Annotated in this window: 39 protein-coding genes and 1 tRNA gene; 35 read left to right on the forward strand and 5 right to left on the reverse strand. The window is 67.4% G+C overall.

Translation table 11 applies throughout. From position 1 onward, the window contains the following. The 17 genes from LJE61_RS08685 to LJE61_RS08765 form a co-directional block, all read left to right on the forward strand. The coding region (locus LJE61_RS08685) for a F0F1 ATP synthase subunit epsilon (protein WP_296918109.1) at positions 1-333 on the forward strand (333 nt) is incomplete at its 5' end. Then, the gene (locus LJE61_RS08690) at positions 326-640 is read left to right on the forward strand and encodes an AtpZ/AtpI family protein (RefSeq protein ID WP_296918111.1); all 315 of its coding nucleotides are present in this window, start codon (positions 326-328) and stop codon (positions 638-640) included. The genes LJE61_RS08685 and LJE61_RS08690, both read left to right, overlap by 8 nt. Then, positions 633-863, forward strand: coding sequence for a hypothetical protein (locus tag LJE61_RS08695; RefSeq protein WP_296918113.1), 231 nt, complete (start codon positions 633-635; stop codon positions 861-863). The genes LJE61_RS08690 and LJE61_RS08695 overlap by 8 nt, the downstream gene beginning before the upstream one ends. Beyond that, a complete protein-coding gene (locus tag LJE61_RS08700) occupies positions 860-1,156 on the forward strand; it encodes an ATP synthase subunit I (protein WP_296914635.1) in 297 nt (98 codons plus the stop codon). The genes LJE61_RS08695 and LJE61_RS08700 overlap by 4 nt, the downstream gene beginning before the upstream one ends. Beyond that, positions 1,153-1,866, forward strand: coding sequence for a F0F1 ATP synthase subunit A (locus LJE61_RS08705; RefSeq protein ID WP_296918115.1), 714 nt, complete (start codon positions 1,153-1,155; stop codon positions 1,864-1,866). Before LJE61_RS08700 ends, LJE61_RS08705 begins: the two co-directional genes overlap by 4 nt. Positions 1,867-1,876: 10 nt before the next feature. Beyond that, positions 1,877-2,155 (forward strand): F0F1 ATP synthase subunit C, encoded by a 279-nt coding sequence (locus LJE61_RS08710; RefSeq protein WP_296914630.1) that lies wholly within the window; start codon positions 1,877-1,879, stop codon positions 2,153-2,155. 3 nt (positions 2,156-2,158) lie between these two features. Beyond that, positions 2,159-2,926, forward strand: a complete 768-nt coding sequence (locus LJE61_RS08715; protein ID WP_296918117.1) for a F0F1 ATP synthase subunit B family protein — start codon at positions 2,159-2,161, stop codon at positions 2,924-2,926. A 4-nt stretch (positions 2,927-2,930) separates the two neighbouring features. Beyond that, positions 2,931-4,454, forward strand: coding sequence for an alternate F1F0 ATPase, F1 subunit alpha (locus LJE61_RS08720; protein ID WP_296918119.1), 1,524 nt, complete (start codon positions 2,931-2,933; stop codon positions 4,452-4,454). 4 nt (positions 4,455-4,458) lie between these two features. Continuing rightward, positions 4,459-5,352: a F0F1 ATP synthase subunit gamma gene (locus LJE61_RS08725; RefSeq protein WP_296918121.1), complete on the forward strand. Its 894-nt coding sequence runs from the start codon at positions 4,459-4,461 to the stop codon at positions 5,350-5,352. A gap of 84 nt (positions 5,353-5,436) precedes the next feature. After that, entirely contained in the window at positions 5,437-6,885 is a 1,449-nt protein-coding gene (locus LJE61_RS08730) for a DUF3375 domain-containing protein (protein WP_296918124.1), read from the forward strand. Between the two features lie 7 nt (positions 6,886-6,892). Then, positions 6,893-7,558, forward strand: coding sequence for a DUF4194 domain-containing protein (locus LJE61_RS08735; RefSeq protein ID WP_296918126.1), 666 nt, complete (start codon positions 6,893-6,895; stop codon positions 7,556-7,558). Between the two features lie 190 nt (positions 7,559-7,748). Continuing rightward, positions 7,749-11,135 (forward strand): ATP-binding protein, encoded by a 3,387-nt coding sequence (locus tag LJE61_RS08740; protein ID WP_296918127.1) that lies wholly within the window; start codon positions 7,749-7,751, stop codon positions 11,133-11,135. After that, on the forward strand, positions 11,132-12,319 hold the full coding sequence (locus tag LJE61_RS08745) for a DUF3322 domain-containing protein (protein WP_296918129.1): 1,188 nt from the start codon (positions 11,132-11,134) through the stop codon (positions 12,317-12,319). The genes LJE61_RS08740 and LJE61_RS08745 overlap by 4 nt, the downstream gene beginning before the upstream one ends. Before the next feature lie 268 nt (positions 12,320-12,587). Continuing rightward, the gene (locus LJE61_RS08750; protein ID WP_296918131.1) at positions 12,588-13,136 is read left to right on the forward strand and encodes an HD domain-containing protein; all 549 of its coding nucleotides are present in this window, start codon (positions 12,588-12,590) and stop codon (positions 13,134-13,136) included. 154 nt (positions 13,137-13,290) lie between these two features. Next, positions 13,291-15,999, forward strand: coding sequence for a DNA polymerase I (polA, locus tag LJE61_RS08755; RefSeq protein ID WP_296918133.1), 2,709 nt, complete (start codon positions 13,291-13,293; stop codon positions 15,997-15,999). A gap of 450 nt (positions 16,000-16,449) precedes the next feature. Next, a complete protein-coding gene (locus LJE61_RS08760; RefSeq protein ID WP_296918135.1) occupies positions 16,450-17,154 on the forward strand; it encodes a glycosyltransferase in 705 nt (234 codons plus the stop codon). 117 nt (positions 17,155-17,271) lie between these two features. Beyond that, positions 17,272-17,628: a PilZ domain-containing protein gene (locus tag LJE61_RS08765; protein WP_296918137.1), complete on the forward strand. Its 357-nt coding sequence runs from the start codon at positions 17,272-17,274 to the stop codon at positions 17,626-17,628. Between the two features lie 221 nt (positions 17,629-17,849). Here LJE61_RS08765 and LJE61_RS08770 read toward each other — a convergent pair whose 3' ends face one another. The 3 genes from LJE61_RS08770 to LJE61_RS08780 all read right to left on the reverse strand — a co-directional run bounded on the left by LJE61_RS08770 (position 17,850) and on the right by LJE61_RS08780 (position 20,237). Then, complete coding sequence (locus tag LJE61_RS08770; protein WP_296911616.1) at positions 17,850-19,235, reverse strand: TRAP transporter large permease subunit; 1,386 nt, start codon at positions 19,233-19,235, stop codon at positions 17,850-17,852. Continuing rightward, entirely contained in the window at positions 19,228-19,818 is a 591-nt protein-coding gene (locus LJE61_RS08775) for a TRAP transporter small permease subunit (protein ID WP_296911614.1), read from the reverse strand. Before LJE61_RS08775 ends, LJE61_RS08770 begins: the two co-directional genes overlap by 8 nt. A gap of 74 nt (positions 19,819-19,892) precedes the next feature. Continuing rightward, entirely contained in the window at positions 19,893-20,237 is a 345-nt protein-coding gene (locus LJE61_RS08780) for a DUF2782 domain-containing protein (protein WP_296911612.1), read from the reverse strand. A 326-nt stretch (positions 20,238-20,563) separates the two neighbouring features. Between LJE61_RS08780 and LJE61_RS08785 the strand changes: the two genes are divergently transcribed. The 5 genes from LJE61_RS08785 (at position 20,564) to LJE61_RS08805 (ending at position 26,119) form a co-directional block, all read left to right on the forward strand. Continuing rightward, entirely contained in the window at positions 20,564-22,570 is a 2,007-nt protein-coding gene (locus LJE61_RS08785; protein WP_296911610.1) for a UvrD-helicase domain-containing protein, read from the forward strand. Between the two features lie 133 nt (positions 22,571-22,703). Continuing rightward, a tRNA-Arg gene (locus tag LJE61_RS08790) sits at positions 22,704-22,780 on the forward strand. A 481-nt stretch (positions 22,781-23,261) separates the two neighbouring features. Further along, entirely contained in the window at positions 23,262-23,456 is a 195-nt protein-coding gene (locus tag LJE61_RS08795; RefSeq protein WP_296911608.1) for a hypothetical protein, read from the forward strand. Beyond that, positions 23,453-25,159 carry a lipase family protein gene (locus LJE61_RS08800; protein ID WP_296918139.1) on the forward strand — a complete coding sequence of 569 codons (1,707 nt, stop codon included), beginning with the start codon at positions 23,453-23,455 and terminating at the stop codon, positions 25,157-25,159. The genes LJE61_RS08795 and LJE61_RS08800 overlap by 4 nt, the downstream gene beginning before the upstream one ends. 153 nt (positions 25,160-25,312) lie before the next feature. Then, the gene (locus LJE61_RS08805) at positions 25,313-26,119 is read left to right on the forward strand and encodes a DUF481 domain-containing protein (RefSeq protein ID WP_296918141.1); all 807 of its coding nucleotides are present in this window, start codon (positions 25,313-25,315) and stop codon (positions 26,117-26,119) included. A 56-nt stretch (positions 26,120-26,175) separates the two neighbouring features. On the opposite strand, the gene LJE61_RS08810 is transcribed toward LJE61_RS08805, so the two are convergent. Next, a complete protein-coding gene (locus LJE61_RS08810) occupies positions 26,176-28,113 on the reverse strand; it encodes a mechanosensitive ion channel family protein (protein WP_296918144.1) in 1,938 nt (645 codons plus the stop codon). A gap of 662 nt (positions 28,114-28,775) precedes the next feature. Between LJE61_RS08810 and LJE61_RS08815 the strand changes: the two genes are divergently transcribed. Genes LJE61_RS08815 through LJE61_RS08840 form a run of 6 tightly spaced genes read left to right on the forward strand, consistent with a single transcriptional unit; the run spans position 28,776 to position 33,076 of the window. After that, entirely contained in the window at positions 28,776-29,312 is a 537-nt protein-coding gene (locus LJE61_RS08815) for a Na+/H+ antiporter subunit E (protein WP_296909487.1), read from the forward strand. Beyond that, positions 29,305-29,619 (forward strand): MrpF/PhaF family protein, encoded by a 315-nt coding sequence (locus LJE61_RS08820; RefSeq protein ID WP_296909488.1) that lies wholly within the window; start codon positions 29,305-29,307, stop codon positions 29,617-29,619. The genes LJE61_RS08815 and LJE61_RS08820 overlap by 8 nt, the downstream gene beginning before the upstream one ends. 2 nt (positions 29,620-29,621) lie before the next feature. Next, on the forward strand, positions 29,622-29,948 hold the full coding sequence (locus LJE61_RS08825; protein ID WP_519972623.1) for a monovalent cation/H(+) antiporter subunit G: 327 nt from the start codon (positions 29,622-29,624) through the stop codon (positions 29,946-29,948). Next, positions 29,941-30,903, forward strand: a complete 963-nt coding sequence (locus LJE61_RS08830) for a hydrogenase subunit MbhD domain-containing protein (protein WP_296909490.1) — start codon at positions 29,941-29,943, stop codon at positions 30,901-30,903. The genes LJE61_RS08825 and LJE61_RS08830 overlap by 8 nt, the downstream gene beginning before the upstream one ends. Beyond that, complete coding sequence (locus tag LJE61_RS08835; protein WP_296909491.1) at positions 30,900-31,262, forward strand: NADH-quinone oxidoreductase subunit K; 363 nt, start codon at positions 30,900-30,902, stop codon at positions 31,260-31,262. Before LJE61_RS08830 ends, LJE61_RS08835 begins: the two co-directional genes overlap by 4 nt. Further along, a complete protein-coding gene (locus LJE61_RS08840) occupies positions 31,262-33,076 on the forward strand; it encodes a complex I subunit 5 family protein (protein WP_296918146.1) in 1,815 nt (604 codons plus the stop codon). The genes LJE61_RS08835 and LJE61_RS08840 overlap by 1 nt, the downstream gene beginning before the upstream one ends. Positions 33,077-33,193: 117 nt before the next feature. Here LJE61_RS08840 and LJE61_RS08845 read toward each other — a convergent pair whose 3' ends face one another. After that, a complete protein-coding gene (locus tag LJE61_RS08845) occupies positions 33,194-35,392 on the reverse strand; it encodes a cation:dicarboxylate symporter family transporter (RefSeq protein WP_296909493.1) in 2,199 nt (732 codons plus the stop codon). A 716-nt stretch (positions 35,393-36,108) separates the two neighbouring features. On the opposite strand from LJE61_RS08845, the gene LJE61_RS08850 reads away from it, so the two are divergent. From LJE61_RS08850 to LJE61_RS08880, 7 genes are all read left to right on the forward strand, one after another. Next, positions 36,109-36,513 carry an efflux RND transporter permease subunit gene (locus LJE61_RS08850; RefSeq protein WP_296909494.1) on the forward strand — a complete coding sequence of 135 codons (405 nt, stop codon included), beginning with the start codon at positions 36,109-36,111 and terminating at the stop codon, positions 36,511-36,513. A gap of 143 nt (positions 36,514-36,656) precedes the next feature. Beyond that, on the forward strand, positions 36,657-37,418 hold the full coding sequence (locus LJE61_RS08855) for an arginine deiminase family protein (RefSeq protein WP_296909495.1): 762 nt from the start codon (positions 36,657-36,659) through the stop codon (positions 37,416-37,418). Between the two features lie 32 nt (positions 37,419-37,450). Next, on the forward strand, positions 37,451-38,614 hold the full coding sequence (locus LJE61_RS08860; RefSeq protein ID WP_296918148.1) for a hypothetical protein: 1,164 nt from the start codon (positions 37,451-37,453) through the stop codon (positions 38,612-38,614). Between the two features lie 333 nt (positions 38,615-38,947). Then, positions 38,948-39,703 carry a M14 family metallopeptidase gene (locus LJE61_RS08865; RefSeq protein ID WP_296918150.1) on the forward strand — a complete coding sequence of 252 codons (756 nt, stop codon included), beginning with the start codon at positions 38,948-38,950 and terminating at the stop codon, positions 39,701-39,703. Positions 39,704-39,867: 164 nt separating this feature from the next. Continuing rightward, complete coding sequence (locus tag LJE61_RS08870; protein WP_296918152.1) at positions 39,868-40,245, forward strand: SHOCT domain-containing protein; 378 nt, start codon at positions 39,868-39,870, stop codon at positions 40,243-40,245. A gap of 328 nt (positions 40,246-40,573) precedes the next feature. After that, positions 40,574-43,333, forward strand: coding sequence for an HAD-IC family P-type ATPase (locus LJE61_RS08875; protein ID WP_296918154.1), 2,760 nt, complete (start codon positions 40,574-40,576; stop codon positions 43,331-43,333). Positions 43,334-43,729: 396 nt separating this feature from the next. Continuing rightward, positions 43,730-45,409, forward strand: a complete 1,680-nt coding sequence (locus LJE61_RS08880; protein ID WP_296918156.1) for a Na/Pi cotransporter family protein — start codon at positions 43,730-43,732, stop codon at positions 45,407-45,409. Positions 45,410-45,502 lie beyond the last annotated feature (93 nt).

Raw genomic sequence — 45,502 nt, forward strand, 5'->3', positions numbered from 1 at the left:
GCCGAGGCGGAGAACGGGTCCTTCTGCCTGCTGCCGCGCCATATCGATTTCGTCGCCGCGCTGGTGCCCGGCGTGCTCACGTTCGTCACTCCGGCGGGCGCGGAGACCTTCGCCGCCATCGACGAGGGCATCCTGGTGAAATGCGGGCAGGACGTGTTCGTGTCCACGCTCAATGGGGTCAGAGGAACTGACCTTGGACGGCTGAAAGCCCTTGTGGAAGAGCGCTTTCTGGAGCTCGGAGAGCACGAACGGAAGGCGCGCACCGCGCTGGCCCGTCTCGAGGCGGGCACGCTGAGGGGTTTCCTCGAATTGCAGGAGAAGCTTCATGACTGAGCCGCCAGCCCCTCGAGAGCCCACCAGCCCGACGGAGCAGCTTGGCACAGCGGTCGGCCGCAGGGCCGAGCGCAGGCTGCGCGCCCGCCAACGCGCGCAGCGCACCGCCTGGTTCGGCCTCGGCATGTTCGGCCTGGTCGGCTGGTCGGTCGCCATACCCACCCTGCTCGGCATCGCCCTGGGTCTCTGGCTGGATGCCCGCTGGCCTGGCCGCCCCTCTTGGACCCTGACGTTCCTGTTGATCGGTGTCGCGCTCGGTTGTCTCAACGCCTGGTACTGGGTCAGGCAGGAGAGCCGGCGTGACTGACCCGGCGGCGGTTGCTGAGACCCTGATCACCCTCGGCGGGCTATGCCTGGCCGGCCTGCCGGCCGGACAGCGCTGTGCACAGACCCGGGACACCCCCCTGGCGGCGGTGCCCGGTTGCGCCGTGGGGTCCGCGCCGATCGGCCCGGCTGTCGCCCGCAGGACACTCGCCCGGGCCGGGGACTCCCCACCGCCGCACCAGACCCCGAAGGCCCCGGGCCAATGAACGACTGGCTGCAACTGACCGCCTCGTTGATCGCCGGCGTGCTGCTGGGCCTGGTGTACTTCTGGAGCCTGTGGACGACGGTCGGCCGGCTGATGCGCCAGGACCGACCGGCGATCTGGATGCTCGGCGGCATGCTGCTGCGCTTCGGCCTGATCCTTGTCGTATTCTATCCGCTCGCGCGCTATGGCGATTGGCGGCACGTGCTCAGTGCCGCCGTCGGCTTCACCCTGTCCCGGATCTTGACCGTTCAGCTCGTCGCGCGGCGCCGGATCCACAAGGGGTCGGATGCATGACCATCAGTCCGGACAGCCTCGTGTTGTGGCGCTGGGGTCCGCTCCCGTTGAACGCGACCATCGTGTTCACCTGGCTGGTCATGGCTGTCCTGGCGCTCGCCTCCTGGCTGATCACCCGTCGCCTGTCCACCGGCACGGACATGTCCCGCTGGCAGAATCTGCTCGAGGTGGTGGTGACTGGCATTCGCGAGCAGATCGAGCAGGTCAGCCATCAAGACCCGAGCCGCTATCTCCCCTTTGTGGGGACCTTGTTCTTGTTCATCGCGATGGCGAATCTACTCAATATCATCCCCGGCTATATGGCGCCGACGGGGTCTCTATCGACCACGACGGCATTGGCGATCTGCGTCTTCTTCGCGGTGCCTCTGTACGGGATTCTGTACGAGGGTCCGGTGGCCTATCTCCGGCACTATGTGCAGCCGACCTGGCTCATGCTGCCCTTCAACATCGTCGGTGAGATCTCCCGGACGATCGCCCTGGCGGTGCGTCTCTACGGAAACATCATGAGCGGAACCGTCATCGTGGCGATCCTGCTCAGCCTCACCCCCTATTTCTTTCCGGTCGTCATGCAGCTGTTGGGCCTGCTGACCGGGATGATCCAGGCCTACATCTTCGCGGTGCTCGCAATGGTGTACATTGCGTCGGCCACGTCGGCCCGGCGGCGCGACGCCCGTCCCGCCAAGTCGGGGGACTCCGCATCGACTTCATGAGGGGAGCGACATGGACGGTATTTCTGCAATCGGCATGGCATCCATCGTCACCGCCGGCTTGACCATCACGATCGGCTCGATCGGTCCGGCACTCGGTGAAGCCCGGGCCGTGGCCCAGGCCCTCAGCGCCATCGCACAGCAGCCGGACGAGGCCGGCACGATCACGCGGACCCTGTTCGTCGGGCTGGCGATGATCGAGTCGACGGCGATCTACTGTTTCGTGGTTGCGATGATCCTGATCTTCGCCAACCCCTTCTGGGACCATGTCGCAGGGCCCTCCGGAGGCTGATCCATGCAGGTGGACTGGATCACCGTCTCCGCGCAGATCGTCAATTTTCTGATCCTGGTCTGGTTGCTCAAGCGTTTCTTGTATCAGCCGGTCATCCGCGCCATGGATAGCCGGGAGCAACGCATCAACCAGCGCCTCGACGACGCGCGCGCCAGTCAGGAGGAGGCCGACCGGCAGGCGGCCCACTACCGCGAAGAGCGCGAGGAGCTGGAGCGGCAACGCACCGGGCTCCTCGACCAGGCGAGGGACGAGGCCGCGCGCGAGAAGAAGCAGATGCTCCAGGCGGCACGCGCCGAGGTCCGGGAGACCCGAGCGCAATGGCACCGCCAGACGGCGCAGGAGAGGGCCGAGCTCCTGGAGAACCTGCGGGGCCGGGCCGCCGAGGCGGTTTGGACCACCGCGCGCAAGACCCTGAGTGATCTGGCCAATGCCACGCTCGAAGCGCAGATCGTCGAGGTCTTCGTCGCACGACTCGACGCACTCGACGCAGGCGAGCGCAAGGCCTTGGCGCGGGGCTCCGACAAGATTCGGATCGCCAGCGCCTTCGAGCTCGACTCGGGCCTGCGTGCCCGCCTGACCCGCGCGGTCCACGACTGCATCGCCGAGGGCGTCGAGGTGACCTACGCGGTCTCCGAGGAGCTGCTCTGCGGCATTCGGCTCGACAGTGAGGAGCAGCAGCTGAGCTGGAACCTGGCGGACTATTTGGACGGCCTGGCGACGCGTATCGAAGCGGCATTCAGCCCGCGGGAATCGCAGCAGGCGGGGGACTGAGGCCTTGCTGAAAGAGCTGCTCGACGATGCCGTGACGACCCTGCAGGAGGCCGTCGAGCAGACGGCCGCGGAGTTTCGCCCGCGCGAGACCGGGACCATCCTCCAGGTCGGCGGTGGCATCGCCCGAATCAAGGGCCTGCCGAGTCTCAAGTCGGAGGAGCTGGTGCGGTTTCCAGGCGACGTGCTGGGGGTCGCCGTCAATCTCGAGCCGGACGAGGTCGGGGTGATCCTGCTCGGCGACAGCGAACGGCTCGCCGCCGGGGCAGGGGTCACGGCGACCGGACGCGAGGCGGACACGCCGGTCGGCGACGGCCTCCTCGGCCGGGTCATCGACACCACCGGGCGGGTCCTGGACCAGGGCAAGCCCCTCAGCTACAGCGAACGCCGGCCGGTGGAGCGTCCCGCGCCCGCGATCATCGATCGGTCCCCGGTGACCGTGCCGCTGGAAACCGGCATCAAGGCGATCGACGCCCTGATCCCGGTCGGCCGGGGCCAGCGGGAGCTCATCCTCGGCGACCGCCAGACAGGCAAGACGTCCGTGGCCGTGGACACCCTGATCAATCAGCGCGACAAGGGTGTCGTCTGCGTCTATTGCGCGATCGGGCAGCGGGGCACCGCGGTGGCGCGGGTCGTCGAGACACTGCGCACCCACCATGCCCTGACGAATACGATCGTGGTGGTGGCGTCGGACGAGGATCCGCCCGGCCTGCGTTTCGTGGCCCCCTATGCCGCCACCACCATGGCCGAATACTTCATGGAGCAGGGCCGGGACGCACTGATCGTCTACGACGATCTGACCCGCCATGCCCGCGCCTATCGGGAGCTGTCGCTGTTGTTGCGGCGCCCGCCGGGACGCGAGGCCTATCCCGGCGACATCTTCTTTATCCACTCCCGCCTGCTGGAGCGGGCGACCCACCTGCGTGAGGAGCGCGGCGGCGGATCGCTGACGGCACTGCCGATCGTGGAGACCCAGGCGCAGGACATCTCCGCCTATATCCCGACCAACCTGATTTCGATCACCGACGGCCAGATCTACCTGTCTCCGACCTTGTTTCACAAGGGCCTGCTGCCGGCGATCGACGTCGGCAAGTCGGTGTCGCGCGTCGGGGGGAAGACCCAGTACCCGGCATTCCGAGGCGTGGCCGGTGATCTGCGCCTGTCCTATTCGCAGTTCGAGGAGCTGGAGACCTTCGCCCGCTTTGCCACCCGCCTGGACGAGGATACCCGCGCCACGATCGAGCACGGGCGCCGCGTCCGTGAGGTGCTCAAGCAGCCGGAGCACCAACCGCTGCGGGCCTCCGATCAGATGGTCGTCCTCAAGGCCGTCAACGCCGGGCTGCTGGACGCGCTGGCGCTGGAGCAGATCGCGGACGCGGAGGTGGCGCTGAGACGGCGCGTCCACGCCGAGCTGCCCGATCTGTGCGAGCGGATGGAAACCGGCCGCGAGCTCGACCCGCCGCAATGGGAGCAGGTCCTCGAGGTCGCGCGCAAGACCCTGGCCGAGATGCACGGTCAGGCTCCGGAGTAAGGCGGTGGAGTCGCTCGAGCAACTGCACAGGCAGCTCGACAGCGTCCAACAGCTGCGCACCATCGTCAAAACCATGAAGGCGCTGTCGGCCACGAGCATCCGGCAGTACGAGCAGGCCGTCGCGGCGCTCGCCCTCTACTACCGCACGGTCGAACGCGGGTTGCACGTGGTCCTGAAAGACACGGAGCCGCCCGCGCCGCCTGCACCGGCGAATCAGCCGCGCCGCCTCGCCGCCATCGTCTTCGGCTCGGATCACGGACTCTGCGGCCGCTTCAACGAGGACATCACCGAGTACGCGCGAAAGCGGATGGCATCCGCCGCTGCCGATCCGCAACATCGGCTGCTGTTGTCGGTGGGTGCCCGCGTCGCCGCCAGCCTGGAGCAGGCCGGCGAGGTGGTCGCGCAAGATTTGTTGGTCCCCGGCTCGGCGGACCAGATCACGGCGACGGTGCAGCGCATCCTGCTGACGATCGACGATTGGCGCAAGGAGGCCCGGGTTCATTACGTCTATCTCTTCTACAACCGCCACTCTGGCGGCGGTCGGACCTACCAGCCCACCGGCATCGAGCTGCTCCCGCTCAACCTCCACCGCTTCCATCGCCTTCAGGAGGAACGCTGGCCATCGCGTCTGCTCCCGATCTTCACCATGGATCGTGGGGCGCTGCTCAGCCGGCTGATTCACCAGTACCTGTTCGTCTCGGTCTTCCGCGCCTGTGCCGAGTCGCAGGCGAGCGAGCACACCAGCCGCCTCTCCGCCATGCAGGCGGCCGAGCGCAATCTCGACGAGCGGCTGGAGGAGGTGACCGGCGCATTTCGGCGCGCACGCCAGACCGCGATCACCTCCGAGCTGTTGGACGTGGTGGCTGGATTCGAGGCCATCGCGACCCGCGGCGGCTGAACGGTCCGGCTCCATCCTGGGCGCCCGTCTCCCGCTTGCGATGGGGATGCAGGCGCTGCGGTCTTGAGGCATGATCGCACGATCATGGATTTCGGTACTCTCGATGCGCTGCGCACGCATCACCCGGCGTGGCGGCTGTTGCGCTCGGACCACGCGCCGCTGGCCGCGAGCTTTCTGCACCGCGTGTTCGTCCTCCCCAACGTGCGGGTGATGGCGGCTGCGGATCTGGCCGAGGCGCTCGAGGACGAGCTCTACGGGCTGCGCGAGCGCTTGGGCGAAGGCGCCTTCCCGAGGCCGGCCCTGGAGTACCTCAACGAGTGGGCCAGTCCCGAGAAGGGGTGGCTCCGCAAATTCTACGCCCAAGGCTCGGACGAGCCTCAGTTCGACCTGACGCCGGCGACCGAGAAGGCCATCTCCTGGCTCGGCACACTCGCCGAGCGCAGCTTCGTGGGCACCGAGTCGCGCCTTCTGACCCTGTTTGAGCTGCTCAAGCAGATGAGCGAGGGCAGCGAGTCCGATCCCGAGAAGCGCATCGCGGAGCTGCGCAAGCGGCGCGACGAGATCGATGCCGAGATCGCACGGGTGCTGGCAGGGGACGTGCCGCTGCTGGACGACACCGCGCTCAAGGACCGCTTCCAGCAGTTCATGCAACTGGCGCGCGAGCTGTTGACCGACTTTCGCGAGGTGGAGCACAACTTCCGCCTGCTGGATCGACGGGTGCGCGAGCGCATTGCGCTGTGGGAAGGCGCCAAGGGCGCCCTGCTGGAAGAGATCATGGGCGAGCGTGACGCGATCGCCGACTCCGACCAGGGTCGCAGCTTCCGAGCCTTCTGGGACTTCCTCATGTCCAGCCGCCGCCAGGAGGAATTGACGGAGCTGCTCGAGCGTGTCCTCGCCCTGCCCCCCGTCGTGGACTTGAGACCGGATGCCCGCACGCGCCGGGTGCATTACGACTGGCTGGAGGCGGGTGAGCACACCCAGCGCACCGTCGCCCAGCTCTCACAGCAGCTGCGCCGCTTTCTTGACGATCAGGCCTGGCTGGAGAACCGTCGGATCATGGATATCCTGCACGGCATCGAGGCGAAGGCGCTGGCCCTGCGTGACACACAGCCCCCGGGCGAGGTGATGCGGATCGCACAGCCCTCCGCCGAGATCGAGCTGCCGATGGAGCGCCCGCTCTTCCGGCCGCCGCTGAAGCCGGTGATCGCGGATCTGGCGCTGCAGGCAGGCGAGGAGGACCTGGACCCCGCGGCGCTCTACTCCCAGGCGGTGGTCGACCGCGCACAGCTGGCCCGCCACATCCGCCAGGCCTTGCAGGACCGCTCGCAGGTCACCCTGCGGGAGCTGACCGACAGACGACCCTTGAAGCAGGGTCTGGCAGAGCTGGTCGCCTATCTCCAGCTGGGCAGCGAGGCCTTCAGGACGACGGTGGACGAGGACACCCAGGAGGTGATCAGCTGGGAGGCGGCCGCGACCGACGGCGTCACCGTCCGCAGGGCCGCCCGGCTGCCGCGCGTCATCTATGTGAGGTGAGACGGGGATGGACGACGACCCAGGACAGGCCCGGGACGGCCCGGCGACGTCGGCGGGAGCGGATCTGTCGACCTTGGTGATCACCCTGCTCAAGGGGGTGATGTACCGCGACGGCGACGAGCGTCTCTGGGGTGCGCTGCTCGCCCTCCAGCCGCGGGTGCGCGACTATGTCGCGGTGCTCGGCCTGGAGCTGATGCTGGATGAGTCCGAGGGCTATGCCTTCCTCAAGGGCCGTCCCGACACCGGCGAGGACGAGGCCGCGCCCAAGCTGCCCCGCCTGGTCGCACGTCGACCCTTGTCCTTCCCGGTCAGCCTCTTGCTGGCCTTGCTGCGCAAGAAGCTCGCCGAGCTCGATGCCGGAGGGTCCGATACCCGGCTGGTGCTGACCCGGGATGACATCGTCGAGCTGGTCAGGGTCTTCCTCCCCCAGAGCAGCAACGAGGCGAGGCTCATCGACCAGATCGAGACGCACATCAACAAGGTCGTCGAGCTGGGTTTTCTGCGGCGTCTGAAGGCGGCCAGTGGTCCGGCCAGCTACGAGGTGAGGCGCATCCTGAAGGCCTTTGTCGATGCCCAGTGGCTGGCGGACTTCGACACCCGGCTGGCGGCCTATCAGGCCCAGCTCTCCGGGACCGAGGCAGCGCCGGGCGATGCCGACGACGCGCCGGCATGAGGTGTGCCAGCCGCAGCGGCGGACGCGACGCCCGGGTTCGCGAAGCCGTCGGGCCAGCGCCGTGCTCACCGGCGATTCGGACAGCAACGGAGCTCGGTTTACGGTGTTGCGTTCAGATGGTAGAAAACTGTGACAATCACCCGTTTTTGCCTCGCGTCCCTCGCGCGTTCGCGGGGACGCCGCCGATCACATGAATCAGCCGCAAACCCTGGACCTGGACTTCGTCGGCGACGACCGTTTGTCGGGCTTCCGTCTGACCCGTCTGGAGGTCTTCAACTGGGGGACCTTCGACGCCCGTGTCTGGACCCTGCAGCTCGACGGCAAGAACGGCCTGCTGACCGGCGATATCGGCTCTGGCAAGTCGACCCTGGTCGATGCCATCACCACGCTCCTGGTGCCTGCCCAACGCATCGCCTACAACAAGGCCGCTGGCGCCGATAGCCGGGAGCGGACGCTGCGCTCCTACGTGCTCGGGCATTACAAGTCCGAGCGCAATGAGGTCACGGGGACCGCCAGACCTGTCTCCTTGCGCGATCACAACAGCTACTCGGTGATCCTCGGCGTCTTCCACAACGCCGGCTACGATCAAACCGTCACGTTGGCGCAGGTGTTCTGGATCAAGGAGGCGCAGGGCCAGCCGGCGCGCTTCTTCGTCGGCGCTGAGCGCGATCTCTCGATCGCGGCGGACTTCGCCCGGTTCGGCTCGGACATCGCACAACTGCGCAAGCAGCTGCGTCGCCTCGGGGCCGAGATCGAGGACAGCTTTCCCAAATACGGCGCCTGGTTTCGGCGCCGCTTCGGCATCGACAACGAGCAGGCGCTCGAGCTCTTCCATCAGACGGTCTCGATGAAATCGGTCGGCAATCTCACCGATTTCGTCCGCAGCCACATGCTGGAGCCCTTCGATGTCGCGCCCCGCATCGGCGCCCTGATCACGCACTTCGACGACCTCAACCGTGCACACGAGGCCGTGCTCAAGGCGAAGCGCCAGGTCGAGATGCTCACGCCCTTGGTGGCCGACTGCGAGCGGCATGGCCACCTGGCCCGGGAGGTCGAGGACCTCAGACGCTGCCGGGACGGACTGCGCGCCTACTTCGCCGGCTTGAAGCTGTCCCTGCTCGACAAGCGTCTCGTCCAGCTGAACGCCGACTGGGAGCGTCTCGACGCCCAGGCGAGACGCCTGGACGGACGCCGGGAGGATCAACGCATCCAGGTCGACGAGCTCAAGCGCGCGGTGGCCGAGAACGGCGGCGACCGACTGGAGCGTCTGGCCGCCGAGATCAGGAAGCAGGAGGCGCTGCGGGATGCGCGTCGGGCGAAGGCCCAGCGCTATGCCAACCTGGCGGCCAACGTCGACGAGCTGGCCGCGACGGACGAACCCGCCTTCCTCGAGCAGCGCCGTCGGCTCAAGGACGTCCGGGAGGGATTGCGCGCCCGCGATGCCGATCTGCAAAACGAGCTGACCGAGCAGGGTGTCAGTCTGCGCCAAGGCAAGCAGGAGCACGAGACACTGCGGACCGAGATCGACAGCCTGAAACGCCGACGCAGCAATATCGACAGCCAGCAGATCCGGATGCGCGCGGCGCTGTGCGACGCCTTGGGGCTCGATGAGGACGCGATGCCCTTCGCGGGCGAGCTGCTGCAGGTGCGCGATGAGGAGCGCGACTGGGAGGGCGCGGCCGAGCGCCTGATGCGCGGGTTCGGCCTGTCCCTGTTGGTGCCAGACACCCACTACAGGGACGTGGCCGCGTGGGTGGACCGCAGCCATCTCGGCGGCCGTCTGGTCTATTTCCATGTGCGTCCGCGCCGACGCGGGGACGCACCCGACCTGCACCGCGACTCGCTGGTCAGAAAGCTCTCCATCAAACCGGACTCGCCGTTCTACGACTGGCTGGAACGCGAGCTGGCACATCGCTTCGACGTCGCCTGCTGCACGACGCAGGAGCAGTTTCGGCGCGAGACCCGCGCCATCACCCGCGCCGGCCAGGTCAAAGATCCGACGGGTCGTCACGAGAAGGACGACCGGCATCGCATCGACGACCGCAGCCGCTATGTGCTGGGCTGGAGCAACGCCGCGAAGATCGCCACGCTGGAGGCGCAGCGCCGTCAGCTCGAGGCGCGCCTGGGCGCACTGGCCGACCTCACGGCGAAGATCCTGTCGGAGCGCAAGGAGCTCGAGCACCGCCTGGATACCCTGACCCGTCTGGACGAGTTTGTCGACTTCGACGAGCTGGACTGGGCCGTCGTCGCCACCGAGATCGCCGCGCTGGTCGATGAGCGGGAACGCCTGGAGACCGCGTCTGATCTCCTGAAGCAGCTCAATCAACGGCTGAGCGAGGCCAGCCAGGCGCTCGCCGCCGTCGAGGCCGATCTGGAAATCGCCAAGGACAAGCGGTCCAAGCTCGAGCAGCGCAGGCAGGATGCCGAGACCCTGCGGCAGCAAACCCGTGATCTCATCGAGCAGACGCGCACGCAGGGGCCGGGGGCAAGCGGCCCTGAGCTGGTCGAGCGGCTGGACGCGATGCGCGCCGAAGCACTCGGCGAGCATCAGCTGACGGTGGAGTCCTGTGACAACCGCGAGCAGGACGTCCGCGCCTGGCTGCAGACCCGTATCGATCAGGAAGACAAGAAGATCAAGAGCCTGCGCGACAAGATCATCCAGGCGATGATGGCCTACAAGGAGGCGTTCAAGCTGGAGACGCAGGAGCTCGACGCCAGCCTTGACGCGGCCTACGAGTACCGCGGCCAGCTCGATCAGCTGGGCCGGGACGACCTGCCGCGCTTCGAGGCCCGCTTCAAAGAGCTGTTGAACGTCAATACCATCAACGAGATCGCCAACTTCAACGCCCAGCTGGCACGCGAGCGCGAGACGATCAAGGAGCGCATCGGACGCATCAACGACTCGCTCACCCAGATCGACTACAACCCGGGGCGCTATATCGCGCTGGAGTCCCAGATCAGTCCGGATGCGGAGATCCGCGACTTCCAGTCCGAGCTGCGGGCCTGCACCGAGGGCTCGCTGACCGGCTCCGAGGAGACCCAGTACTCGGAGGCGAAGTTCCTGCAGGTGAAGGCCATCATCGAGCGCTTTCGGGGCCGCGAGGGACAGTCGGACGCCGACCGGCGGTGGACGGCCAAGGTGACCGACGTGCGTAACTGGTTTCTGTTCGCCGCCAGCGAGCGCTGGCGTGCGGACGGAACCGAGCATGAGCACTACTCGGACTCGGGTGGCAAGTCCGGCGGTCAGAAGGAAAAGCTCGCCTACACCATTCTGGCCGCGAGCCTCGCCTATCAGTTCGGGCTGGAATGGGGTGCGGTGCGCTCGCGCTCCTTCCGCTTCGTGGTCATCGACGAGGCCTTCGGCCGGGGCTCGGACGAGTCGGCGCAATACGGCCTGAGGCTCTTCCAGCAGCTCAATCTGCAGCTGCTGATCGTCACACCGCTGCAGAAGATCCATATCATCGAGCCCTTCGTCGCCGGCGTCGGGTTCGTGCACAACGAGGGGGGCCGCGACTCCAAGCTGCGCAATCTCACGATCGAGGAGTACCGGGCGCGCAAGGCCGAGCTGGCGGCATGAGCTGGACGAATGCGGGCGACCTGAGGGCGCAGCTGCGCCGACGCTGGGAGCGCGGCGAGCTGCTCCGTGCGATGCTCACCGACGAGACCGGCTTCCCGCTGCGCCTGAGACTGAAAGGACCGGGCTCCTCCGAGCTGGCCGATCGGTTCGAGGCGGTGCGCGCCTGGGTGGCGGACCTGGTCGCCGTCCCCCACACCCGCATCGAATGGCGCGAGGTCAAGCATCGGGTTCTGGGGGCCCAGCGCCTGCCCCAGTCCGTCTGGGTGGACAGCCTCGAGGGCGCACTCGCGCTGATCGGCAAGCGCGGCGACGCGGCACGGTTCGCCGAGATCCTGGCGCTGACGCGCTCGCGGCAGCCGACCCTGCTCCACTGGCTCGGGAAACGACCCCTGCAGGCCATTGAGCTCGCCGCAGACTGGGACCGCCTGCTCGCGGTGGTCGACTGGGTGGTCCGCCACCCGCGTCCGGGCATCTATCTGCGACAGGTCGACATTCCGGGCATCCACAGCAAGTTCATCGAGGCCCATCGCGGGGTGCTCTGCGAGCTGCTCGACCTGGCCCTGCCGCCGACGGCCGTCGACGCCGAACGCGTCGGCGTCACCCGCTTCGCCGGGCGTTACGGCTTTCGCGAGAAGCCCACCCACCTTCGCCTGCGCGTGCTCGACGCGCGCGTGCCGCTGCTACCCGGCCCGACGCAACCCGACATGACCCTGGATGCCGAGAGCTTCGCCCGACTGGAGATCCCGGTCCGACGCGTCTTCATCACCGAGAACGAGACCAACTTCCTGGCGTTTCCGCACGCGCCGGACGCGATCGTCGTCTTCGGTGCCGGCTATGGATGGGAGGCGCTGGCGCGGGCCGAGTGGCTCGCGCGATGCTCCATTCACTACTGGGGCGACATCGATACCCACGGATTCGCCATCCTCGACCAGCTCCGCGTCCACCTCGACCGGGCCGCCTCCTTCCTGATGGACCGTCCCACCCTGATGTCCCACGAGGCGCTCTGGGGCGAGGAGCCCGACCAGATCGTCCATGAGCTGCCGAGACTCACCGCCCCGGAACGCGCCTTGTTCGACGACCTGCGCGACAACCGCATCCGGCCCGGTCTGCGTCTGGAGCAGGAGCGGGTCGGGTTTCAGTGGGTACGGACCGCGCTCGGTCGCGTCATCGGGCGCAGTCGCTGACGAGGCCACGGTTCGCCGATGCAGTCACACCCCGGGGTCATGGTCTGATTGCAAGGCAGGGCGCGCCGCTGCGTCGCCGCACTGAGGACAGCGGTGGACAGCCGCGACCGGTTCGGCGCATGCCGGCGTCGCTGTCACGCGTTAACCTGCCCCCGAACCATTGGCCTAATATACGGCAGTTGACGGCTTCATCTGACATGGAAACAGGCGCCGGATCCAAGGCTTCCGTGTTCCTGCCATGTCCGGGTCGACGAGAGGCACAGGACCCATGGAGAACCCGACCGGCGTCGCCGCACAGATCATCAAGGCGGCCGCCTTCGCCGCGGCCAAGCATCGCAATCAGCGCCGGAAGGACGCGGAGGCCTCGCCCTACATCAATCACCCGATCGCGCTCGCCGATGTCCTGGCCAACGAAGGCGGCATCGCGGATCCCAGCGTGCTCTGTGCCGCGATTCTGCATGACACCATCGAAGACACGCAGACGACGCCGGCCGAGCTGGAGCGCCACTTCGGTCGTCACGTCGCCTCGATCGTGCTGGAGGTGACGGACGACAAGTCGCTGGAGAAACAGGTCCGCAAACAGCGCCAGATCGAGCGCGCGCCCCACAGCTCGCGGGAGGCCAGGCTGGTGAAGCTGGCCGACAAGATCTGCAATCTCAGGGATCTCCTGAGCTCGCCGCCCGCCGATTGGTCGAGCGAGCGCAAGCGTGCCTATCTCGACTGGTCGGACCAGGTGGTGGCTGGCCTCAGAGGCACTCACCCGGGACTGGAGGCCGTCTTCGACGGGCTGCTCGCTCGCCGCGACGAGCTCGGCTGAGGGGCGGATCGGTCGCGGCCCGGCGCAACGCGGTTGCCGCCGCGTGCCCTGCGGGCCGGGCCTGTCCCGCGGGATCCGCCGGGGGGGTCCCGAGCGGCGTGGCTGTGCTACCGTTCACCGACGACCCCGAATCAGGTTCCCCGACGAGCACCCCATGGCGAAACGATTCCCCTTGATCCTGGTCGACGCCTCCGGCTATCTGTTCCGCGCCTATCACGCACTTCCCAAGCTGACCAACTCCAAGGGCGAGGCGACCGGTGCTCTGATGGGCGTGCTCAGCATGCTGCGCAAGCTGATCGACGAGCATCAGCCGGACTACATCGGCGTCGTCTTCGACGCCCCCGGCAAGACCTTTCGCGACCACATCTATCCTGAGTACAAGGCCAACCGGCCGGCGATGGCCGAGGACCTGCGCGAGCAAATCCAACCGCTGCAGGAGGTGATCCGGGCCATGGGTCTGCCGCTCCTGGTGATCCCGGATGTCGAGGCCGACGATGTCATCGGCACCCTCGCGACCCGCGCCGCCGCTCAAGGCATCCCGACCCTGGTCTCGACCGGCGACAAGGACATGGCGCAGCTGGTGAGCGACCAGGTCACCCTGGTCAACACCATGACCGACCGCCTCCTGGATCCGGCTGGCGTGGAGGAGAAGTTCGGCGTGCCGCCGGAGCGGATCGTCGACTATCTGAGCCTCATGGGGGACAGCGTCGACAACATCCCGGGCGTCGCCAAATGCGGGCCGAAGACGGCGGCGAAATGGATCGCCGACTACGGTGACCTGGACGGGGTGATCGCCAATGCCGACAAGATCACGGGCAAGGTGGGTGAGAATCTGCGCGCCGTGCTCGACCAGCTGCCCTTGTCGCGCGAGCTCACCACCATCAAGCGCGACGTGGCGCTCGACCTTGGGCCCACGGATCTCCGCCCGAGCCCGCCCGATCGCCAGACCCTGCGCGGCTGGTACGAGCGTTTCGAGTCGCGCCGGCTGCTGGCGACCCTGAAGGAGACCGACGGAGGCGACGCAGGGACAGCCGAGGTGCCGCCGAAGGCCCATCCCGGCTACGAGGTCGTCCTCACACAGGACGCCTTCGAGGCCTGGATGGCCCGACTCGAGACCGCGGACCTCTTCGCCTTCGACACCGAGACCACCGATCTCGATTACATGCGCGCGGAGCTGGTGGGCCTCTCGTTTTCCCTGGAGCCCGAACAGGCCGCCTATGTGCCGGTCGCCCATACCTACCCGGGCGCGCCGGATCAGCTCGACCGCCAGGCGGTGCTCGCGCGCATGCGGCCCTTGCTGGAGGACCCGAGCCACCCCAAGGTCGGCCAGAACCTCAAGTACGACATGAGTGTCCTGGCCCGCTACGACATCGAGCTGCGCGGAATCGCGCACGACACCATGCTCGAGAGCTATGTCCTCGACAGCACCGCGACCCGGCACGACATGGACTCGCTGGCGAAGAAATACCTGGACCAGGATACGGTCCACTTCGAGGACATCGCCGGGAAAGGCGCGAAGCAGCTCACCTTCGATCAGATCCCCCTGGAGCAGGCCGGCCACTATGCCGCAGAAGACGCCGATGTCACCCTGCGGCTGCATCGGGCGCTCTGGCCGCGGCTCGAGGCGACACCGGGCATGGCCAGGCTCTACCAGGGCATCGAGGTGCCCCTGATCCCCGTCCTCTCGCGGATGGAGCGGCATGGCGTGCGGATCGAGCCCCAGCTCCTCGCCGAGCAGAGTCAGGAGCTGGCCCAGCGGATCCAGGAGATCGAGACCCGGGCCTACGAGGCGGCCGGGCGGCGCTTCAACATGGGCTCGCCCAAGCAGATCGGGACCATCTTCTTCGAGGAGCTCGGCCTGCCGGTGGTCGCCAAGACGCCCACCGGCGCGCCCTCCACCTCGGAGTCGGTCCTCGAGCAGCTTGCCGCCGACGGTCACGCCCTCCCGGACCTGATCCTGCAGCACCGCAGTCTCTCGAAGCTCAGATCCACCTACACGGACAAGCTCCCTCAGATGGTCAACCCGGAGACCGGGCGCGTCCACACCTCCTACCATCAGGCGGTGGCCGCCACCGGCCGGCTCTCTTCGAGCGACCCGAACCTGCAGAACATCCCGATCCGCACGGAGGAGGGCCGGCGTATCCGCCGGGCGTTCGTCGCCGAGCCGGGAAACCGCCTGCTGGCCGCGGATTACTCCCAGATCGAGCTGCGGATCATGGCCCATCTCTCCGGTGATGAGCGGCTGCTCGCGGCCTTCGCCAGCGGACTCGACATCCATCGTGCGACCGCCGCGGAGATCCTCGGGTCCTCGCCCGAGGCGGTCACCAGCGAGCAGCGCCGCTCGGCCAAGGCCATCAACTTCGGTCTGATCTACGGCATGTCCGCCTTCGGGCTGGCCCGTCAGCTCGGGATCGAGCGGGGCGCGGCACAGGACTACGTGGATCGCTATTTCCAGCGCTATCCGGGGGTCAGGGCCTTCATGGAGCGGACCCGCGCCAGGGCACGCGAGGACCGCTATGTCGAGACCCTGTTCGGACGTCGGCTCTATCTCACCGAGATCGGCCACAGCAACCAGGGCCGGCGCGCCGCCGCCGAGCGGACCGCCATCAACGCCCCGATGCAAGGCACGGCGGCCGACATCATCAAGCGCGCGATGATCGCGTCGGATGGCTGGATCCAGTCGGAGCGGCCGCCCGTGCGCATGATCATGCAGGTCCACGACGAGCTGGTGTTCGAGGTCGCCGCCGACGTCGTGGAGTCGGCCAGCCGGCACATCCGCTCGGCGATGGAAAGCGCCGCCGATCTGGCCGTCCCGCTCGTCGTCGACATCGGCATCGGTGAGAACTGGGACGAGGCGCATTGACCCGTTACGCCCCGCGCCCGGCGATTGCGACACCCAGGGCTGGCCGTCGCGGCGGTGCGGAAGGCGGCCGGAACTTTCCCGCGGGCCGCCGGTCGGATTGGTTGAGCGCAACGGGGTGTCTATCCCCCCTGAAGGCACCCCAAATCCCGGTCTCTCCAAGCCGGGGAAGCGATTACCCCGAAGCCCCTCCCCAGGGCTTCGGGGTTTTTCTTGACACTGCGGACCTGGCCCTGACAGGCCTTCGCAAGCCCGCCCCGGGGATGGGGCGCGGGCTCCATCCCGGGCTGCCGGGACCGCCAGACCGATCCTCGCTCGGATCAGATGCTGGCCCGACGGCGCTGGCCATTTGCCGCGGCCTGTCACGATCCTGCTGTGTCATGAGACCGACATGACCCTGCCTTAAAATCCGAACGGCGTGCATTGCGACCCGTGAAATGGGAGGACCTCGACATGCTGCTGTCAGACATCACCCTGGTTCTCCCGACCCGCGACGAGGCGCACAACATCGGCGCCTTCCTGGAGTCCGTTCCGTCGCCGATGCCGCTCGTGGTGGTGGATGCGAGCCGGGACGAGACGCCGGATCTGATCGAGACGCTGCGGCCCGAGCACACACTCGTCCTGCGCGAGCCCGGATCCGTGACCGAGGCAAGACAGCGTGGTGCGAGCGCTGCGCGCACGCAATGGCTGCTGTTCAGCGATGCCGACGTGATCTTTCCCCGCGGGTATTTCGAGCGTCTCGGGAACCTCTCGGGTCACGCCGTCTACTACGGGCCGAAGCTCTCCGAGGGTCGCTTCCGGGCGTACTATCGCCGCATCGCCATGGCTCAGGCGCTCAGCCATGCCTGCGGGATTCCCGCTGCATCGGGCTCCAATCTGTTGATCCGGCGCGACGCGCTCGAGCGCGTGGGCGGATTCGACCTGAGACTGAGCTGCAACGAGGATTCGGAGATCGTCTGGCGTCTCCGGCGAGCCGGGTGTCGGGTCGCGTTCCGCAAGGACCTGGCGGTCTACGCGACCGACCATCGACGGATCGAGCGTGGCCGGCTGCGCAAGACCCTGCACTCGATCAGCCGCTGCATCCTGCTCTACACCAACCTGATGCCACAGAAGTACCGGACCTACGACTGGGGTTACTGGCAGCATCGCGACGGCTGACCGAACGCACGGCCGCGATAGCCGGAAATTTCATCGTTCGGTCATCGGCCCTGCACCAATCGGTCAAGTCGCGGCCCTACCATCCCCCGGACGACACAGTCCGGGAGAGATCGACCGATGACCGTTGAGCTCCGCTATTGCGCCCGGCACCCGATCGACCTCAGGGTGCACATCCGCTATCGCAACCGTCGCTTCTTCTGCGCCCGCGCACGTAATCTGTCCAACGACGGCATGTTCCTGGAGGTCCAGAACCTGACCCTGCCGACAGGCACCCTGATCGAGCTCGAGCTCCAGGCATTGGGTCGGGACTGGCTGATCCCCGCGCTTGTGGTCCACCATCGAGGATCAGGCATCGGGGTGATGTTCCGGGACCCCCAGCCCGCGCTCTACCGAGGTCTGACACAGACCGAGGCCGGTCTGCAGCCGCCCCCCCGAGCCGCCGGCGCGAAAGGCCGGGGGCTCAACCAGCGTTGACCGGTGGACCCACCGCAGATCCGGCCGATCGGGCGCGCCCCGAGGATGCAGGTCCGCTTCGCAGGAACGATGCGCAGCCTCTCCGGACATCGGAGGTCACGTCAGGCGTTGCACCTCGGATGACCGCCAACCCGACACAGCTGACCAGGGGTGCCTGCGGCCGCGGCGCCAGTGTCTCGTCGCATCTGCCCGGTGGTGCCCGGCGCTCGGGACCCGGGGCATCAGGACGCATACAGGATACCCGGCAACCAGGTCGCCAGCGCGGGCCAGAGCGCAAGCAGGGCAAGGACGAGCAGCTGGATCAGGATGAACGGCGCCACACCCTTGTAGATATGGCTGGTCCTGACCGCGGGCGGAGCCACGCCCCGCAGATAGAAGAGCGAGAAGCCAAAGGGAGGCGTCAGAAAGGAGGTCTGGAGATTGATGGCGATCATCACCCCGAGCCAGACGGGATCGAGCCCCATCGAGAGCAGCACCGGACCGACGATCGGGACCACCACGAAGGTGATCTCGATGAAATCCAGGATGAACCCGAGCAAGAACATCACGAGCATCACGAGCGCCACGGCCCCCACCACCCCGCCCGGCAGGGCGGTCAGGAAATCGGTGACCATCGCATCGCCGCCGAACCCGCGAAAGACCAGCGAGAACACCGCCGCACCGATGAAGATCAGAAACACCATACTGGTGATCACGGTGGTCTGACGCACCACCTGCCTGAGCGTCTCGAGGCTGAGCTGGCGGCGAGCCGCCGCCAGGAGCAGCGCACCCACCGCACCCACCGAGGCGGCCTCCGTGGGCGTCGCGAGCCCGCCGAGGATCGATCCCAGGACCGCGACCACCAGGAACAGCGGGGGCACCAGGACCGAGATGACCCGCCAGAGGAGCGCGGCCCCATCGACCGGCCGCTCCTCGCGGGGGATCGCCGGGACCGCCTCAGGACGAAACACGGCGACGCCGACCAGGTAGAGGATATAGAAGGCAACCAGCATCAGACCCGGCACCAGGGCGCCCACGAAGAGATCCCCGACCGAGACCGTCTCGGGCGACCAGACACCGCTGTCCAGCTGCGCCTGCTGATAGGCCGAAGACAGCACGTCGCCAAGCAGCACCAGCACGATCGAAGGGGGGATGATCTGACCCAGCGTCCCGGAGGCGCAGATGGTCCCGGCCGAGAGACTGGGCGAGTAATTGCGGCGCAGCATGATCGGCAGCGACAGCAGGCCCATGGTCACGACGGTGGCACCGACGATCCCCGTGCTCGCTGCCAGCAGCATCCCGACCAGGGTCACCGAGATCCCAAGCCCGCCCCGGAGCGGCCCGAACAGCATGGCCATGGTGTCGAGCAGGCTCTCGGCGACCCGCGATCGCTCGAGCATCACCCCCATGAACACAAAGAGCGGGACCGCGATCAGGGTCTCGTTGATCATGACCCCGTAGAGGCGGTTGGGCAGCGCCTCCAGGAAGGCCGGCTCGAACAGCCCGAACACCTCGCCGACGAGCGCGAAAACAAGCGCCGTGCCGCCGAGCGACAGGGCCACCGGGTAGCCGACGAGCAGTGTCAGCACAACCCCTGCGAACAGCAGAAGCGGCATCCACTCATGCATGTCCGCTGTCCGCCTCCGAGCCCGGGAGCGCCTCCTCCACCCCGGCCAGGAAGAGCCCGTTGCGCAGCGCCTGCGCGAGGCCCTGGGCCATGAGCAGGACCGGCATGATCAGGATCAGGGTCTTGAGCAGATACACCGCCGGAATGCCGCCGGCCTCGCGCGAGGCCTCCTGGACGCGCCAGGACTCGGCGACATAATCCCAACCGAGCCAGAGGATCAAGACGCACACCGGGAACAGGAGCACGAGGGTCCCGATCAGGTCGACCCAGGCACGTCCACGCCGCGACAGACGCTCATAGAAGATGTCCACCCGGACATGGCCGTTGCGCCCCAGCGTGTAGGCGATGCCGAGCATGAAGAGCACGGCGTGCATGTAGGTCACGGATTCCTGCAGGGAGATGGAGCCCAGATCGAAGGCATAGCGCAGCAGGACCACGGCAAAGGTCACGAGCACCATGGCAAGCGCGAGCCAGGCAATCCACTCACCGATCCCGCGCATGACCGCGTCGATCCCGTCGGCGAGGGTGAGCAGCCGGGCGCGCCGAGACGCCTGCGGATCGTCCCGGCCGGTCACGGCAGCCACCGACCCTGCACATCGTCCGACCGGGCACCGCTAAGCATCGCCCCGACTCCCCCGGCGTGAGCCGCCCCTCGGCATCAGTTCCAGCGGAACAGGACCCATTGGGGAATCGAGACGTTGTCCGCCGTGTTCTCCTGCATGTCCAGGATTCCGTCCCCATTGGTGTCGTAGAGATAGTACGGCGGCCCGAATTGGGGCTGGACCCTGACCATGTAGAGCAACCCCCGGACCCGGTATTCGTAGATCACCTCGTCACCCGACTCGATGATGGTGATCTCGGGCTCGACCGGCTCACCGGTGATCGGCGAGGGAACCACGGTGGGCGCCTCGATCGAGCTGCTGCCTGCGGCAGGTGACTCCGCTTGGGCATAGGCCATCCCGACAAAGGGCATCAGGGCGATCATCAGCGGGACTGTTCTCATCACGAGGCGATCCTCTCACCAGCGACTGTCATGATGTGCATGGTAGTACGAACGCCCCTCGATTGCTGCTTCCAGAGGTACGCTCCGCGCACGGCATTGGGTTATCTTAACCGGCCGGCAGCGGCGGCAGGTCCGCGACGCCCCGGCGCGCGGCGAGAGCGCAGGGCAATGCGGATTCAACGCGTTTCCCGTGCGCGGCAGCGATGCCCCACCGGTTGCAGCGACCGCAGGTCGTTGCAACCGGCGCATCGTGAGCTCGCCAGGTTTCGGTTCCGAGCCGGTTGGTCCCAAGGATGGGATCAGTCGGCATCTCCTCAGGATCCCGGATGACCGGACTCAACCCCCGACAACTCGAGGCCGTGCGCTACAGTGCGGGTCCGCTGCTGGTGCTGGCCGGTGCCGGCTCCGGCAAGACGCGGGTGATCACGCGCAAGATCGCCCACCTGATCGCTCACGCCGGCATCCCGGCGCGCCGGATCTGCGCCCTGACCTTCACCAACAAGGCCGCGCGTGAGATGCACGAGCGGGTCGGGCGCCAGGTCAAGGGCATCGAGACCCGCGGCCTGACCATCTCCACCTTCCACCGCCTGGGCCTCGACATCCTGCGCCGACACGCGCAGAGCGCCGGGTTGCGTCCAGGGTTCACCTTGCTCGATGCCCAGGACGCCGAGACGCTGATCAAGGAGCACCTGGGGCGCATCAAGGCCGGAGACGCCTTCAGCCCTGCCGTGGTCCAACAGCGCATCTCGCGCTGGAAGAACGACCTCATCAACCCCCAGCGGGTCCGAGGCAGCGCGCAGGACGACTTCGAGGACCGGCTCGCCGGTCTCTACGCGGACTACGAACGCAGCCTCCATGCCTACAATGCGGTCGACTTCGACGACCTCATCGTTGGTCCGGTGCGCCTGTTCAGCGACCACCCTGACCTGCGCGAGACCTGGCAGAACCGGATCCGCTACCTCCTCGTCGACGAGTACCAGGACACCAATGGCGCACAGTACGAGCTGGTCCGTCAGCTCACAGGTCCGCGGGGCGCCTTCACCGTGGTCGGCGACGACGACCAGTCCATCTATGCCTGGCGCGGTGCGCGACCCGAGAACCTCGACCGGCTGAAGGCCGACTACCCGCACCTGAAGGTCATCGTGCTGGAGCAGAACTATCGCTCCAGCGCCCGTATCCTGAAACTCGCCAACGCACTGATTGCCGGCAACCCGCACGTCTTCGAGAAACGGCTCTGGAGCCAGCACGGTCCCGGCGATCCCCCGCGCGTTCTGCACTGCAAGGACGAGGGCCACGAGGCCGAGCGGGTCATCTCCGAGATCCTGCACCTGAAGCTGGCGGACGGGGTCGCCTTCGGCGAAATCGCCATCCTCTATCGCGGCAACCATCAGGCACGTCCCTTCGAGAAGGCCCTGCGCGAGCACAACATCCCCTACGTCCTGAGTGGTGGCACCTCCTTCTTCGCCCGCACCGAGGTGAAGGACCTGATGGCCTATCTGCGCCTGCTCGCCAACCCGCAGGACGATGCCGCCTTCCTGCGCATCGTCAACACCCCGCGGCGCGAGATCGGGCCGACCACCCTGGAGCGTCTCGCCGGCTATGCCCGGGAGCGCGGGATCCACCTCCTCGGCGCCTGCGGCGAGCTGGGTCTCGGCGCGCGCGTGAGCGAGCGACAGCGCGAGCGGCTCCTCGCGTTCACCACACTCGTCGCCGAGCACGCCCGTCGCGGCGACTCCGACCCGGTCGGGGCCGTGCGGGCACTGGTCGATGCCATCGACTACGCCTCCTGGCTGCGCGAGAACGCCTCCAGCCAGGCGGTGGCGGATCGCCGCTATGCCAACGTCACCGACCTGTTGCATTGGCTCGGCGCCCTGCACAAGGGCGAGCTCCAGGAAAAGACCCTCGCCGAGATGGCGGCCCATCTCACGCTCATGGATGTCCTGGAGCGGCAGGACGAGGCCGAGAGCGGCGACCGGGTCAGTCTCATGACCCTGCATGCCGCCAAGGGCCTGGAGTTCCCGCATGTCTTCCTGGTCGGCATGGAGGAGGAGCTGCTCCCGCACCGCACCAGCATCGAGGAAGACGGCATCGACGAGGAGCGCCGACTCGCCTACGTGGGCATCACCCGCGCCCAACGCACCCTCACCTTCACACTCACGCGCCGCCGCAAGCGTTACGGGGAGTGGATCACCAGCGAGCCGAGTCGCTTCCTGACCGAGCTGCCCAAGGACCAGTTGGACTGGGACGATGCCCGCGAAGGGCGACCCGAGGACCGCAGGGCACGCGGCTTCAGTCACCTGCACACCCTCAAGGACATGCTCGATCTCGGCTGAGCCCGCCAAGGCCGCGCGAGGAGCAGCCGTGGACGCCCGCGCCGGATCGCAGTATGCTGGCGGCCCTGGAGCATAGCTCGGTCATCGTGCCCCGCTCCAATCAGACGCCGCCCTGCAGGCAGGCACCCTCTCAGCGCCCGTAGCTCAGTTGGATAGAGTACAGCCCTCCGAAGGCTGGGGTCACAGGTTCAAGTCCTGTCGGGCGCGCCATATCACCAATCGAGCCACACCCGATTGCCTTCGCTCCCGCCGATGCGACCTCCGTGGGTGGAAAATCCTGCACTCGCCGACCGCCGAAGCGACAGAGGTCGGCCAGCCCGGCACCTTCACCTCGACGGCCGGCGGATCCTTGCTGACCTCGATCCGGTCCGCGAGCCGGCGCTCATCGGCGCCGGCCAAGAGAAGGATTTCCAGGTTCCATTGCAGGGGAACGGGTGCCCCTTCTCAAGCCGCCAGCCACCTCACGCCGGCAGCCGCGGCCGGCGACGATGTCGGGGATCAGGCGCTGCGAGCGACGAGAGGCACCTCTTTATTCTGTGCAATGAAGAGCGAAAAATGCGCATTCAAGACGTCTTCGGCCCCCCCTACCCTTTTAGCGCAGGGCATGATGTCGCTATCGTGTCAGCGGCGGGATTCAGGCGCCTGAGCAGATCAAGCGATCACCGGCGCACTTGCATCGCAGCGCATGGGGATGATGTCGACTGATTTGATTGGATTGATCGGTATCCTGGCCGGGCTCGGCGTCTTGATCACGCTGTCCTGCCGCAGCTGGAGCCTGCTGCCGGTCGGATCCGCCGCCGCGCCGGTCGCAGCGGCCAATGCCGGGGCCTTCCTGCTGGCAAGCTGGGCCCAGGTCGTCGCGGGCGGCGCAGCCGCGGACCGATGAATCCAGCAAAAATCATGGCCGCAGGCCAACCCGATGCAGCTCTCTTGCCATCTGCCGGTCAGCGCGGCAACAACCCGCCGGCCGCCATGTTGTTGCTGAGCCTGCTGGCCCTCGCGCTGGCTGGCTGCCAATCCGCCTTGCCACTGCGGCCACACACAGGCGGGGGCGCCGCCACGGCCAAGCTGGGCCCGGCCCTAACGGAGTCCATCGACGGGCTGGCCCGGGACCGGGGGCAACCGCAGGCGTTGGCGCGCAGCGAAGCCCGGCACCGACGGATACTCGCGAGCCATCTGCCTGCGCTGCTGGACGAGGCCACCCCGCCCCGGCCGGCGGCCGGCATAGAGGAGGCAGCGGCGCTCCGCGACCCTGGCGAGCTGCGCGATATCACGCCCGTCACACGCACGCGGACCGGGCCGTCGGGACTCAGGCGCGCCGGGGTGGGCCTGCCCCTGGTGGCAAGGTTGCCGGCCCCGCTCGACCCGAACGCACCACGGGCCGGCTATCACCTGCCGGTGACGCTGGTGGTGCAACCCCGCACCACGCGCAAGCCGACAGGCTCAATGGCGCTCCCCCCGCAACCGGAGGCGCGGCAGCACAGCACAACGACAACCCCAGTTGCTCCGAGCGGCTGCTGCGAGGCCGCGCTCGTCGACCCAACGGCCGCCGAGCAGGTGCCGACGGCATCCGGCACACTGCCGGTCGCCATGGACCTGCACGCACCGGTTGCCGCCACCAGAGCCACCGGCCTGCGCCCAACCGCCGCCCTGGCCAACCTGCTGCGACCCGGGCGCTTCACAGGTCAGCCGCGGATCGTCTTCCTGCAACCCTTCGATCCGGACAGGACGCCCTTGGTGTTGGTGCACGGCCTGCTGTCCACGCCCGGTGTTTGGGAGCCGCTGGTGACGCAGCTGATGGCGGATCCGCGCATTCGCGACTGCTGCCAGCTGTGGTTCTTCTACTACCCCACCGGCCAGCCTGTGCCGCTGTCGGCGCTGCAACTGCGCGAAGCGCTCGACGATGCCGTCGCGCGCACCGGGCTGGATCGGCCGATGATCCTGATCGGTCACAGCATGGGCGGCATCCTGTCCCGCGCGCAGGTCTCGCGCATCGGTCCGGCACAAGCGGAAGCCATCCTGCCCGGTGTCGGCGCGCTGTCGGAGTACAACCGCGTTCGGCGGGCACTGATCTTCGAGCCACGCACGGACGTCTCGCGCGCGGTGTTCCTCTTCACGCCCCACGGTGGCAGCCGCCTCGCCGCCAACAGCGCCGGTGCCCTGGCAATCCGCCTCATCCGGCTCCCGGACAGCCTGCTGAATCAGGCGGAGCACGCACGGGATCAGCTCGCCGGACTCGAAAGCCGGCGGATTCCCACCAGTATCCATGGACTCTCGCCGCGCTCACGCTTCCTGCGGGCGCTGGACGCCACGACACCGACGGTGCCGGTGCACTCCATCCTGGGTAACCGCGGCCGCGGCGACGGCAGCTCCGGCTCCGACGGCGTGGTGCCGGTGGCAAGCGCTCGGCTGCCAAGCGCCGCGTCCGAGCTGGTCGTGCCCACCGGCCACGGCGGCTTCGATCATCCTCAGGCGGTCGCCGAGCTCAAGCGGATCATCCTGACGGATGTCGCGCAACCGCGCGGTGCCAACGGCGCAGCCGCAGACTCGCGCGTCGTCCTGCGCACCGCGACGAGCCAAGCCCCCTGATCGCGCCAAACCGAGAACGCCGCAACGCCCCGGTCGTTGCTGCTCTCTGCCGTCCACGACGTTGTGGAGCAACCGGCGTCCACAACCGTTTGGGCCCCACCCGGCCGCCGTGCCGGTCGCGATCCGAGGATCGCCCTCCGGCCAAGGCACGGGATGCTCGATGACGAGCGGATCGTCGGGGTCGAGTCCGTCTCCCAAGACGGTGATCGGCTGACCCTGCGCCGGCCCCCGCCGTCCCCGCCGATGAGCGTCGGTGCATCGCACGTGCGAGTGATCGAGCCGGAACCCAGGGAACTGGGGCAGGGGCATCGGCTCGGCGGCCGCGTCAACCTGGCCCTTCAGAACGAGCAGGGGAACTCGGCGAAGAGGGAGCTGGACCTCGACTTAGAGCTGGATTACCGGCGCTTGCGAGATCAATTCGAAAGCTTTGGACAACTGGAATACGACACCACCCGAGGGGTCAGGACCACGGACAAATGGAGGCTCAACAACAAGTACAGCCGCTTCTTCAAGGGCAGTCCCTGGTATGCCTCCGGCTGGCTCAGGCTCTACCACGACGACTTCGCGGACGTCCGGTTGCGGTCTCTCGTCGGCCCGGCAGTTGGCTACAAGTTTGTCGAGGGGCCGGCGCTGAACCTGCGCGCCGAGGTCGGGCCCATCTATCTGTACGAGGACTTCTACCAGCAGGACGACACGGTTGCCTGGGGCCCCGGGCTGCTCCTCGACGATGACCAGTCCCTGTGGAACGACCACTTGCAGCGATATCACCGCAGCATGGGCTACACGTCTGTGGGTGTGGGTGACCCGGACCTTTGGGTCTCCTGGACCGGACTGCGGATGCCGATGGCCTGGGGCGTGGTCGGAAGCCTCGAGGTCGAGATCGACTACGACAGCGAGCCAGCACCTGGCACCAAGACCACCGACACCACCCTCAAGCTCAAGATTGGCTATGAGTGGTGACCCGCCGGTGCCGGGGTGCCCGGACAATTGCTCCGACCGGGCTGCAACGCGTCCTCTCAGGTGAGCGCGGTGGCGTCCGGTGTCCGCCGCACGATCAGCTCCTGGGTCGGGTAGGCGAAGCTGATGCCCTCTGCCTGGAACCGGCGGTCGATGGCGAGATTGATCGCCTGCTGGGTGTCCATGTACACGACGTAGTCGGCGCCGTACACGTAATAGACGATCTCGAACACCAGGGAGAAATCGCCGTACTCGAAGAAGTGAGCCCGGTCGAAGCGGGCCCTGGGCTGGGCGCGGATGATCTCGGCGATCATGTCCGGGATCCGCTCGAGCTTATCGGCCGGGGTCTCGTAGACCACCCCGATCTTGAAGACGACCCGGCGCTCACGCATGTGCGTGTAGTTGTGGATGCAGCTTCCGAGCAGGTCGGTGTTCGACATGACGACCTGCTCGCCCGAAAGGCTCTTGATGCGGGTCGTCTTGACGCCGATGTGCTCGATCACGCCGACGGTCTCGCCGGCGACGACGAAGTCCCCGACCCGAAAGGGCTTGTCGAGGATGATGGCCATCGAGCTGAAGACATCGGAGAGGATGTTCTGCACCGCGAAGGCCACCGCGATGCCGCCGACCCCGAGAGCGCCGATGAGGCCCGCGACCGGATATTTGAAATAGGTCAGCACCGAGACGCCGACCATCAACCAGATCCCGACGCGGATGAAGAACAGCAGCAAACCGTAGCCGGTGACTGCCGACGGGTCTTCGCGCTCCTTGGGGGAGCGCTTGCGCTCGAAGAAATCGACGACGCCGGCGTTCGCCCAGATGCCGATCTGGACGTAAAGGGCTACGATCAGGAGCGTCCACAGCCATTCCTGGAGCTTGCCCTGGCCGAGACCGGAAACGGACATGGCGGCGTAGAAGGCGACCACCAGAACGAACAGCTGACTGGTGTTCCGGATCAACGGCGAGATGACGGCGCGCAGGGTGCGCCGCTCCTCCTCCCCCTGCTTCGCCTCCGCGGCCAGCTTCGGCAGGACGCGGCGGCGGAGCACCAGCTGCACAAGCCAGACGATCACGTAGACCAGGAGGAACACCCCGAGCGCCGTCACCGCGTCGCGCGTATAGATGCCATGGTCCTGCACCACGGCGATCTCGGTGTCCCACCATTGCGCCAGCTGCTCCTGCACCTGTTCCAGGCGCTGATCGACGGAGCGCTCCTGGACGCGCGGCTCGAGATCCGAGCGCAGGCGCTGGCCCAGCGTGCGCACCTGATCCTGAATCAGGGGCATCTCCTCGGCGAGCCGGCTCTCCAGCGCCTCCGGGGAAAACATCACATCGTCCTGGACAACAGCGATCTTGCGCTCCAGCAAGGCGAGCTGGGCGGCGGTCAAATCGTCCTCGTCCCTGGCCAGATTCTGCTGGGCAAGGGCGTTGTCGTGTTGCCACAGAGCGACCAGCGTGTTGATTCGGGCGACCTCCAGGTCCCGTTCCAGGGCTCGGCGGGTGCCGGCATCCTCGGCGGTCGCCAGGCGGTCCCTGAGCCCGCGTCGCTCGCTCATGGCGGCCACCAGCTCTTCGGCGCTGAGGTCGACCTGCCGCTGTGCCTGCGCCCGACGCTGCTCGACTAACTCGTTCGAATACTCCGTCAGGGCGCGCTGGGTCCGAAGCTGATCGAGGATCGCGATGGGGTAGGGAGGGTCGATGCCGAGACCCTGGGTCTCGACGTTGTCGAGCTCGGCCTCTTCCTCGGCGAGGGATGCATCGAGATCCCGGTCCCGTGCGGCGAGGACGGCGCCCTGCTCCACCGCAAGCAACAAGGCCTCGAGAGCGGCAAGCCTGGGATCCTGGGCTTGCGCCTGGCCCTCCGCCGCGTCATCCGCGGGCGCAGCCTCCGACGGCTCGGCCGACTCTGCGGACGCTCCCTCTGTCCCGGGTCCGACAAGCTCGGCGAGCCGCGCCTCGATCAGCCCTTGGGCACGCTCGAAGTCCTCGGATGTCACCAGAGGATCGGGGAGGTCCGGCAGACCGACGAGCGCTGGATCGAATGGGATCCGATGCTCGGCCCCGGAAGTCGATTCGACGGCCGCCGGGTCCGCATCGGCCTCGGCGCCTCAGTGAACCGACTGTGCCGGGAGCGCGAGCGGCATCTACTGCAGGACGGTGGCCAGGAGTCAGGTGATCGCTGTTTGATCAGTCATCGGATCCTTGAATGGTCTTGGCTGGTTGGCGGCGCCGTCCGAAGAGTCGAGCGGACCTGGTCGGAGCGCTCCGCTTTCCGGAGCGGTTGACCTCTGCACGCGGGCGGTCCCTTGGGACCGGGTCCGATGTGCGACGGACGGAGGCGGGGAGTCGGCGTGATGCCCCGCAACCGGCCGTCGCTCACGGGGCGCGACCAAAAAGGCCGCGGAGGGCGCCGACGTGGCCCTCGGCACGAGCGTGTTGACGTGAGCCGTGGATGGGTGGGCAGGTTAAGGGTGGGCGCCGAGCAAGGCAAGGATGTGGCCAGCTAGCCCGCGGCGCATCCGACGACGCTGCTTGGGGTAGAATTGCGGTTGTTGAGACTCCCCGACGCTTCCGGCCGGGGCGGATTCGAACAACTCGACAGCACCCCAAGGGACGGCCGGCGGTCGGCAAACCCATTGGACTGGTGCGGACATCAACCATGTCTTTACCACTGTCGCGGATGGCGCGGGGGGTCGGCTTCTTCGGGTTCTGGCTCCTGCTCGCCGGCCCCGGGGTGCTCGATGTAGCAGCCGGGACCCCGTCGGGCGGGCCTGTCGCATGGGCGGCCGAGTTGGTGCTGGGTCTGCTCGCCAGCCTGGCAGCAACCTGGGCCAGCCTGCGCCTGCTCCCGCCTGCCCCGGGCCGCGTCCGCTTCACGACTCTGGCACGTCTCGCCGCGCGCTTCCTGTGGCAATCCATCCTGGCCGGGGTGGACGTGGCCCTGCGCGCATTCGACCCCCGCCTGCCGCTGAATCCTGGCTATCTCGCCTATCCGCTGCGAATCCGCGCAGACACGGATCGGGCGCTCTTCGGGGCCTACACCAGCCTGATGCCGGGAACCCTGCCGGTGGGGAGCGATACCAACGGTGCCTTGGTTTACCACTGCCTGGACCTGGAGAAGCCCATCGCGGCCGGGCTCGCCGGCGACGAGGCGCTATGGCGCCGGGTGAGGATGGGGGGGCTCGGTGATGAATGAGTTTTTGCTGGCGGCCGCGGGCTTCGTGCTGGTGACGGTCGCCCTCGGCTTGATCCGGATCCTGCGCGGTCCCGGTGATGCGGACCGCATACTGGCGGCACAGCTGCTCGGGACAGGCGGTGTCGCGGCGATGCTGCTGCTCGGCGTGGCGACCGGCCTGCCGGGGGTCACGGACCTCGCCCTGCTGCTGGCCTTGCTCGCCGCCTTTGCCGCGGTCGCCTTCGTCGCGGGCTCCGGCCGCGGGGCGGCAGGGGGCGCGACACCAGGCGTCGCGGAGGGGGGCACCGGGGGTGAGGAGCCCGAATGAGCCTGACCCTCGATCTATTCACCGTGGCCGCGGTAAGCCTGGGAGCAGTGTTCTTCCTGGCCGGAACCCTCGGGCTGCTCCGCTTCCCCGACACCCTGAGCCGCCTCCATGCCCTGACCAAGGCGGACAACCTGGGCCTCGGCCTGGTGGTACTGGGGCTGCTGCCCCAGGTCGCCTCCCCGCTGGGCTGGATCGGTCTCATCGCCGTGTGGCTGCTGGCCCTCCTCTCCGGCGCCACGGCGGGCCAGCTCCTGGCGGGGGCGGTGCGGCCGCCCGAATGGGCGCGCCTGACCGCTCCCGGCCCCGGGAAGGACACTGCCGATGACTAGCGCCCTGGCGGTCGACGCCGTCCTGGCACTGCTCATCTTTGGGCTGGCCCTTTGGATCAACGCTGCCCGCACCGCTTATGGGGCGGCCCTGGGTTTCATGGCCTATGGCCTCCTGTTGGCGCTGGTGTGGGTGAGGCTCGCGGCGGTGGACGTGGCCCTGACCGAGGTCGCCCTGGGGGCCGGGCTGACAGGATTCCTGCTGCTCGGCGCAGCGGCACGTCTGGCCCCGGATGCGTCATTCGATGCCGTCGGGGTGTCCGGCAAGGGCTCCCGGTTCTTGATCGCGCTCCTGTGTGCGGTCGTCGCAGTCGGGCTCGCCGCCGTCGTGCTGGTCCTGCCGGACCCCGCCCCGACCCTTGCGCCATTGGTCCATGCGAACCTGGCGCGGACCGGGGTCGGCAACCCGGTGACCGGCGTGCTCATGGCCCATCGAGCGGTCGACACGCTCCTCGAGACCCTGGTGCTCATCCCGGCACTGATCGGCATCTGGTCCCTGTCCTCGGACCCCGACTGGGGCGGGCGTCCCGGGTCCTTGCCCGACCTGAGCTCCAACGGCCCCTTGACCCTCCTCGCCCAGGTGCTGCCACCGTTCGGCATCCTGGTCGCGATTCATCTCGTCTGGGTCGGGGCCGAGGACCCCGGCGGCAAGTTCCAGGGTGCCGCGGTCCTGGCCGCCATGTGGGTCCTGGTGTTGGTGGCGGGTTTGGGCCGGGCGCCCCGGGTGACCAGCCAAGCATCGCGACTGCTCTTGGTGCTCGGCCCACTGGTCTTCGTCGGAATCGGGATTGCCGGTGTCTGGCTGGCGGGCGCCTTCCTGGCGTACCCGGAGGAATGGGCGAAACCGCTGATCCTGGCCATCGAGGCCGCTTTGACCCTGTCGGTCGCGCTCGTCCTGGGGTTGCTGCTGGCCGGACCACCAGTGGCGGATGGCGGGGGCGTCGAGCCGCGACCATGAGCGGCGAGACGCTGTTCGGATTGTGCGGTGCCGCGTTGGTGGGAGTCGGACTCTTTGGTGTCATCTGTCAGCCGGGTGCATTGCGCAAGCTCATCGCCTTCAACCTCCTTGGCAGTGGCGTCTTCCTGCTGTTCGGCGTGATCGCCAAGCGCGGCGGTGGCGCCCTCGCCGCGGCGGGCCAGGGTGCCGACGGCGACCCGGTGCCCCAGGCCCTGGTGATCACCGGCCTGGTGGTCGCCTTCGCCGCGACGGCCATCGCGATCGCCTTGCTGCGACGCCTGGCCGGGCTGAACGACCAGGGCAGATCCGAAGGCGAGCCCCCCCCTGCCTCTCGGTCGCGGTCAGACGGCGGGCCCTGATGGAGGCGTCTGCGATCCCCACAGCCTGGCTCGCAGGGCTGTCGGCTCCGGGAGGCGTCCTCCTGGTGGTCCCGCTGATCCTGCCGGTGGTGGGCCTGCTCCTGGGTTTGCTGCTGGGCGGGCGCCGACTCGGCCCGTTCGTATTCGTCCTCCTATCCGCGGGGCTCGCCGCGGCCGTGGTCGTCGCCGCTGCCGTTGTCACTGGGGGCGAGCCGATGCTCTACCAGTTGGGGGGCTGGTCTCCCCCCCTCGGGGTGGCCCTCAAGGCGGACGGTCTCTCCGTCGTCCTGCTCCTCACCAGTGCAGTGGTGACGCTGGGGGTTGCTGTCTACGCCCAGCGCGACTTCCGCCCCCCCGGCGCCCGCGAAACCCGAGGATCCCTTGCCTTCTGGATGCTCCTGCTGGGGGTCTGGGCGGGGCTCAACACAGTGGCCCTCGGGCAGGACCTCTTCACCCTGTTCGTCGCACTGGAGCTTCTGACCTTCTCGGCGGTGCCACTGGTCAGCCTCGACGGACGGGCGGAGACCCTGGCCGCAGCCTTGCGCTACCTGCTCTTCGCGCTCCTAGGCTCGGTCCTCTACCTGCTGGGTGCCGTGCTCCTTTACGGCGCCTACGGGACCCTGGACATCGGCTTGCTGGCCGTCCAGATCGCCGCTGCGCACGCCCTGCCGCCATCGGTCCTGGCGGCCGCCGCCCTCATGACCGTCGGGCTGATGGCCAAGACGGCGCTGGTTCCCCTGCACCTCTGGCTGCCCCCAGCCCATGCCGGTGCCCCGCCCGCGGCCAGCGCGATCCTCTCCGCCCTGGTGGTCAAGGGATCCTTCTTCCTCCTCCTGCGCATCTGGTTCGACCTCATCCCGGGGCTTCTGGACCTTCCGGCCGCCCAGGCGCTCGGGGTGCTGGGTGCCGCGGCTATCCTGCTGGGGAACCTCATGGCCCTGCAGCAGGCCCGCCTCAAGCTCCTGGTGGCCTACTCGACCGTGGCCCAGATCGGCTACCTGTTCCTGATCTTTCCCCTCGCCGGCACCACCAGTGGCCCGACCTGGGCCCTGTCAGCCGGGACCCTGCAGGTGGTGTCACATGCCCTGGCAAAGGGGTCCTTGTTCCTGGCCGCCGGGCTGATCGCCAAGGCCCTGGGGCATGACCGGATCCGCGACCTGGCCGGGGTCGGTCGGGTCCTGCCGATCACCCTCCTCGCCTCAGGCGTCGCGGGGCTTTCGCTGGTCGGCATCCAGCCGAGTGGGGGCTATCTGGTCAAGGCCGCGCTCCAGGGGGCCGCGGAGGCCGGCGGGACCTGGTGGTGGGGTCTGGTCCTGGACGCCGGGGGGCTCCTGACCGCCGCCTATCTGCTGTGGTTCATCGGCCACGCGCTCTCTGGTCACGGCCCGCACCCCGCGACGGCGAAGGCTCCCGGTCGCGCCCAGGAGCTCGTCGCGCTGGCCCTGGCGTTGGGCTCCCTGCTGCTCGGGCTCCTCCCGGCTCAGGTCTTCGAGCTCATCTCCGTTGGGCGCGTCCCCCCGCCCGAGCCCATCGCCACCGCTTGGGCGGGCGCCTTCCACTGGGGCAGCCTCGCCGCTGGGCTGCTTCCCCTGCTGGTCGTCGCCGTCCTGGTCCTGGCGTTCGGCCCCTGGGGAGGGCGTCGGCGGCCTGGCCCCCTGGGCTGGCCGGCCGTTGGCGCCGCCGGCCTCGGCAGTGCCGTGGGTTGGCTGGATGCCCGCTTGCGGTGCTGGCCGGTGGCCGGGTTCTCGCTTCTGGCGCTGGTGCTGACGCTGGGCGTGGGGTTTGCGTTCGGCGCACGAGCCTGTGTGACTTGAGCGATCATCTCGCTGCGGATGATCTCGTCGGTCGCCATGGCGCCCGAAGCGGCGAAGACCGAGAACGAGCGGCTCGACACGTCCCCCGCGACGCCCATGGGCCCGCCTCCGATCCCGTCAGTCGATCCACCCGAGCAGATCGCGAGCGATGGACCAACGCGGCGGGCGTGCGCTACCCAGCTCCCCCAGCATCCAGTAACGATAGAGCTGATCGACCGTGCCATAGCCTTGGGCGTTGATCAGCCAGGTGTTGATGAAATTCAACAGATGCGGATCGCCCTCGTGCGGCACGGCATAACCAAACGGGATCATCCGGATTGGCTTCGGCACGGTCACGTTGAACCGCGGATACCGGATGGTCCAAGCCGCGGCCTCCTCGGCTGCCATCAGGATGGCATCGACCGACGTCGGGTCCTCGCTCAGCAGCTCGTCGAGTGCAGGGCTTTCGGCGAGCACCAGCGCCTGTGCGTCGGGAAGCATGCGTCGAATCAGGCGAGGCGTGGCTGCGTTGTTCGTGGTCGCGATCCGGATCGCACCGGCGGACTTGATCGCGTCCCAGGTCTCGAAGTCGCGTCTGCGGTGATCCTCGACGATCACGCTGAGTGGACTCTCGATCACAGGCACCGTCATCGCAAAGCTCAGGGTCATGTCCGGGACGATCGGCATCAAGGACATGAAGACATCGCATTCGCCTCGAGCGAGTGACGCCTCGGCACCCGAGACCGAGTCCACCGGGATGAATGCGATCCGCGCATCCAGCGCGTGCGCGAGCCGGTGGGTCATCTCGATGTCGAATCCCACCAGCTCACGGTCACGGTTGAAGAAGGCGGACGGGTAATCGCTGCGCCGATAACAGCTGCGTAGGAGACCGGTCTCCTGGATGCGGGCCAGCGTGCCAGGCGCCGACACGGTGTCCGGGTCAGGCGCTGGCGGTTGGTCACGATACACGATATGTGGTTGCGGCTCGCTCTGGAAGAAGAGTCCCGCGAGCAACTCATCCTTGGTGAAGGGGGCGACGAAGACATAGGTATAGAAAGCCCGGATTCCGATCAGGGCGGCGAGCACCAGCACGACCGAGACGAGCGCGAACCGCAGCAGGCGCCGGATGCGGACCTGTAGAGCGCCTTCCAGCGCATAGGCGCCGATCAGGGCGATGGCGATGATGTGCATGCCGGCCAGCAGGGTCCCGAAGCGGGCTCCGATGACGTCGACGGTGATGAAGACCTGGAACAGATCGGCCGGGAGGCGCAAAAGGTCGAAGAGAAAGGGGAGCGCAAGGACGGTGCTGCCGAAGAGGCTCGCCAGGCCGGCCCCGGCGATGAGCGGATAATCACTGACGGACACAGACGCGCCGACGAACCAGCCACCAAAAAGGACGAACATGAGCGACAGGACCAGCCCCAGGTTGGGGAAAGGAAAGGCCGCCGGGATCAGGATATCGATGGCCGATTCTTCCTGCGGGCTGGTTCGTTCATCGGTCTCCTCGATCAGGCGCTTGGCATCGGCCGCCAGCACCGGGAGAACGATGAGGACATTCGCGGTCGCGAAGGCCGTGATCAGGGGACCGCGGAAGGCGCGGATGACGCTGCCGTAGCGCAGCGGTGTCAGGGCGGCGATCAGGCCCGGAATGATCCAGAGGCTCAGGATCAGGGCCATGGCGACATAGATGACGAGATAGACCTGGAGGCGGGCGAGGTCGGCCACGTCGATGGTTCCGGCCGCCGCGGCGGTGATCGCAAAGACACCATAGGGCGCGAGTCGGCCGATGAAACCGGTCATGGTCATCAGGGTGTCGCCGACGGTGGTGAGCAGGTCGACGAAGCGGGTCTTGCTCTTGACTCCGATCAGCGCCACGCCGAACAGGATGCTGAAGACGACGATCGCCGGCACGATCGCATTGGAGAGAGCGGCGAAGATATTGGAGGGGATGTAAAGGCTCAGGAAATCGACCGCGGTGGGCTCCTGGATCTGACTGACGCTGAAGAAGGAGGCGGACGGCCAGCTCGGGAAGGCCAAAGGGGTCGCCAGCACCACCCCCAGACCGACGATCCAAAGCAGGATCAGCACGCTGCCCGCCTTGAGCCCCAGCTGCTTGGCCTCGGCGAAGGTCAGTCGGCCGAGCGAGGTGATGAGCGCCACGACGACGTAGGGGATGACCGTGACCTGAAGCAGGGCAATGAAGATGTCGCCCCCGATCTGCAGGAAGGCGACGCGCTCTCCGAAGAATACCCCCGTCAGGATCCCGAGCCCGAGCCCGATGAAGACCTGCGTGGCGATACCGAGCCGGCGGCGCTGCTGTTCGGTTTTCGAGCTCATACCCGTGACTCCTTTTGCGGGACATGCCGCCGCGACGGACCGACGGTCCTCTCGCATCAGCATGCGAGCCCGACAAGTGCGATACGCAGTCCCTCTTCGCGGTTCAGGGCAACCGGCGGCTCGATTCCGCTCTCGCCGACGGCTCAGTTTTTCTCGTTCAAAGCGCACTTCGCGGGCGGACCCGGCGTCGAGACCGATGGCGTCGCCGACGGAACGACCAAGTCGCGCGCCGCCATCGCGGATGCCTCTCCGCTTCGTTTCAAACGCGATGCCGGCAGTCTATCAGACAGGATCTCCTGTTTCAGACGGGACCTCATGTTCGACCAGCGACGCTCTCGGGTCATCGCATGAGGGTACCTGCGTTGAACCGACTCTGCGGGATGGGCTCGCGGGAGCATCATCCGTCACCGACGCCAAAAAAGTGAGCTGTTGGGAACGAAAACTGAGCCGTCAGCGACAATCCGCGGTCATGCACTCCTCAGCGCTCGTGCTGGGCGCGCATCATTGCCGACGCGAGACGAGGGAGTCGGCAGCCGCTCGTCAAAGCCGGCGGCCCTCGATCCATGATGTCGATCGGCACACTGCATCGGACCCCGAAGGCCTCAAGATGACGTGAATACTCGACCTGTCAGTCGTGACGCTGGCGATCGGCCTCGCCGGCTGCGAGCAAGGCGAGTTAGCGGAGCCGCACGATCTCCCGCGCGCGCTTCGCGACGGTGATCTCGCTGGTCATCTTGGTGACCTACGCCTTTCTCGGCGACTGGCGCGCGACCCTGGTGCTCTGCGCGGTGTTCGTGCCGACCGCCTTCCTGCCCGGGATCACCGGCCAGCTCTATCTGCAATTCGCGGTGACCATCTCGGTCGCGGTGACCCTGTCCTCGCTGATCGCGCTCACCCTGAGTCCCGCACTCTGCGGCCTGCTGCTGCGTCCCTCGCACAAGCCGAGAGGCCCGCTGCGCTGGTTCTTCAACGTCCTGGACTGGAGCCGCGACGGTTATGCGCGCAGCGTCGCCTCGCTCGGGCGGCGCGCCTTCATCGCCGTGCTCATCATCGCTGCCTCCATGGCCGGCACTGTCTGGCTCTTCGCGAAGGTACCGACCGGCTTTATGATCACGATCTGATACGGGAGGAGCTTCCATCATGAGTCGCCAAACCCCTGCCGCGCCTGTCCATGGCGTCACCGAGTATCTGCTGCCGCCACTGCCGAACACCCTCTACACGCGTCACCACCTGCTGGATCTGCGGCGGCGCGACGCTCAACCCGATGTTCTGGCCGGCCCGTCGCGAGGACACGCTGCTCACCACCGCCATCTACAGGTTCCACCCGAGCTTCGCCGACGCCAATATCCAGGTCCGGTGGGGCGATCCGGACCGGAACTTCGGTCGGGCGACGCTGGAGGGCGGCGACGTCATGCCGGTGGGCAACGGCGTGGTGCTGATCGGCATGAGCGAGCGGACCTCGCACCACGCCATTTCTCAGGCAGCCCGGGCGCGGTTTGCGAACGGGGCCGCCCAGCGCGTCATCGTCACCGCCATGCCCAAGCTGCGCTCGGCCATGCACCTGGATACGGTCTTCACCTTCGCCGACCGCGACCTCGTGACCCTGTACCGGCCGATCATGGACCAGATGCACGCGATCTCGCTGCGACCTAGCGACAAGGCGGATGGGGTCGATGCCACGCTGGAGAAGCGGCCCTTCACCGACGTCGTCGCCGAGGCCCTGAACCTCAAGGCGCTGCGCGTGATCGAGACCGGCGACGACCATTACGCCTCCGAGCGGGCGCAGTGGGACAGCGGCAACAACCTGGTCGCGGTCTCGCCGGGTGTTGTCGTCGCCTGCGACCGCAACACCTGGACCAACACCGAGCTGCGCAAGGCCGGGGTCGAGGTCATCACCATCGTCGGCTCCGAGCTCGGCCGCGGTCGCGGGGGGCGGGCACTGCATGACCTGCCCGCTGATCCGGGATGCGGTGGACTTCTGATCCCCGGCAGGGCGGGCGCGCCTGCGAAGCCCGGCCTGTCGTAGACCTTGCCCCCGACACGCCCCGGAGAGTACGAGTGAGCCCGATTCCGAACGCTCCGATCCGGAGTTGCTTTCCAACATTGCTCCTAGGCGCCGCGCTGGTGCTGGGGGGAGCGGCGCTCGACGCCGAGCCGACCGCGGTCGCGGCCCCAGCCGGGGCGGACCCGGTCGTCGACCACCTGACCCAGGGTCAGGCCTACCTGGAGCGCGGTGAATACGCCCGCGCCGTGCAGGAGTTTGAGCAGGTCCTGCGCTTCGACACCCTGCCCCCGGACCTGCGCCAGCAGGCCGAGATCTATGCCAAGGCGGCGAAGGGCTATCGGGAGGGCAAGCGGCTGAGCGCCTTCGGCTTCGCGGAGACCGGCGGTGGCTACTACCGGGAGAACGTCACCCGCACCACCAATGCACTGGGCGGCGACCCCGCCCGGGATTGGCTCTGGGAGGCCCGTGTCGGTGGTGGATTGGCCTACATTGTCAGCGATGCGATCGCAGTCGACGGCAACCTGGACTATCAGTTCCGCTACCACGACGACACCGATCGGCGCGATGACGAGGATCTGCGCTGGACCGCCGCCCTGATCCAGTCGCTCGACAAGGGCAGCCAGTCGATCGGCGTCCGCGGCCGGGCGAGCTACCGGGGTGGCGACGGCTATCGCCAGGATTATGGCCTTTTCGCCAACCGCTCCTTCGTCCTCGACCCGAACAACGAGATCCTGCTCCAGGGGGAGGTGCGCACCCGCGAGTATCCCAGGGGCGGCGAGCGCGACCGCAGCCGCGATATCGCCCAGGTCTGGGTGGGCTGGACCCGGTCCATGCTCGAGGGCAAGGCCGCCCTGACCCTGACCCTCAACGGAGGCCGCGAGTGGGCGAAGTTCGACCGCCGCGGGGGAGACCAGGACATCTACGGGGTCCAGATCGACTGGGCCATGGATTTCAGCGATCGCCTCGGCATGTTCCTGCTCGGCCTATGGGAGCACAACGGCACTCACGAGGACGTGCCCTACGCGGACGCCTTCGGCGATCCAGGCCTGCTGCGGCCCGATCTCGACATCTACGAGCTCGGCGGCGGGCTGACCTATACCTTCGCCCCCGGCTGGTCGCTGCGGCCCGAGGTGCTCTACATCCGCGACGAGGGCGACGACGCCTTCAGCGACTACAGCTCCACCGAGATCTGGATGATGGTCCGCAAGTCCTTTTGAGTCCCCTGGGAGCGGTCATGGCCGACGAGAGCTTGAGCGATCTACCCCGACCCCAGGTACGCAAGGGCAGCTTCCGGTTCCCGGCACGGTGACGACGCTGGCGATCGTCACCGTGCTGGTCTGGGTGGCGGCATTCTTCATCCCACCGGGGCAGTACGCCACCGATTCGGACGGGTCCCCGATTCCGGGCAGCTACGAGCGGATCGACTCCCCCCTCACCGTCGGCGAGCGGGTCGAGCAGCTGATCCTCGCACCCGTCAACGGCGTTTACGGATTGCTGAGCCCGGTGGCGGGGTTCGTCGACACCAGACCATCGCCACCCTGCTGTATGCGATGGAGCGGCTCTCCACTGGTGCCTCGGCCTCGGCCTTCGCGGTGGCGGCGATGGTCATCAACATCGCGCTCTTCCTGGTCGCGGGCGTGCATGGCGATGAGATCAGCCCAGTGGAGGCCATTCGCCAATCCTTCGAGGGGCTGGATCCGGCGAACATGTCAGGCTCGGTGATCGCGGTATTCGATGTCGCGCGGCCGGCGAAGGAATTCACGCTGCGCAAATGGCCGATCGCGGCCCAGGGCGACAGCCTCATCGACATGAACCGGATGTGGCCCGGGAAGCAGTTCGGCAACCGCCCGGACGCCGGAGCTCGGCGTGGCGTCGAGCCTGACATGCGGGTGTCGAGGATACCGACAACCTGTTCGCCCGACCGGGTGTCGCCGGGCCTATGCTGTCAATCGCGAATCTCCCTGTCTGTGAGCCTTTGGTGCATGAGGACGATGGGATGCGTACGGCACTTCACGGATCGATATGGCTTGGGTGACCTCGGCGTTCCGGATCCCTGTGTGCTGAGCACCACCTTGGAGCAGATGCTCACTGGCACAACCTTCTGCGTGCGCCCAGACGGGCCAATGTGCGTCGCCTGTCATTGGGCGGAACGCGCTGACGCCGGCGTCAGGCTAGACGACGTAAAGGACAAGCAGGACCTGATCGGCCGCGGCGACGTTGAAAGGTTCGTATCCGAGCAGAGCGCGAAAGCACCGAATCTCAAGCGGCCATTTGCTGATTGGCGGTCTCGGGGCCACCCAGATTGACGGCGAGTCGAAGTATCTGGCGCGAGAGCCGCCCCACCTTTGGGAGCTGGTGATCTGAGGGCAACTTGAGAAGTTCACGGCCTCCGAGGCGAGTCAGCTCGGTCTTGTATACTGAGTCTGGTCGCATCGCCTCGATCTTCTCCTCCATCCATGAGCCGATAACAATGAGCAACTTCTGGGACATCCTGTATCTGATCGCGTCGAGCTTCTTGTTCGTCGCTTACCTGATCATCCTCTTCCATATCGTCGTGGACCTGTTTCGCGACCCCGAGCTGACCGGAGGCTACAAGGCCTTGTGGCTGATCGGCCTCCTCCTCGTGCCGTTCTTGACGGCGCTAGTCTATGTGCTGGCTCGCGGCAAGGGCATGGCGGAGCGGCAACGCTCCGCGCTGGAACGGTCCAAGTCGGACACCGAGGCCTACATCCGACAGGTGGCGGGCAAATCCCCCGCCGAACAGATCGCGGACGCCAAGGCGTTGCTCGACGCGGGTACCATCAGCCAGGGCGAGTTCGACCGACTCAAGCAGAAGGCGCTCGCCTAGGAGCCCGTCGGACTTGGGATGAATCGGCTGCGGAAGCGGGAGCGCACCCCCCTTCAGTCCGATATGCCCGAAGACAAGGGATCAAGGGCCAGCCTGTCGCGCGATCGGCTCGCTGCGCGAGATCGCACGCGATCCATACGGGGATGCTGATCAAATGCCCACCCTGGCATATGTTCAGCTCTTGAATCGAAACCGCAGTTCCCGATTCGTTCCATTTTCAGTCAGTTAGGTGAATGAAAAAGCCGGGCCATCCATGGCCCGGACGGGAAGCGCAATCAGTCGGCGCCCCCCGAGCTCCGCTTCGTGAATAGACCGAGAGGCAAGGCGCATGAACGAGACCAAACCGGCCAGCCCGACCTGGCACACCCTGCCCGTGGACGAAGTCGTGGCAGGACTCGCCACGGATCCGGCGCAGGGGCTCGCCGCGTCCGAAGCGACCAGACGCCTGGGAGAGCACGGGCCGAACCGCCTGCCGGCGGGCAAGAAGCGCGGGCCCCTCAAGCGTTTCCTCTCCCAGCTCAACAATGTGCTGGTCTATGTGCTGCTGGGCGCCGGCTTCACCAAGCTGATGCTGAACCTGTGGATCGACGCCGGGATCATCTTCGGCGTGGTCCTCATCAACGCCCTGCTGGGGTTCATTCAGGAGGGCAAGGCCGAGAAGGCCCTGGAGTCCATCCGCAACATGCTCTCCGCCGAGGCGCGCACCCTGCGCGGGGGCGAGACGCGCCTGATCCCCGCCGAGGAGCTGGTGCCCGGGGACGTCGTGCTGCTCGAGTCCGGGGACAAGATCCCGGCGGACCTGCGCCTCGTCGAGGCCAAGAACCTGCGCACCGAGGAGGCGGCGCTGACCGGGGAGTCGGTGCCGGCGGACAAGTCCATCGACCCGGTGCCCGAGAAGGCGACCGTCGGGGACCGCCATAACATGGGCTTCTCGGGGACCATGGTGGTGTCCGGCCGGGCCACCGGGTTGGTGGTCGCCACCGGCGCCGGGACCGAGCTGGGGCGCATCAATGCGTTGCTCGCCGGGGTGAGCGCGCTCGAGACGCCGCTGCTGCGCCAGATCAAGCGGTTCGGTTATGCCATCACCGCCGTGATCGCCGTGGTGAGCGTCCTGGTCTTCGCCTACGGCAAGTGGGTGAAGGGCATGGAGTTCGTGGAGCTGTTCCAGGCGGTGGTGGGGATCGCGGTCTCGGTGATCCCGGAAGGGCTTCCCGCGATCATCACCATTGCGCTCGCCATCGGCGTGCAGCGCATGGCGAGCCGCAACGCCATCATCCGCCGTCTGCCCGCGGTCGAGACCCTGGGCTCAGTGTCACGGATCTGCTCCGACAAGACCGGCACGCTGACCCTGATGGAGATGATGGTGGTCTCGGCGGTCACGGCCGAGTCCGAGTATCAGGTCAGCGGCAACGGGTACGCGCCCGAGGGCGCGGTCACGAAGGACGGCCAGCCGGCCGGCGAGGATCCTGTGCTGGGATTGCTCGGGCGCGTCTCGATGCTGTGCAACGACGCGGTGCTGCGCGAGGAGGACGGCGTCTGGAAGGTCGAGGGGGACCCGACCGAGGGCGCGCTCTACCCCTTCGCGGGCAAGCTGGGCCTGGAGCGCCAGGCGGAGCTCACCGCCTGGCCGCGCATCGACGCCATCCCCTTCGAGTCCGAGCACAAGTTCATGGCAACCCTCCACCGATCGGCCGATGGTCGGGAGATCCTCCTGGCCAAGGGCGCGCCCGAGGTGATCCTGGCCCACTGCGATCGCCAGCAGACCCGATCCGGCGAGCCGGCACCGCTCGAGCGGGAGCGCTTCATGGAGATCGCCGATCGCCTCGCGGGCCAGGGCGAGCGGGTGCTCGCGCTGGCGTGGATCGATAACCCGGGGCTCGTGGCGGGCAGCTTGGGCCCGGGCGACCTGCCCCGGAACCTGGTGCTGCTCGGGCTGGTCGGCCTGCTCGACCCGCCCCGCCAGGAGGCCATCGACGCGGTACACGCCTGCCACGAGGGCGGCATCCGGGTCACCATGATCACCGGCGACCATAAGATCACCGCCGCGGCCATCGCCAAGATGCTCGGCATCGGCGACGGCAAGACGGCGGTGGCGGGCGCCGAGATCGAGGAGATGAACGAGGCAGCGCTGCAGGACGCTGTCCGCGACGCGGACGTCTTCGCCCGCGCCAGCCCTGAGCACAAGCTGCGCCTGGTGAAGGCCATCCAGGCGAACAGGCAGATCGTCGCCATGACCGGCGATGGGGTGAACGATGCCCCCTCGCTCAAGAAGGCCGACATCGGCGTCGCCATGGGGATCAAGGGGACGGAGGTGACCAAGGAGGCCGCCGGCATGATCCTGGCCGATGACAACTTCGCCTCCATCACCGCCGCCGTGAAGGAGGGTCGCACCGTCTACAACAACATCGAGAAGGCCATCCTGTTCATGCTGCCGACCAACGTCGCCCAGGCGCTGGTCATCGCGGTGGCGATCTTCTTCGGATTCACCATGCCGATCACCGCGCCCCAGGTCCTGTGGGTGAACATGGTGACCTCGGTCGCGCTGGGGCTGGTGATCGCGTTCGAGCCTCATGAGCGGGATGTCATGCGCCGGCCCCCGCGGGCGGTCGATCGCCCGATCCTCACCGGATTCGGGATCTGGCGCGTGATCTTCGTCGGTCTGGCCTTGCTCGCCTATACCCTCACGGCCTTCTTCTGGATGCTGGGCCAAGGCCTCTCCGATGACCTCGCCCGCACCGTTGCCGTCAACGCGATCACCATCGGGCAGGTCTTCTACCTGCTCAACAGCCGTTACCTGCTCGACTCCTCTCTCTCTCTCCGGGCCCATCTCGGCAACGGCTACCTGCCGCTCGGGATCGGGGCAGTGGTGGTGCTCCAGCTCCTGTTCACCTATGCGCCGCCTTTGCAGTACCTCTTCCACAACGAGCCGATCCCGCTCGAGATCTGGCCGTGGCTGTTCCTGGGTGGGTTCGTGTTCTTCCTGATCGTGGAGTTGGAGAAGCTCGTCATTCGCCTCATCCCCAGCTTGCGCCGTGCCGTGACCTCGGTGGAGGCCGGGGGCGCCAAGACCGGGGCGGCGATGCCGTGACCGATCCTCCCCACGCCGCCCCGGGGGGCTGTGCCGCCCCCCCTGCCGCGGCGGTCGAGGTCCCGGCGCCGCCGGCGGCGAAGGCGGCCGTGACGTCACCGACACGGCGCCGCTTGACCGGCGAGATCCTCCTCGGGGTGCTCGTTGCGGCGAGCGCCGTGCACGTCCTGGTTGATCCATTCAACCCCTGCAGCTCGCAGGCGCGGGTGTGCAGGCGCCCGTGATCGGCGCGGCGCCCAACGTCCCGGGGACCATCGTCGAGCTCAGCTTCGAAGACAGGCAAGTCGTGCGCGCCAGCGATCCACGATCAAAATGATACCAATGGGCGGCGTAACGACCCTTGGTGCAGATGGTTAAGCGGATCATCGCATTGCTCATAGAACAGAGAGATCGCCCATGACTGAACTGGCCCCCCTGACAATGACCATCGAGCTGCTCGGCGGGCTCGCGCTGTTCCTGTACGGCATGGAGAAGATGACCGACGGGTTGAAGGCAGCGGCCGGCAAGCAGATGAACACGCTGTTGGCCAAGCTCACAGGTAACCCTGTATTGGGTTCCGTCACCGGAGCCATCGTGACCGCGGTGATCCAGTCTTCTTCGGTGACCACGGTGCTCGTGGTGGGGTTCGTGAGTGCCGGGCTCATGACCCTGGTGCAGTCGGTGGGGGTGATTTTCGGTGCCAATGTGGGCACCACGATGACGGCGCAGATCGTGGCGTTCAACACGACCGCCCTTGCCTTTCCGCTGATCGCCATCGGGTTTCTCATGACCTCCGTGTGGAAGCAGGGCGTCGCACGCCACTATGGCGCCATGTTCATGGGGCTAGGTCTGATCTTCTACGGCATGGCGGCGATGGGCGCGGCCATGTCGCCGTTGCGCACGCATGCGGGCTTTGCCGAGCTCCTGCAATCCCTGCAAAATCCGTTTCTTGGGATGCTGGCCGGTGCGGTGTTCACGGCGCTGGTGCAATCGTCCTCGGCAACCATCGGTCTCGCGGTGGTGATGGCGACCCAGGGGCTGCTCTCGCTGCCGGCGGGCATCGCGATCCTGTTCGGGGCCAAGATCGGGACCGGGATCACGGCGGTACTCGCCGCGATCGGCAAACCACAGGATGCCAAGCGCGCGGCAGCCGTGCACGTCCTGTTCAATGTGTTGGGCGCCCTGATTTGGCTGCCGTTCATCCCCCAGATCGCGGCGGTCGCCGAGATGGTTTCGCCGGTGGCGGCGCATCTGGAGGGCGTGGAGCGGCTCGCCGAGGAGGTGCCGCGCCAGATCGCAAACGCGGCAACCATCTGGGCCACTGCCAACACGGTGATGTTCCTGCCGTTCGCCGCGTTGTTTGCAAAGTTGGCCACCAAGATCATCCCGGACCGGCCGGTTGAGGCGCGGGCAATCATCCGCCCAAAGTACCTCGACAAGGAATTGATTCGGGTGCCATCGATTGCCTTGGAGCGGGCGCGGATGGAGCTCGGGCATATGGGGGAGCTGACCGAAGCGATGCTGGCGAGGCTCAAGTCGGCCTTCGCCGCCAGGGATCTCAGCGACCTCTCGCAGCAACATGATCAGGTCGTGGTGCTGCGCGAAGCGGTGCTCGCCTATCTGCAGCACGTCGGTCGCAGCGAGCTGAGCGATGCCGAAGCTGAAGAGCATGCAAGGCTGGTTGCGGCCACCGGCGACATCGAGAACATGAGTGCGGCGATCAGCCGCGAACTGGTGCCGCTGGCCCGGACCCTTCAGGAAGCGGCCATCACGCCTTCGCCAGAGACCACTGAGCTGCTGGAACGTCTGTTTCAGACGATACAGGAGTCAGCGCATGCGGGGCTGCGGGCACTGGTGGAGGGTGACGAGCGGGCGGCGCAGACCGTTGTCGCGAATCGCAACGCGATGCTGGAGCTCAGTTCCGAGTTGCACCGACAGCAGGCCGCGCGCCTCGCCCAGGATGACCCGAACCGCCTGCTCAAGCACAGGGTGCAGCTTGAGATACTCGACAAGCTGCGTCGCATTTACAACGTGGCTGAGCACATGGCCATCTCGGTACTGCCACGGGGCGTTCTCGTCGGGGAACTGTCGGTCTAGGCATCACGACGGTCTCAGCGCTCCTGCACGGTCGGATCCAGAAACGCGTCTTTGTTGGTCTTCTCGCGGTAACCGCAGCCGCAGCGCCCGCAA

The sequence above is a fragment of the Thiocapsa sp. genome, from assembly GCF_022340925.1.
Classification (GTDB): Bacteria; Pseudomonadota; Gammaproteobacteria; order Chromatiales; family Chromatiaceae; genus Thiocapsa.

What these genes read in the sequence shown, in the direction of transcription:
- LJE61_RS08855 (WP_296909495.1), top strand. Translation starts at nt 36,657, where the DNA reads ATGTTCTGGCCGGCCCGTCGCGAGGACACGCTGCTCACCACCGCCATC.
- LJE61_RS08770 (WP_296911616.1), bottom strand. Translation starts at nt 19,235, where the DNA reads ATGCATGAGTGGATGCCGCTTCTGCTGTTCGCAGGGGTTGTGCTGACA.
- LJE61_RS08845 (WP_296909493.1), bottom strand. Translation starts at nt 35,392, where the DNA reads ATGAGCTCGAAAACCGAACAGCAGCGCCGCCGGCTCGGTATCGCCACG.
- LJE61_RS08815 (WP_296909487.1), top strand. Translation starts at nt 28,776, where the DNA reads ATGTCTTTACCACTGTCGCGGATGGCGCGGGGGGTCGGCTTCTTCGGG.
- LJE61_RS08785 (WP_296911610.1), top strand. Translation starts at nt 20,564, where the DNA reads ATGACCGGACTCAACCCCCGACAACTCGAGGCCGTGCGCTACAGTGCG.
- LJE61_RS08830 (WP_296909490.1), top strand. Translation starts at nt 29,941, where the DNA reads ATGACTAGCGCCCTGGCGGTCGACGCCGTCCTGGCACTGCTCATCTTT.
- LJE61_RS08750 (WP_296918131.1), top strand. Translation starts at nt 12,588, where the DNA reads ATGGAGAACCCGACCGGCGTCGCCGCACAGATCATCAAGGCGGCCGCC.
- LJE61_RS08765 (WP_296918137.1), top strand. Translation starts at nt 17,272, where the DNA reads ATGACCGTTGAGCTCCGCTATTGCGCCCGGCACCCGATCGACCTCAGG.
- LJE61_RS08705 (WP_296918115.1), top strand. Translation starts at nt 1,153, where the DNA reads ATGACCATCAGTCCGGACAGCCTCGTGTTGTGGCGCTGGGGTCCGCTC.
- LJE61_RS08730 (WP_296918124.1), top strand. Translation starts at nt 5,437, where the DNA reads ATGGATTTCGGTACTCTCGATGCGCTGCGCACGCATCACCCGGCGTGG.
- LJE61_RS08745 (WP_296918129.1), top strand. Translation starts at nt 11,132, where the DNA reads ATGAGCTGGACGAATGCGGGCGACCTGAGGGCGCAGCTGCGCCGACGC.
- LJE61_RS08700 (WP_296914635.1), top strand. Translation starts at nt 860, where the DNA reads ATGAACGACTGGCTGCAACTGACCGCCTCGTTGATCGCCGGCGTGCTG.
- LJE61_RS08760 (WP_296918135.1), top strand. Translation starts at nt 16,450, where the DNA reads ATGCTGCTGTCAGACATCACCCTGGTTCTCCCGACCCGCGACGAGGCG.
- LJE61_RS08800 (WP_296918139.1), top strand. Translation starts at nt 23,453, where the DNA reads ATGAATCCAGCAAAAATCATGGCCGCAGGCCAACCCGATGCAGCTCTC.
- LJE61_RS08870 (WP_296918152.1), top strand. Translation starts at nt 39,868, where the DNA reads ATGAGCAACTTCTGGGACATCCTGTATCTGATCGCGTCGAGCTTCTTG.
- LJE61_RS08865 (WP_296918150.1), top strand. Translation starts at nt 38,948, where the DNA reads ATGGAGCGGCTCTCCACTGGTGCCTCGGCCTCGGCCTTCGCGGTGGCG.
- LJE61_RS08880 (WP_296918156.1), top strand. Translation starts at nt 43,730, where the DNA reads ATGACTGAACTGGCCCCCCTGACAATGACCATCGAGCTGCTCGGCGGG.
- LJE61_RS08805 (WP_296918141.1), top strand. Translation starts at nt 25,313, where the DNA reads ATGCTCGATGACGAGCGGATCGTCGGGGTCGAGTCCGTCTCCCAAGAC.
- LJE61_RS08715 (WP_296918117.1), top strand. Translation starts at nt 2,159, where the DNA reads ATGCAGGTGGACTGGATCACCGTCTCCGCGCAGATCGTCAATTTTCTG.
- LJE61_RS08835 (WP_296909491.1), top strand. Translation starts at nt 30,900, where the DNA reads ATGAGCGGCGAGACGCTGTTCGGATTGTGCGGTGCCGCGTTGGTGGGA.
- LJE61_RS08820 (WP_296909488.1), top strand. Translation starts at nt 29,305, where the DNA reads ATGAATGAGTTTTTGCTGGCGGCCGCGGGCTTCGTGCTGGTGACGGTC.
- LJE61_RS08780 (WP_296911612.1), bottom strand. Translation starts at nt 20,237, where the DNA reads ATGAGAACAGTCCCGCTGATGATCGCCCTGATGCCCTTTGTCGGGATG.
- LJE61_RS08710 (WP_296914630.1), top strand. Translation starts at nt 1,877, where the DNA reads ATGGACGGTATTTCTGCAATCGGCATGGCATCCATCGTCACCGCCGGC.
- LJE61_RS08690 (WP_296918111.1), top strand. Translation starts at nt 326, where the DNA reads ATGACTGAGCCGCCAGCCCCTCGAGAGCCCACCAGCCCGACGGAGCAG.
- LJE61_RS08740 (WP_296918127.1), top strand. Translation starts at nt 7,749, where the DNA reads ATGAATCAGCCGCAAACCCTGGACCTGGACTTCGTCGGCGACGACCGT.
- LJE61_RS08795 (WP_296911608.1), top strand. Translation starts at nt 23,262, where the DNA reads ATGATGTCGACTGATTTGATTGGATTGATCGGTATCCTGGCCGGGCTC.
- LJE61_RS08735 (WP_296918126.1), top strand. Translation starts at nt 6,893, where the DNA reads ATGGACGACGACCCAGGACAGGCCCGGGACGGCCCGGCGACGTCGGCG.
- LJE61_RS08840 (WP_296918146.1), top strand. Translation starts at nt 31,262, where the DNA reads ATGGAGGCGTCTGCGATCCCCACAGCCTGGCTCGCAGGGCTGTCGGCT.
- polA (WP_296918133.1), top strand. Translation starts at nt 13,291, where the DNA reads ATGGCGAAACGATTCCCCTTGATCCTGGTCGACGCCTCCGGCTATCTG.
- LJE61_RS08875 (WP_296918154.1), top strand. Translation starts at nt 40,574, where the DNA reads ATGAACGAGACCAAACCGGCCAGCCCGACCTGGCACACCCTGCCCGTG.